45 protein-coding genes (1 of these 45 cut by a window edge) are annotated in these 57,671 nt (G+C 62.1%); 27 read left to right on the top strand and 18 right to left on the bottom strand.

The genetic code is table 11. The annotated features are described in order from the left end of the window. Positions 1 to 7: 7 nt before the first annotated feature. From AC3E6W_RS07540 to AC3E6W_RS07525, 4 genes are all read left to right on the top strand, one after another. Entirely contained in the window at positions 8 to 994 is a 987-nt protein-coding gene (locus AC3E6W_RS07540; protein WP_070648449.1) for a CPBP family intramembrane glutamic endopeptidase, read from the top strand. 149 nt (positions 995 to 1,143) lie between these two features. Beyond that, on the top strand, positions 1,144 to 2,451 hold the full coding sequence (locus AC3E6W_RS07535) for a M18 family aminopeptidase (protein WP_490652749.1): 1,308 nt from the start codon (positions 1,144 to 1,146) through the stop codon (positions 2,449 to 2,451). A gap of 253 nt (positions 2,452 to 2,704) precedes the next feature. After that, positions 2,705 to 3,052, top strand: a complete 348-nt coding sequence (locus AC3E6W_RS07530; RefSeq protein WP_303974077.1) for a hypothetical protein — start codon at positions 2,705 to 2,707, stop codon at positions 3,050 to 3,052. Between the two features lie 518 nt (positions 3,053 to 3,570). Beyond that, positions 3,571 to 4,236: a hypothetical protein gene (locus tag AC3E6W_RS07525; protein ID WP_490652748.1), complete on the top strand. Its 666-nt coding sequence runs from the start codon at positions 3,571 to 3,573 to the stop codon at positions 4,234 to 4,236. A 109-nt stretch (positions 4,237 to 4,345) separates the two neighbouring features. Here the strand turns inward: AC3E6W_RS07525 and pdxT are convergent, their stop codons facing one another. Together pdxT and pdxS are read right to left on the bottom strand one after the other, a co-directional pair. Beyond that, positions 4,346 to 4,984: a pyridoxal 5'-phosphate synthase glutaminase subunit PdxT gene (gene pdxT, locus AC3E6W_RS07520; RefSeq protein ID WP_455114039.1), complete on the bottom strand. Its 639-nt coding sequence runs from the start codon at positions 4,982 to 4,984 to the stop codon at positions 4,346 to 4,348. Between the two features lie 106 nt (positions 4,985 to 5,090). Continuing rightward, positions 5,091 to 5,996, bottom strand: coding sequence for a pyridoxal 5'-phosphate synthase lyase subunit PdxS (gene pdxS, locus AC3E6W_RS07515; protein WP_005507298.1), 906 nt, complete (start codon positions 5,994 to 5,996; stop codon positions 5,091 to 5,093). A 378-nt stretch (positions 5,997 to 6,374) separates the two neighbouring features. Between pdxS and AC3E6W_RS07510 the strand changes: the two genes are divergently transcribed. Both AC3E6W_RS07510 and AC3E6W_RS07505 read left to right on the top strand, forming a co-directional pair. Continuing rightward, on the top strand, positions 6,375 to 8,015 hold the full coding sequence (locus AC3E6W_RS07510) for a Na+/H+ antiporter (RefSeq protein ID WP_490647187.1): 1,641 nt from the start codon (positions 6,375 to 6,377) through the stop codon (positions 8,013 to 8,015). Positions 8,016 to 8,211: 196 nt separating this feature from the next. After that, positions 8,212 to 9,714 carry an MATE family efflux transporter gene (locus AC3E6W_RS07505; RefSeq protein ID WP_490647186.1) on the top strand — a complete coding sequence of 501 codons (1,503 nt, stop codon included), beginning with the start codon at positions 8,212 to 8,214 and terminating at the stop codon, positions 9,712 to 9,714. Between the two features lie 129 nt (positions 9,715 to 9,843). Here AC3E6W_RS07505 and nadE read toward each other — a convergent pair whose 3' ends face one another. Beyond that, complete coding sequence (gene nadE, locus AC3E6W_RS07500) at positions 9,844 to 10,677, bottom strand: NAD(+) synthase (protein WP_490652747.1); 834 nt, start codon at positions 10,675 to 10,677, stop codon at positions 9,844 to 9,846. A gap of 288 nt (positions 10,678 to 10,965) precedes the next feature. Here nadE and AC3E6W_RS07495 point away from each other — a divergent pair, with 288 nt between their 5' ends. Further along, positions 10,966 to 11,268, top strand: a complete 303-nt coding sequence (locus tag AC3E6W_RS07495; RefSeq protein ID WP_049350518.1) for a hypothetical protein — start codon at positions 10,966 to 10,968, stop codon at positions 11,266 to 11,268. An 87-nt stretch (positions 11,269 to 11,355) separates the two neighbouring features. On the opposite strand, the gene AC3E6W_RS07490 is transcribed toward AC3E6W_RS07495, so the two are convergent. The 4 genes from AC3E6W_RS07490 to AC3E6W_RS07475 form a co-directional block, all read right to left on the bottom strand. Beyond that, a complete protein-coding gene (locus tag AC3E6W_RS07490; protein WP_161799349.1) occupies positions 11,356 to 11,496 on the bottom strand; it encodes a hypothetical protein in 141 nt (46 codons plus the stop codon). Between the two features lie 95 nt (positions 11,497 to 11,591). Further along, a complete protein-coding gene (locus AC3E6W_RS07485; RefSeq protein ID WP_490652746.1) occupies positions 11,592 to 15,629 on the bottom strand; it encodes a S8 family serine peptidase in 4,038 nt (1,345 codons plus the stop codon). Between the two features lie 339 nt (positions 15,630 to 15,968). Beyond that, on the bottom strand, positions 15,969 to 19,955 hold the full coding sequence (locus tag AC3E6W_RS07480; RefSeq protein WP_490652745.1) for a S8 family serine peptidase: 3,987 nt from the start codon (positions 19,953 to 19,955) through the stop codon (positions 15,969 to 15,971). A gap of 245 nt (positions 19,956 to 20,200) precedes the next feature. Beyond that, positions 20,201 to 24,241: a S8 family serine peptidase gene (locus AC3E6W_RS07475; RefSeq protein WP_490652744.1), complete on the bottom strand. Its 4,041-nt coding sequence runs from the start codon at positions 24,239 to 24,241 to the stop codon at positions 20,201 to 20,203. A gap of 394 nt (positions 24,242 to 24,635) precedes the next feature. Between AC3E6W_RS07475 and AC3E6W_RS07470 the strand changes: the two genes are divergently transcribed. The 4 genes from AC3E6W_RS07470 to AC3E6W_RS07455 all read left to right on the top strand — a co-directional run bounded on the left by AC3E6W_RS07470 (position 24,636) and on the right by AC3E6W_RS07455 (position 28,766). Next, a complete protein-coding gene (locus AC3E6W_RS07470) occupies positions 24,636 to 25,346 on the top strand; it encodes a hypothetical protein (RefSeq protein WP_490652743.1) in 711 nt (236 codons plus the stop codon). A gap of 168 nt (positions 25,347 to 25,514) precedes the next feature. Then, the gene (locus AC3E6W_RS07465) at positions 25,515 to 26,012 is read left to right on the top strand and encodes a DUF4870 domain-containing protein (protein ID WP_490652742.1); all 498 of its coding nucleotides are present in this window, start codon (positions 25,515 to 25,517) and stop codon (positions 26,010 to 26,012) included. A 225-nt stretch (positions 26,013 to 26,237) separates the two neighbouring features. Further along, positions 26,238 to 27,530: an adenylosuccinate synthase gene (locus AC3E6W_RS07460; RefSeq protein WP_490652741.1), complete on the top strand. Its 1,293-nt coding sequence runs from the start codon at positions 26,238 to 26,240 to the stop codon at positions 27,528 to 27,530. Positions 27,531 to 27,734: 204 nt separating this feature from the next. Further along, a complete protein-coding gene (locus AC3E6W_RS07455; RefSeq protein ID WP_490652740.1) occupies positions 27,735 to 28,766 on the top strand; it encodes a magnesium and cobalt transport protein CorA in 1,032 nt (343 codons plus the stop codon). A 66-nt stretch (positions 28,767 to 28,832) separates the two neighbouring features. On the opposite strand, the gene AC3E6W_RS07450 is transcribed toward AC3E6W_RS07455, so the two are convergent. The 3 genes from AC3E6W_RS07450 to AC3E6W_RS07440 all read right to left on the bottom strand — a co-directional run bounded on the left by AC3E6W_RS07450 (position 28,833) and on the right by AC3E6W_RS07440 (position 32,086). Then, positions 28,833 to 29,516, bottom strand: coding sequence for an integrase (locus AC3E6W_RS07450; protein WP_490652739.1), 684 nt, complete (start codon positions 29,514 to 29,516; stop codon positions 28,833 to 28,835). Between the two features lie 232 nt (positions 29,517 to 29,748). Beyond that, complete coding sequence (locus AC3E6W_RS07445) at positions 29,749 to 30,798, bottom strand: FecCD family ABC transporter permease (RefSeq protein WP_490652738.1); 1,050 nt, start codon at positions 30,796 to 30,798, stop codon at positions 29,749 to 29,751. A gap of 40 nt (positions 30,799 to 30,838) precedes the next feature. Continuing rightward, positions 30,839 to 32,086, bottom strand: a complete 1,248-nt coding sequence (locus tag AC3E6W_RS07440; protein ID WP_490652737.1) for a FecCD family ABC transporter permease — start codon at positions 32,084 to 32,086, stop codon at positions 30,839 to 30,841. A 157-nt stretch (positions 32,087 to 32,243) separates the two neighbouring features. Between AC3E6W_RS07440 and AC3E6W_RS07435 the strand changes: the two genes are divergently transcribed. The 3 genes from AC3E6W_RS07435 (at position 32,244) to AC3E6W_RS07425 (ending at position 35,420) form a co-directional block, all read left to right on the top strand. Beyond that, on the top strand, positions 32,244 to 33,266 hold the full coding sequence (locus AC3E6W_RS07435) for an ABC transporter substrate-binding protein (RefSeq protein ID WP_490652736.1): 1,023 nt from the start codon (positions 32,244 to 32,246) through the stop codon (positions 33,264 to 33,266). A gap of 272 nt (positions 33,267 to 33,538) precedes the next feature. Continuing rightward, positions 33,539 to 34,450 carry a YwqG family protein gene (locus tag AC3E6W_RS07430; protein WP_490652735.1) on the top strand — a complete coding sequence of 304 codons (912 nt, stop codon included), beginning with the start codon at positions 33,539 to 33,541 and terminating at the stop codon, positions 34,448 to 34,450. 49 nt (positions 34,451 to 34,499) lie between these two features. Next, on the top strand, positions 34,500 to 35,420 hold the full coding sequence (locus AC3E6W_RS07425; protein ID WP_490652734.1) for a YwqG family protein: 921 nt from the start codon (positions 34,500 to 34,502) through the stop codon (positions 35,418 to 35,420). A gap of 93 nt (positions 35,421 to 35,513) precedes the next feature. On the opposite strand, the gene AC3E6W_RS07420 is transcribed toward AC3E6W_RS07425, so the two are convergent. Further along, on the bottom strand, positions 35,514 to 37,115 hold the full coding sequence (locus AC3E6W_RS07420; RefSeq protein ID WP_490652733.1) for an ATP-binding protein: 1,602 nt from the start codon (positions 37,113 to 37,115) through the stop codon (positions 35,514 to 35,516). A 397-nt stretch (positions 37,116 to 37,512) separates the two neighbouring features. On the opposite strand from AC3E6W_RS07420, the gene AC3E6W_RS07415 reads away from it, so the two are divergent. From AC3E6W_RS07415 to AC3E6W_RS07385, 7 genes are all read left to right on the top strand, one after another. Next, positions 37,513 to 38,970 carry an O-acetylhomoserine aminocarboxypropyltransferase/cysteine synthase family protein gene (locus AC3E6W_RS07415; protein ID WP_490652732.1) on the top strand — a complete coding sequence of 486 codons (1,458 nt, stop codon included), beginning with the start codon at positions 37,513 to 37,515 and terminating at the stop codon, positions 38,968 to 38,970. Next, positions 38,970 to 39,476, top strand: coding sequence for a CoA-binding protein (locus tag AC3E6W_RS07410; protein ID WP_049343553.1), 507 nt, complete (start codon positions 38,970 to 38,972; stop codon positions 39,474 to 39,476). Before AC3E6W_RS07415 ends, AC3E6W_RS07410 begins: the two co-directional genes overlap by 1 nt. A 465-nt stretch (positions 39,477 to 39,941) precedes the next feature. Continuing rightward, a complete protein-coding gene (locus AC3E6W_RS07405; protein ID WP_049333904.1) occupies positions 39,942 to 41,093 on the top strand; it encodes a trans-sulfuration enzyme family protein in 1,152 nt (383 codons plus the stop codon). 353 nt (positions 41,094 to 41,446) lie between these two features. Then, positions 41,447 to 41,617, top strand: a complete 171-nt coding sequence (locus AC3E6W_RS07400; RefSeq protein ID WP_210397934.1) for a type 2 periplasmic-binding domain-containing protein — start codon at positions 41,447 to 41,449, stop codon at positions 41,615 to 41,617. A 268-nt stretch (positions 41,618 to 41,885) separates the two neighbouring features. Then, positions 41,886 to 42,704, top strand: coding sequence for a transporter substrate-binding domain-containing protein (locus AC3E6W_RS07395; protein WP_490652731.1), 819 nt, complete (start codon positions 41,886 to 41,888; stop codon positions 42,702 to 42,704). Between the two features lie 28 nt (positions 42,705 to 42,732). Further along, positions 42,733 to 43,407 carry an amino acid ABC transporter permease gene (locus AC3E6W_RS07390; protein ID WP_049333913.1) on the top strand — a complete coding sequence of 225 codons (675 nt, stop codon included), beginning with the start codon at positions 42,733 to 42,735 and terminating at the stop codon, positions 43,405 to 43,407. Beyond that, positions 43,400 to 44,149: an amino acid ABC transporter ATP-binding protein gene (locus tag AC3E6W_RS07385; protein WP_490652730.1), complete on the top strand. Its 750-nt coding sequence runs from the start codon at positions 43,400 to 43,402 to the stop codon at positions 44,147 to 44,149. The genes AC3E6W_RS07390 and AC3E6W_RS07385 overlap by 8 nt, the downstream gene beginning before the upstream one ends. Positions 44,150 to 44,242: 93 nt before the next feature. Here AC3E6W_RS07385 and AC3E6W_RS07380 read toward each other — a convergent pair whose 3' ends face one another. Further along, positions 44,243 to 45,052, bottom strand: a complete 810-nt coding sequence (locus AC3E6W_RS07380; RefSeq protein ID WP_294604109.1) for a trimeric intracellular cation channel family protein — start codon at positions 45,050 to 45,052, stop codon at positions 44,243 to 44,245. 426 nt (positions 45,053 to 45,478) lie between these two features. On the opposite strand from AC3E6W_RS07380, the gene AC3E6W_RS07375 reads away from it, so the two are divergent. Beyond that, positions 45,479 to 46,774 (top strand): multidrug effflux MFS transporter, encoded by a 1,296-nt coding sequence (locus AC3E6W_RS07375; protein ID WP_490652729.1) that lies wholly within the window; start codon positions 45,479 to 45,481, stop codon positions 46,772 to 46,774. A 97-nt stretch (positions 46,775 to 46,871) separates the two neighbouring features. Beyond that, a complete protein-coding gene (locus AC3E6W_RS07370) occupies positions 46,872 to 47,522 on the top strand; it encodes an L-alanine-DL-glutamate epimerase (RefSeq protein ID WP_490652728.1) in 651 nt (216 codons plus the stop codon). A 129-nt stretch (positions 47,523 to 47,651) separates the two neighbouring features. Here the strand turns inward: AC3E6W_RS07370 and AC3E6W_RS07365 are convergent, their stop codons facing one another. From AC3E6W_RS07365 to AC3E6W_RS07355, 3 genes are all read right to left on the bottom strand, one after another. Continuing rightward, positions 47,652 to 48,050, bottom strand: a complete 399-nt coding sequence (locus AC3E6W_RS07365) for a GNAT family N-acetyltransferase (RefSeq protein WP_490652796.1) — start codon at positions 48,048 to 48,050, stop codon at positions 47,652 to 47,654. A gap of 313 nt (positions 48,051 to 48,363) precedes the next feature. Further along, the gene (ahpD, locus tag AC3E6W_RS07360) at positions 48,364 to 48,894 is read right to left on the bottom strand and encodes an alkylhydroperoxidase, AhpD family (protein WP_049343570.1); all 531 of its coding nucleotides are present in this window, start codon (positions 48,892 to 48,894) and stop codon (positions 48,364 to 48,366) included. A 3-nt stretch (positions 48,895 to 48,897) separates the two neighbouring features. Next, complete coding sequence (locus tag AC3E6W_RS07355; protein WP_049343572.1) at positions 48,898 to 49,479, bottom strand: peroxiredoxin; 582 nt, start codon at positions 49,477 to 49,479, stop codon at positions 48,898 to 48,900. 182 nt (positions 49,480 to 49,661) lie between these two features. On the opposite strand from AC3E6W_RS07355, the gene AC3E6W_RS07350 reads away from it, so the two are divergent. After that, on the top strand, positions 49,662 to 50,276 hold the full coding sequence (locus AC3E6W_RS07350; RefSeq protein ID WP_490652727.1) for a GNAT family N-acetyltransferase: 615 nt from the start codon (positions 49,662 to 49,664) through the stop codon (positions 50,274 to 50,276). An 83-nt stretch (positions 50,277 to 50,359) separates the two neighbouring features. Here AC3E6W_RS07350 and AC3E6W_RS07345 read toward each other — a convergent pair whose 3' ends face one another. Beyond that, complete coding sequence (locus AC3E6W_RS07345) at positions 50,360 to 50,677, bottom strand: acylphosphatase (protein ID WP_070541905.1); 318 nt, start codon at positions 50,675 to 50,677, stop codon at positions 50,360 to 50,362. A gap of 261 nt (positions 50,678 to 50,938) precedes the next feature. On the opposite strand from AC3E6W_RS07345, the gene AC3E6W_RS07340 reads away from it, so the two are divergent. Both AC3E6W_RS07340 and AC3E6W_RS07335 read left to right on the top strand, forming a co-directional pair. Next, entirely contained in the window at positions 50,939 to 52,534 is a 1,596-nt protein-coding gene (locus AC3E6W_RS07340; RefSeq protein WP_490652726.1) for a DHA2 family efflux MFS transporter permease subunit, read from the top strand. A gap of 365 nt (positions 52,535 to 52,899) precedes the next feature. Next, positions 52,900 to 54,024, top strand: a complete 1,125-nt coding sequence (locus AC3E6W_RS07335; RefSeq protein WP_371556305.1) for a zinc-dependent metalloprotease family protein — start codon at positions 52,900 to 52,902, stop codon at positions 54,022 to 54,024. Positions 54,025 to 54,119: 95 nt separating this feature from the next. On the opposite strand, the gene AC3E6W_RS07330 is transcribed toward AC3E6W_RS07335, so the two are convergent. After that, complete coding sequence (locus AC3E6W_RS07330; RefSeq protein ID WP_049333926.1) at positions 54,120 to 54,992, bottom strand: hypothetical protein; 873 nt, start codon at positions 54,990 to 54,992, stop codon at positions 54,120 to 54,122. Between the two features lie 293 nt (positions 54,993 to 55,285). Here AC3E6W_RS07330 and AC3E6W_RS07325 point away from each other — a divergent pair, with 293 nt between their 5' ends. Then, entirely contained in the window at positions 55,286 to 56,374 is a 1,089-nt protein-coding gene (locus AC3E6W_RS07325) for a zinc metalloprotease (RefSeq protein ID WP_049343583.1), read from the top strand. A 168-nt stretch (positions 56,375 to 56,542) separates the two neighbouring features. On the opposite strand, the gene AC3E6W_RS07320 is transcribed toward AC3E6W_RS07325, so the two are convergent. After that, on the bottom strand, positions 56,543 to 57,671 hold the 3' portion of the coding sequence (locus AC3E6W_RS07320; RefSeq protein WP_490646641.1) for an AMP-binding protein. Its footprint extends 1,010 nt past the window's final position; the window shows 1,129 of its 2,139 coding nt (coding positions 1,011-2,139); its start codon lies off the right edge, out of view — the gene reads right to left on this strand; the stop codon is at positions 56,543 to 56,545.

Here is a 57,671-nt window from a genome sequence, read left to right as displayed (position 1 = left end):
TTAAGGTATGAACACAACGCCGCCCCCCGCATCCCCGCAAGCACCGTTCGGCCCCGCCGCATCGGGCCGCTCCTCCCGTACCGACGGCCTGGCCTACCATCGTCTTTCGCACGCCGACCCGGAGACCCGCTGGTACTCGCCCCTGCTGGAGGGCCTGCTCGGCGTCGTCGTCTTCATTGGCCTGTCCCTCATGCTGTCGCTCCTCATGGCCGCGGCTGCTATGGGTTCGGGTCTTTCCCTGCGCGAGATTACCGAGAACCGCTCCCTCGTTATGGAACACCCGGCGCTGTTCGCCCTGACCTTCCTCTCGCTCATCGCCATCGTGCCTTCGCTCTTTCTAGCGCGCCTGGTGGTGGGCCCGAAGCCCTGGGGCCTGATTCACTCTGTGGCGGGCCGCCTGCGCCGCTCGCTCCTGTTGCCGTACCTGGGCCTGGGCTTCGTGATCTACGGTATCTACTACGCAGTGATGGTGGCGGTGAGCGGCGCGTCCCTGCCCGATTATCGTTATTCGCAACCTTCACAGGTTGAATTTTGGGTTATTGTGGTGCTGATCCTGCTTCTGGTGCCCGTGCAGTGTTACGCGGAGGAGCTCGCCTACCGCGGGTTCATGATGCAGACGCTGGGCCGCTGGATTCGCACCCCCTGGCTGCCGATTGTGCTGCCGGCGGCGCTCTTCATGTTCTCCCACACTTACGATGCGTGGGGCCTGGGCTTCGTGTTTGCGATGGGCGTGTACGCCGGGTTCCTGTGCTGGTACACCGGCGGCCTGGAGGCCTCCGTCAGCCTGCACGTGGCCAATAACGTGACCCTGCTGCTGCTCTCTCTTGTGGCGGGTCTGGACCCCTTCGCCTCCGAGGGGGTGGCCCCCATGGATGCGCTGCAGGGCATCGCGCTGGAGGGCCTGTACGTGGTGCTCGCCTGCCTGATCTTCAACGCACGCGCTCGCCGCGGCGAGGTTTCACGTGAAACGCAACCGCTCAAGGTTGATAACTAGGGTCTGCGATGGCCGGGGCCCGCGATACCTAGCGCATGCGGCGGGTAGCCCTCGCTCGACTATCTGCCCGCCGCCGCCCCATCCGGGCCCCATCTGGACTTTCACCCCGACTCACCCCGTCAACACCCAAGAAAAGGTAGGGTTAAACCATGACTGTTGATGCTGTAAAGAATATTGAAGACCTCGCCGCATTTGTGGCGGAGTCGCCGGTCTCCTACCTCGCCGCGCGCACGGTGGCGCGTCGCCTGCAGGCCGCCGGGTTCACCGAACTGGTCGAAACCGAGGCCTGGGAGCCGCAGGTCGCAACCGGCCGCCACTTCGTCGTCCGCGACGGTGCGATTATCGCCTGGGCCGGTGGCGCGAAGGCGCAGAAGGCAAGCGGCTACCGTGTGCTGGGTGCGCACACCGACTCGCCCTCCCTGAAGATTAAGCCCTCCTCCTCCATCACCACGAAGGGCTGGCACCAGATCGCCGTGGAGAACTACGGCGGCGCCCTGCTGAACTCCTTCCTGGACCGCGAGCTGTGCGTGGCGGGTCGCATCACCGTCATGGAGGATGGCGAGCTGAAGGACCGCCTGGTGCGTACCGGTCCGATTGCGCGCATCCCGCAGCTGGCGCCGCACCTGGACCACAAGCGCAATGAACTGGTGCTGGACAAGCAGTTCAACATGTACCCCGTGTGGGGTGTGGACCCCGCGGAGAACGACGTGCTCGGCTACATGGCGAAGCACGTGATTGACGGCGAGCCGGTCGGCCCGCAGAACATCGTGGGTTACGACCTGTTGTTCGCTGACTCGCAGCCGCCGCGCCGCTTCGGTGCCAATCAGGAGCTGTTCGCTTCCGGTCGCCTGGATAATCTATCCTCGGTGCACGCGGGTTTGACCGCCCTGGAGCGTTACGTTGCCGATAACGCGGATGAGCACGCCACCGAGACCGTGATGCTTGCGGCGTTCGACCATGAGGAGCTTGGTTCGGAGTCGCGTAGTGGTGCGGCTGGCCCGTTCCTGGAGGATATTCTGGTGCGCCTGTCCGCTGCGCGCGGTGAGAGCACGGAGGAGTACCGCCGATCGGTGGCGGCGTCGTTCTGCCTGTCGGCTGATGCCGGTCACCTGGTGCACCCGAACTATCAGGGTCACCACGACCCGACCGTGCAGCCGCTGCCCGGTGGTGGTCCGCTGCTGAAGATTAATGCGAACCAGCGTTATGCGACGGATTCGGTGGGTGCCGGCGTATTCGCTGCGGCGTGTGCGAAGGCCGGTGTGCCGTATCAGGAGTTCGTGTCGAATAACAATATGCCGTGCGGCTCGACGATTGGCCCGATTACGGCAACCCGCCTGGGCATGCGCACCGTGGATGTGGGTATTGGCCTGCTGTCGATGCACTCGATGCGCGAGATGTGCCATGTGGACGACATGGCGTACATGACGCGCGCGGTGGAGGGCTTCTTCCGCCTCTAAATTGAATCCCGCTGAGGTGTGAACAGCTGGGGAGTGGGCGCCGGGAACGTATGGTTCCCGGCGCCCTTATTTTTTAAGGATTTTTTCGGGGTATCTACCCCTTGAATAGGGTCTAGTTGTGCTGTAAAGTAACCCACAATACGTTATACACGTGTTGCACACTACTTGTTTTTGAGAAGTTTTCACCAATGATGGTGCACCACCAGCTCGTCACCGGCGTAGCGAGCGAACCCCAACATGAAAGGCGGTTCCCATGTTCTTCGATATTTCTCTGATCCCGCTGGCGGTTTTGATTATTGTGGGTCAGCTGAAAAAAGCACCACCAAGGTTGCTAAACAACCCCAGCTATCAGAAGGAGAGGGAGCAGGTGCGAAAGCATCTGCGCATCCTGGATGTGCTCGGCGTGGGTTTTGCTCTTGCCCTGATGATTATTCAGTGGGGTAACCCCGCGTTATCGCTTGCCTTTCAGGCGTTCGTTATTTGGGTGGTTCCCCGGCAGTTGTACGAGCTCTGGCAGAAGTTCAACGTGTCGCGTGGGGTACTCTTCGCGTGCGCTGTAGCCCTGATCGTTATTGAGTTTGGGTTGGTGTTCCTGCCCTAACCTGCACCCTATAACAGTTGTGGCGGTGACCGAATGAAACGGTCACCGCCACAACTATTTTTAAGATGAGACAGACTCAGATTAGACGGGGTTCGATTAGACAGGGTTGTCGGGGCTGGGTAGGGTTACCACCTCAGACCAGCGAGTATCCTTAGCGGCCGCACGGTTCGCGTCGCTCTTCTGCTTCACATCGGCTGGCGCCTGCTGCGCAACAGCGTAGGCGTGATCAGCCTAAGCCTTCTCGTATAGCGCCAGGCACTCGGCTTCTGCTGATTCAGCCTCGGTATGCGTGTGGGGTGTTTTGCAGATACCCACACGGAATGGCAAAAATTTTAGCGAATTATCTGGAGTATTTAATCACCGTTAGTAGATTACGGCTTGTCAGAAGTATTTAAAGGGGAAGGAAAAGGCAATGTTGGTTTTACTGAAAAAGACACATATTTTCATTGACCATATATCAAATTTGTAGGTATAGTGGGGCACAATACCTTACTACACCCACGTTATGAGGTGGCCCCATGGCTCTCACCCCGAAGACCTTCTCCGACCGCCGCAGCATTGTACGATGCGGTACCATCGCGGTTGTCCTGCCCCTGTTTCTTGCTGCCTGCGGTGGTGCGAACACCGCGGCAAGCAGCACCTCCTCACCCTCCACGGCGAGCGCCGCAGCAACGGCAAGCACCACGCCGCCCATCAGTTGCTCCTCATACTCAGCCGAAGATCTCGCCTCAGCAGAAGCCGCCAAGCCCGTCCCGCGCACCGATGAACAATACCCCGCGTACATCCAGTACCGGCACATCCTCGCAGACGGCGCCCACATCATTGAGCCCAGCGAAATCGACAGCAAGTGCCACGCCGCACTCAAAGCAGGGCGGAGCACCCTCCCCGAATACGTTCAAAACATCGATACCTACAACGCTCAGCCCAGCGTCGGAGTCACCGACCCCTTCGCCGGTAGCGAGTACCGAGACATCAAGAACCGCAACGAATTCATCCCCCACCGCGCCGACCTGGAAGAAGCCGCCTACCCCGAGATGATTATCCGTCTCTACGAAAAGTGGTACGAGGCAGCCCCCGCAGACATCAAGACGCTCAGCGACGGCAACCGTGCACGATTCCTCGCCACGAGCGCCTACCAGCAGTGGAAGGCCCAGCCCCAAACCCCCAGCAGCGCCCGCCCATAAATCCACTCACGCATAAGCCCACTCAAAAATAGTTGTGGCGGTGACCGAACAACGGTCACCGCCACAACTCTTTAACGGGTTATCACCGGGCTTATTTTTTGGGGAGGGGCTACTTGCCCTTCACCTCGCGTGCCAGAGCCAGCAGCTCCTCATGCACCGTCGTATCGCCCGTAACCTCCGGGTGGAAAGAAATACCAATCAGGTTGCCCGAACGCACACCCACGATCTTCCCCTCATGACGAGCCGTCACCTGCACACCCTCACCGGTGCCGGTCACAATCGGCGCACGAATAAACGCCGTATCAATAACCACCTCATCACCGGCAGGGGTCAGCCACGGCAGGCGCACCTCCGCAGAATCAACCTGCGAACCAAACGCGTTACGACCCACAGAAACATCCAGGACGCCCAGCGACTGCTGACCCGGCGCCGGATCATCAATATGCTTCGACAACATAATCAGGCCAGCACACGTACCCAGGGTCGGCAGGCCCGAAGAAATCGCCTCAATCAGCGGCTCACGCACACCAAAAATACGGGTCAAACGGTCAATCGTCGACGACTCGCCACCCGGCAGAACCAGCGCATCCAGACCCTCAAGCTGCTCACCGGTACGCACCCAACGCACCTGCGCACCCAGGGACTCCAGCATCAGCGCGTGCTCACGCACGCCGCCCTGCAGCGCCAAAATACCAACCGTCAAACCCTCACCCGGCAAAACACCGGTAGGCTGAACCTTCTCAACCATCACCGCTCCCTTCACAAAACAACAAACACAAGGAGGGTGGGACCCGCCTCAGCGAACCCCACCCCCTCATCAAACACTCACCCCGAATACGGGGTGCGCGCACGAATTACCAGCCGCGCTCCGCCAGGCGGTGCGGTGCCGGAATGTCAGCAACGTTAATGCCGACCATAGCCTCACCCAGGCCGCGAGAAGCCTCAGCAACCTTCTCCGGGTCGTTGTAGAAAGCAGTAGCCTTCACAATAGCCTTCGCGCGAGCAACCGGGTCGCCCGACTTGAAGATACCGGAACCAACGAACACGCCGTCAGCACCCAGCTGCATCATCATTGCAGCGTCAGCGGGGGTAGCCACACCACCAGCGGTGAACATCACCACGGGCAGCTTACCGGTCTGAGCAACCTCACGAACCAGCTCGTACGGTGCAGCCAGTTCCTTAGCCTTCACGTACAGCTCGTCGGGCATGGTGTTGTACAGGCCCTGCAGCTCAGCAATCTGACGCTTAATGGTGCGGATGTGCTTAGTCGCCTCAGAGACGTCACCGGTGCCAGCCTCGCCCTTAGAACGGATCATAGCGGCACCCTCGGTGATGCGGCGCAGAGCCTCACCCAGGTTGGTAGCACCGCACACGAACGGAACCTTGAACTGGTGCTTGTCAATGTGGTTCACGTAGTCAGCGGGGGAAAGAACCTCGGACTCGTCAATGTAGTCGACCTTCAGGGTCTCCAGGATCTGAGCCTCAACGAAGTGGCCGATGCGTGCCTTCGCCATGACCGGGATTGAAACGGCATCAATGATGCCCTCAATCATGTCCGGGTCAGACATACGAGCCACGCCGCCCTGCGCACGAATATCCGCGGGAACGCGCTCGAGAGCCATGACGGCAACAGCGCCAGCATCTTCAGCGATCTTAGCCTGTTCGGGGGTGACGACGTCCATGATGACGCCGCCCTTGAGCATGTCGGCCAGGCCGCGCTTAACAAGCGGGCTGCCGGTTACGGTGTTGTTATCAGTCATGACCTTATCTTCTCACGTTCTGAGTGTTCGCGCGCACTCACGGGGTCGGAATTTCTGTTCTCTGACACAGTACGACCCCAAGTTCACGTCAGAATGACACAAAACGTCATGAAAGGTAACCGCACCCAGCGACTAGACAGCTCCCGCCAGCAAGCCCAGGGAATAAAACCGCCGGTATACTCTTTAACCCAGTAGAACCCTGCACACGGGCACCGCGGGTAGGCGCTCACCACGTCGTAAACGCCACCTAGAACAAAAGCCCGCAGGGCAACCATCAACACATTTCACAGACCATGTAGCGCACCAGGAACTGCGCCCGGGCACACCCATATCAGCACCCGAGCGTCCAGTACCCCTGTGCCCAAGAAAAGGAACAGCATGCTCGAAGTTATCATTGCCCTATCGCTGGCGATTCTTCTGGGTAATATCCTCGCCCATAAAATACGGATAACCCCCGCCATTATGCTCATTTTCACGGGGCTTGTACTGGCGCTCATCCCCGTTCACGCCATGCACGAGGTGCGCGAGGTTGGGTTGCCCCCGCACGTGATTCTCGAAATCTTCCTGCCCATCATGCTCTTCTGGGAGACCCGAAACACCTCTTGGCGTGAGGTACGCTTCCGTATGCGCGGCATCCTGCTCTCGGGCACGGTGCTCGTAATTTTCACGGCGTTCGTTATCGCTTGGGTGCTTCACACATTTATGGGCGTCTACATATGGCATGTGGCGCTGATTATCGGTGTGGCGCTCGCCCCCACCGATGCCGTGGCCGTGGCAACACTCAACGGCAAACTCCCCAAATCTTCCATCACCACCCTCAAAGCGGAAGCACTCATTAACGACGGCACCACCTTAGTTCTTTTCGCGCTCGCCCTGCAGCTTGCGGGCGGTCATGAACTTACCCTGGGGACCGCATCCGGAATGTTCTTCTTCTCGTTCCTGATTGGAACTCTCGTTGGCCTGGCCGTCGGATGGGGTGTGAATAAGCTGCGTGCGCACATCGGCAACCCCATGAACTTCAGCGTGTTCATGTTTACCGTGCCGTTTATTGCTTTCTTCTTGGCTGAAGAGATCGAGCCTTTTGAGGGCATGAAAGGTTCCGGAGTGGTGGCTGTGGTGGTCGCCGCTTTCTACCTGACCTATCGCGGACCGGATACCATCAAACCCCAAAACCGTTTCTACGGTCTGCCCATCTGGTCGTTTGTCTCCTATGTCATGAACGGTGCGCTCTTCGTGCTCGTGGGTGTTCAGCTGCCCAGCGCCACTGCGCCTGTGGATAATGTTCTTCGTGAATACAACTATGCGTGGGCTTTGACGTTCGCCGTGATTGTGGTGGCATGGCTTGTTTCCATTGCGGCGCGTTTTATTTTCCTGCACGTCTCGATCGGTATTATTCGTGCCCTTGACCGTTCAGAAAAGCAGAAGCAGCTGCGCACAACTTTCCGTGGCCGTGTAGTGAGTACCTTTGCGGGACTGCGCGGCGGTGTTTCCCTCGCGGTGGCTCTCTCCGTGCCGACTGATGTTCCCGCGCGTGACTTTATTATCTTTGTTGTTGCGGGCGTGGTTCTGCTGTCGATGGTGGTTCAGGGGATGCTCCTGCCGCTCGTTATTAGGTGGGCGAAAATTCCGGTTGATACCACCGAAGAAGATGAGATTAATGAAGCAATCCGCACGATAATTGCTGAGTCCTTCGACTCTGTGGCTGAGATCGGCCAGGAAATTGGTGCACCACAGTGGATTATCGACCGCATTGCCGACGAACAGATGTACAACGCGAGTATGTACCGCAACCTGCACACCGTTCGTAAAAATGGTGCGAACGCGCCGGAAGAAGCCCGCCGCATTATTGAAGCGGGCGACCTTGAGAAAGAGCTGCGCCTGCGGCATTTGGAGAAGCAACGCAGCGTGCTCAAGCGCCTGCGTAATGAGCGCATAATCGACACGAATGTGCTCCACGCGATTCAGGAAATCCTGGATATTGAGGAGGTTCGCGTGCTTGGTCCGGTTGAACTCGAATAGCTCACACTCCTACATGCGATACGTATGAGGCGAGGCGCCCCACCCCTAAACGGGGAGGGGCGCCTCGTTACTTTTTTGTCTAAACCCCTAGCCCAACCACTACGTGGAAACGGTACAATACACTAGCCCGTTTTTTGTGCGGACCACGCTTCTTACCGCGCACCGGACACAACACAGACTAGAACCACAGGAACCTATGACGTCCCACCAGACTGAAAACAACGCGCCCAAAAATAGCGCAGCACCCAAAAATAGCGCACCCGCCGCAGGACACCGCCCGCACGGCGTAAGCGAAGACCCGCAGAACATCTACCTGCTCAAAGACGCCCCCATCCTCAAGGCGCTCCTCTCCCTCGGCGTGCCCATGGCGCTCGGCCTCGCCATCACCAGCATCTACAACGTGGTGAACTCCTACTTCGTCGGCCACTACGGCGGCACCGAAGACCTCGCCGCCACCAGCTACGGCGTGCCCGTCTTCGGCGTCATCATGGCAATCGCCGGCCTGTTCGGCCTGGGCTCCTCAACCCTCGCCTCCCGCAAGCTCGGTGAAGGCCAGCCCGCCCACGAAATTCACCGCGTCACCTCCTTCGCCCTCTACTCGGCGCTCGGTGCCGGTATCGTCGCGGCGGCTATCGGCTTCATCCTCGCTGACCCGATCACCAGCATCATGGGTGCATCCGGCGGCTCCTACGAACCGACCCGTATCTACGTGCACCTCATGTTCCTCGGCGCGCCCCTCGCTATCGGCATGTTCACCCTCGAACAGCTCGTCCGATCCGAAGGCTACGCCAAGCAGTCCATGTACGGCATCATCGTCGGCACCGTCGTCACCTGCATCTTCGACGTACTGTTCATCGCCATCATGGGCATGGGCGTCGCCGGTGCCGGTTGGGCGATGCTGCTGGCGAACGGCGCATCCATGCTGTACTACCTGCTGTTCCTGATGCGTCAGAGCGAGAACTTCTCCGCAAACATCCGCGACTTCTCCCTCGACCCCGCCATTATCAAGCCCGTGGTCGCGGTCGGTGCCGCCGAGCTCATTCAGAGCCTCAACCTGATCTTCGCCGCCCTGCTGCTGAACAACCTCGCCGCCTCCTACGGTGACGACACCGTCGCAGCGTTCGGCCTGGCAATGCGCCTGAACATGGTGCCCGAAATGCTGTGCATGGGCCTGTGCATGGGCGGTATCCCGCTGTACGCCTACGCGTACGGTGCCCGCAACGGCGCGCGCGTGAAGGAGGCGCTGCGCACCGCAACGATCCTGTCCGTGGCGACCTCCGCAATCATCACCATTCCGGTGCTGATTTTCCGCCGTGAACTGCTCGCCGTGGTTGGCGATGCAAGCCTCATCGACACTGGCGAGGAGATTATGGTTGCGCTGATGCTCGCCGCCGTGTTCAACGCGGTCAGTATCGTGTTTGTGTCTTGGTTCCAGGCGGCCGGTAAGGGCGGCCCGGCCATGCTGATGACCCTCGGTATTGCTCTGCTGTTCTTCCCCGCCGTGTACTTCGGCAACATGTGGTTCGGATTTAAGGGTCTGACCTGGGCGTTCCCCTTCACCCAGGTGCTCGCCTGTGCGCTGGGCCTGGTGCTGTTCCTCGCCACGGGTGGCGCGAAGGTACCGCCCGCTGAAGCTGAGGTTGAGACTGAAGGTTCTGAGGATTCGGACGTTCAGGCTGCCGCCGCATCGAAGGCATAAACGCCTCTGAACGCGAGCGCTCGCCAGCACCTACGCGGCGAGCACCTACGCAGTCAGCGTTTACACGAAAGCTCCGGACTCCCGCATAGGAGCCCGGAGCTTTTACGTTAGTTTTACGGCGGTAAAGCGCTAGTTCTTCCACCAGGAATCAAAAATCGTCACCGGAGTGGTGCGCTTATGGCGGCTACGCAGGTAAATCTGCTCCAGCTTCGCAGCGGCCGCCTCGTCGATTTCCTTACCCTCCAGGTAGTCATCAATCTGCGGGTACGTCAGACCCAGCTCATCCTCATCGGTACGGCCGGGCACGCCGTCCAGCAGGTCAGCCGTCGGCGGCTTAGCCCACAGACGCTCAGACGCACCCAAAACACGCAGCAGCAGCTGGTTCTGGCGCTTATTCAGGCCGTACAGCGGCAGCAGGTCCGCGCCGCCGTCACCGAACTTCGTGAAGAAACCCGTAATGGACTCCGCCGCATGGTCGGTACCCGCCACCAGGTAGCCGGGGCCGCCAGCCACCGCATACTGGGCGATCATGCGGGCGCGCGCCTTCACATTACCCTTGTTGAAGTCGCTCATCTGCTCGCCGGTCGCGGCAGCGTAGGCGGTGTCGAAACCGTCGACAGCCTCCGCAATGTTGAAGGTCAGGGAGCGGGTGGGCTGGATGAAACGTAGCGCCTCCTGCGCGTCCTCTTCGTCGTGCTGCACACGGTAGGGCAGGCGCACTGCCACGAACTCGGTGGTGCGGCCGCGCTCGTTGAGGCGGTCGACCGCCAGCTGGCAGAGGCGACCCGCCAGGGTGGAGTCGATGCCGCCGCTGATGCCCAGTACCAGGCCGCGGCTTCCGGTGGCTTCCAGGTAGTCGCAGATGAACTGGATGCGGCGCTCCACTTCTTCGCGTGCCTGCTCTTCGGTCATGTTGGGCTTGACGCCCATTTCACGGATGATCTGTGCCTGTAATTCACGCATGACTTAAGTGTACGCTCCACCTTATAGCCCGTGCGGTGAACCGCCGAGGGAGGCGAGGTAGTGTTCCACACGGTGCGCTCAGCGCGGCACACGCGGCGGGTTCAGCGGTGTTCCAGGCCCGCAAATACACAGCGTATTCACCGGTAAAAACCCTGCGCGACAACCCGCGCGGCTGTTAGCATGAACGTACGGTTCAAATACCGTTCAAAACAGGCGGTGATGAGGGAAAACGCCCCCACACCCGCTACGCCACAGAACACGTCAACCAAGGACGGTGAAGACAGCACCATGGCAAAAACAAAAACTGAACTCTACGACGAGCTCGTAGACATCGAAACCAGCCTCGAAAACCACCCGCTCACCTCCGGGAAAATAGCGGAGGCGAACATCCTCGTCGAGCAGATGAAGGAGCAGGGCGCCACCCAGGAAGAAATCAATGAGGCACTCATCCGGCAGGGGCTGCCTTCCCTCGTGGAGATCGGCAAGAGTACCTTGACGCAGTCTTTCAGCCTCTGGAAGCTGAGTCACCGCAAGTCCAAGGTGGAAGCCGCCATTGAGAAGCTCAACCGTAAAGAAGCCCGCCAACGCTAACTAGGCCGCCTCGGGCAGAGTGAGGCAAGCAAATACCCCCGGCAGATGCGTACGGCATCCACCGGGGGTATTTCTTTCAAAGGAATATCAGTGGCTTAGATTTTCAAAGACGCTCTCATAACGGTCAACGAAGTCCGCCGCCGCGTTCAGAAGCTCCTCCTGGTCGAGGGCGTCCCGAGTAGCTGACAGCGTCTCATCCTCGCCGTTCTGAACCTGTAATTCACGCATAACCTAAGTCTACGCCGCAGACATAACAGCCCACAGAAAGAGCCGTGTCGGGGCAGAAAACTCTACCCCGACACGGCCCTCACATCCGCATCCGACTAGCGGTTATTCAGCACGCGCACGTTGTAGCGGTGCAAGAACGCCGCCATCGCGCCACGCTCAATCGGCTGAACCGGGCGGAACGAACCATCCGGCCAACCCGTCGTAATCCGCTGATCGGCCAACCACGCAATCTCGCGGTAGAACTGGCTGCCGGTCGACACGTCGCTAAACGGCGATACCGCAGGAGCCGAATATGCCGGCGAACCCGCGTAACGGTAGAAGAACGCCGCCATCGCGTCACGGTTCACCGCATCATTCGGGCGGAACGTACCGTCAGACCAGCCGGTCGTAATGCCGCGGGCGCGCATCCACTCAATCTCCTTGTAGAACGGGTGGTCGCGCGGCACATCCTTGAAGCTCGGGGTGCTCGGCGCGGTGAACTGCGGCGAACCCGCCATGCGGTAGAAGAACGCCGCCATCGCGCCGCGCTCCACCGAACCGTTCGGGCGGAACGTGCCATCCGGGTAGCCGGTCGTAATGCGACGCTGAGCCAGCCAGTTAATGTCGTTCACGAACGGGTAATCCGCCGGAACATCCTTGAAATGCGCACTCTCGGCGGGAGCCTCGGAAGACGACGACACGCGCAGAACCTGCGCACGCTCACCGGCCGCACCGTTCGTACCCGACAGGTCGCCGGTCGCGTTGTGCATGTGCAGGAACAGGGCAGAGCCCTTCGCCTCACCGCTGCGGTGCGCCACCAGGTTCGTGCCCGGCGCATCCACGAACAGGTTCGGAACGCCCGCCGAATCGCCGCTGAACCACAGCGCCGGGGTGGCGTAGTTGAACGACACCGACTCGGTCGTATCCACCACGGTCGTAGCGGAGAAGGCGCTCGCGGTGGTCACCGAGTACGAAATCTCGGTCGACTCAGCCTCGGGGTCCAGGCCCAGAACACTCAGCGGAACACTCATCACCAGGGTGTTCGAATCCATGATGTTCGTATCGGTATCGCCCCAGGTGCCGTTCAGCGGGTACAGGGCGTTGGCGATTGCGTGCCACTTACCGTCCAGGCCGCGCTGCGAAACCTTCACGAGCGGGTAGTCCAGGCCCTTCTCGCGCACCGTCTGCAGGCGGTAATCGGTCGTGCCATCCTTATCGGTGTCGATGAAGACGTAGTAGGTGCCGCGCGGGGTCACCTCCGACCAGTTACCCCAGGTCGAAATACCGAAGGACAGCTGCGCCTGCGAGGTGTCCTCGCCGGCAGCCTTCAACGCCGCCACGTTCGAGGTGGCACCCACGTACTGCAGGTCCATGCGGGAATCCGAACCCACACCCAGCTTCGCGGTCGGGATGCGCGGGCTCGAAGCGCCCAGCTCGAAGGCACCCAGCAGGGAGCGGTAACCGCCCTGGTTCACGGCGGTGCCCTCAACGGACAGGCGCTGCTCCAGCGCACCGGCGCCGTTCGAATCGAAGTGGATATCCGCACCGGCCACGCGCAGCGCGCTCACCGGCTTCGGGGCCACGTGCAGGGGCATACGCAGGGTCTTCACCGCGGCCGAGGAATCAGCATCGGTCAGGATCAGGCGGCCCGAAGCGCTCGCAATGTACTGGCGGGCACCCGAAATGGTCACCATGCCGGTCGAGTAGTTCAGCGAATCCTGGGTCGGGTACATCGAGGGGTCGATGGTCTTCTCAAGCTTCGACGGGTCGATGCGCACCGTCACGGTGAACGTGGCGGTTTGGCCGGCACCCACCGATACCGACTGCGGGTAGGAGAACTCCACACCCGGGATGCTCGTGCTGCCCTCATAGTTCAGGGTGTAGCTGTGCGCGACCGAATCGGTGTTCTCAACGCTCACGCGGTGCTGCAGGGTCTGCACGCCGGCGTTCGGGGTGTACTCAACCACGCCGAAGGTATCCGAAACCTGCTCGGGGCGGGCGGCGTTGAACAGCATGACGCGGTCGGCCACCGCCGCACGCGTGTTGATGCGGCCGGTACCCACGCGGTCCACCGCGTAGGGGTTGCCCCAGGCGTCCTGCATCCGGTGGTCGGCGGTGTTCATGATGGCGGTCTTAATCATGCGCGGGCCGTACTCCGGGTGCGCCTGCATAATCAGCGCCGCAACACCCGCCACGAACGGCGTGGACATGGACGTACCGGTCTTTACGGTTGCCTCGGTACCGCCGCCAACCAGGATAGAGGAAATGTTTGTGCCCGGTGCCGCAACGTCCGGCTTCGTGATGCCGTGCGAGCCGTGCATACCGCGCGCGGTCGAGGTGTTCGCCTGATCCAGCTTGCCGTTCTGCACGCGAATCGACTCGCGCAGGTTCTCGCCGAGCTGCAGGGTCAGGTTGCCCGAATCAATCTGGGAGGAGAGGCGCTCCACCTGGCTCTTGGCCAGACGCACGCCCGGAATAGCGGAGTTGCCGCCGATAGCGGTGTCGCCCACCTCCGTGTCGGAGGCGATGACCACGCCGGTTGCGCCCGCCGCCTGCAGGTTATCGAAGCGCACGCGCGAACCGCAGGGGGCGGTGCCGTCGGCCTCAGCCCAGTCGATGAGGGCCCACTTGCCCTTCAGCGCCGCGGCCTCCTCCTCGGTGAAGGCCTCGCACGCGTAGCGGTTGCGGGTTGCGGCACGCACCACGGTGCCGCGCAGCTGCTCCTCGGTCGCCTTCGAGTAGTCGAAGCTCACCGAGTAGTCGCCGTAGGTGTCCGCCTCGTTCGCGGGGGAGAGGATCTTCACGCGGTCAGCCATCTGGGTCGAGCCGATGGAGTTCGCCACGGTCAGGCTGTAGGTGCTGGTGCCGGGGCCGCCCGAGTTGGAGTAGGTGTCACCCACGGCGTTGTAGTTGTTGGCGTTACCCGCCGCAACCACGGAGAGGATGCCCTCGCGGTAGAGGGAACCGACCGCGTAGTTCACGGTCTCGTCGAACACGCCGAACTCGTTGCCCAGCGACAGGTTCGCGATGTCGGCGCGGTCGGAGAAGTCGCCGTCGTCGTTGGGGTCGAGCACACGGTCCAGGCCCTTGGGGACGAACGCGGTGGTGCCCTTACAACCGAAGATGCGCAGGCCAATCAGCTGGGCCTCCGGTGCGGAGCCCGGGCCGATCTTCATGTCCTTGAGCTGCTCCTCGGTGAGCTTGGAGTAGTCGCCGCGGAAGGTCGAGCCGTCCGCGTTCACGCCGTAACCCGCCGCGGTACCGGCCACATGGCTACCGTGGCCGCCGCAGTCCAGCGGGTTCGCGTCCGGGTGGGGAGTGGAGGTCTCCTTCTTAGCGGAGTTGTAGTCGTCACCGACCAGGTCGTAGCCGCCCAGGAACTTCTTCGGGTCGTAGGTGCCCTCGGGAATCGTGTCGGAGGCTTTTGCCTTCTCGTAGGCCTCCTTAGTGCCGGGGCCGCCCAAATCGGCGTGAGTGTAGTCGATGCCGGTATCGAGCACCACAATCTTCACGCCCTTACCGGTGTAGCCGGTGGAGGCGGTGTTCTGCGCGTGCTGCTGAGCCCACACGGAGAGCGTGTCGGTATCGAGCACGGAACCGGTGTTCTGCGGCGCCATGTCCTCAATGATGCTGATGCGCTCAACATCGGAACGGTTCGCCAGCGCGCGAATCTGCTCGACGTTACCGTAGAGCGCCACGCCGCGCATCGTGTTGTGGGTGGTGTACAGAACCTGCGCGCCGGACTCCTTCGCGGCGGAGGCGCCCTGCTGCTGCACGCTGGCACGAATCGCCTGCACCTGCGCCTGCGCGTTCACGGGTGCCTGCGCGCGGGAGCGGACCGCGTCCGGCTGGGTCTGGGCGTATGCGCCCTGACCCTTGAATCGGACGAACACGGCGCGTTCGCCGGTTGCGCCGTCCAGGCTGGGGGAGAGCACCTCGGTCGGGTTCGGCGTCTCGGCGGATGCGCTACGCGGCGCATCCACGTCACCGCGCACCACGCCGGGTGCGGCGTACGCCTGGGTTCCGTAGGGTAGGGAAGTCAGCCCGAGGGTCAGGCCCAGCACTAGGGCGCCGCAGCCGCGGGCTACGCGCCGAAGTCCTCGCGGTGGCCGCGAACCCTTCGGAGCGGGGGTAGCTTCAGGGAGAATAGCCACTGAATGCTCCTTGATTCTCTTGTAATGGTGTGTTTCTAGGGGTCTTCGGCCCGTGCTTCAACGACGGGGTTCAAGCGGGCGCTGAAAGAACCCTCACCATTGTCTCAAGGAGAGGGGTGTTTAACCTAGTCAGACTCGTGAAACACCGCGGTGCGGAACGTAACAACGGCGAGGGGGCCGTACCGGGCAGCATTGCTGCGCGCGGTACGACCCCCTCGCCCTTGACCGGAATCAGTCGCTGACCAGAATTAGCCGCTGACCGGAACCAGCCGTGACTCACCGGCACCTCAGCCGGGGCGGCACCCCTGCCTACGCGGTGAGCCGGTCAGCCGGGCCTCACTACTGGTCGGCGCTGTACCCCAGCACACTCGTGCTGTAGCGGAACACGAACGCCGCCATAGCGTCGCGGTGCACCGGCTCCACGGGGCGGAACGAACCATCGGGCCAGCCGGTGGTCACGCCCTGCGAGGCCAGCCAGCTGATCTCGCGGTAGAACAGGTTATCCGTCGAAACATCCGTGAAACGGGCCTGGGCGGGAGCCTCGTACGCGGGCGAGCCGGCGTAACGGTAGAAGAACGCGGCCATCGAGTCACGGTTCACCGAGGAATCGGGGCGGAACGTGCCGTCCGACCAGCCGGTCGTGATGCCCTGGGCCTTCATCCACTCAATCTCCTTGTAGTAGGGGTGGTTGAGTGGAACGTCCTTGAAGCTGGGCGTACTCGGGGCGGTGAACTGCGGCGAGCCGCTCATGCGGTAGAAGTACGCGGCCATGGTGGCACGGTCCATGTTGTTCAGCGGGCGGAAGGTGCCGTCCGGGTAGCCGCGGTCAATCTGGTGCGAGGCAATCCACGTGATTTCACGGTAGAACTGGTTATCCGCCGGAACGTCGGTGAAGCGTGCATCGTGGATGGTGCGAGCCACCTTCACGACCTGTGCACGGTCGCCAGCGGCAACACCGTTAGCGGTCTTACGGCCGCTCAGGTCACCGGTCGCGTTGTGCATGTGCAGGAACAGAGCCTGACGCTCCTTGTTGTTGTTCTTGCGGTGAACGGTCAGCTGACCGCCGTCACGATCCACGAACAGGCCGGGCACACCCGACTCCTCACCGGTGAACCACACACCGGGGTTGAACGGGGAGAAGGTGATCGCATCCGTCGCATCGACGTAGGAGTTACCCTCGTTGTACCAGGTGTCAGTCTGCACCGTGTACTTGATGCTCTGAGCCTTCTCAGCGGTCAGGCCCAGGTCCTTCAGCGGCACACCCAGAATCATGGTGTTGGTGTCCATGATGTTGGTGTCGGTGTCGCCCCAGGCACTGTTCAGCGGGTAGCGAGCCACCACGGTGGATGCGTTACCGGAGATGGACCAGACCTTCACCAGCGGGTAGTCCAGGCCCTTCTCTCGGGTCACCTCGAGCGTGTAGTCGGCCTTCGAATCGCCGGTGGTGTCAATCTGCACCTGTACCTGACGGCCCCAGTGCATGCTGTCCCAGGTGCCCCAGGTCGAAATACCGAAGAACAGAGAACCATCGTTCGGGTTCTTGCCGGCAGCCTTCAACGCCGGTGCGTCCGAGGCGGCACCCACATACTGCAGGTCAACAGCCTGGTTCGACGGCAGCTTCAGCTGACCGGTCGGAATACGGCCGCTGACCGCACCCAGCTCAAACGCACCCAGCAGCGAACGGTAACCGCCCTGGTTCAGGGTCGTACCGCGCAGAGTCACCGTGGACTCCTTATCGGCGATGCCCTTGTAATCAATACGGGACGCATCAACACGCATCTTCGAGACAGGCTTCGGTGCCACGTGAATCGACTGGCGGATCGCCTCGCGGCCATTCTCAGAGAAAATCAGGCGACCAGAAGCGCTCGCAATGTACTGGCGCTTACCGGCAATCAGAGTCTTACCGGTCGTCCAGTCCTGAGCGACCTGGTCGGCGCTCATCGCCGGGTCCATGGTCTTCTCAAGCTTGGAGGGGTCGATGCGTACGGTCACGGTCACGTTCTTACGCTCACCGGCACCCACGCTCACCTGCTGCGGGTAGGAGTACTCCACACCCGGGATGGTCGTGCTTGCCTCGTAGCTCAGAGTGTAGGTGTGAGCCTGCGAATCGGTGTTGTCCAGAACGATTTCACGCTGAACAGTCTGAATACCCGAATCGGGGGTGTACTCCAGCACACCAAACGCGGTCGAAACACGCTCGGGGGTCTTCGCATCGTACGCAATGACCTTCGCGTCCACGGCAGCGCGAGCATTCACCATGCCCGTACCCACACGATCCACCGCGTACTGCGCACCCTGCTCATTCTTGATCGGGGTGGACGCGCCGTTCATCAGCGCAGCCTTAATCATCTGCGGGTTGTAATCCTGATGCGCCTGCATCACGAGGGCGGCGATACCGGTCACGTGCGGGGTTGCCATGGAGGTACCGGTGAAGGAAACACCCTTATTACCCGTACCCACAGCGGCAGACACAATCTCAGTACCCGGTGCCGCAAGGTCAGGCTTAATGAAGCCATCAGAACCGTGCTGACCGCGAGCGCTCGAGGAATTCAAATCAAAAGCGTGCGAGTGAGGACCGCGGCCCGAAGCCTTGTAGTCCAGGTTCATCTCAACGGTCACCGGACCGGCAGCCAGAGCCTTCTCCAGGTCCTTCGTCGAAGAAGCAGTCAGACGCAGACCCGGAATGGTCGCATTACCGCCAATGCCGATCGTGTAGCGCTCAGCCTTACCGGCCATCACCACGCCAACACCGCCGGCAGCCTGAACGTTATCGAAACGCATCTTCGAACCGCACGGGAACGACAAGTCGTCCTGATCCCACTCGAAGTAAACCCACTTACCCTTCAAAGCCTTCGCCTCTTCAGCAGTGAAAGCCTCGCAAGCGTAACGGTTACGCTTCGGTGCGGCAACAACCTCGCCGCGCAGCTGATCAGCGGACGCCTTCGAATAATCGAAGTTTACCGAGTAATCACCCTGCAACCACTCCAAACCAGTCTTCGTGGTCACGCGGGCACGGTCAATCGGCTGAGTCGAACCGTAGGCGTTCGCCACCGACAGCGCCGCAGCCGCATTCGCGGGGCTACCCGAATCGGAGTAGGTGTCACCCACACCGTTGTAGTTATTGGCGTTACCGGCAGCAGCCACAGTGAACACACCCTGGCGCGCCATCGTATTAATCATGTACGACTCAGGGTCGTCAGCCGGGGCGAACTCGCCACCGAGAGACAGGTTCACAATGTCGGCGCGGTCAGAGAAATCACCGTCACCATTCGGGTCCATCACGGTATCGAGCGCCTTCATCACAACACTCGAATTGCCGTAGCAACCGAATACACGAATCGCCAGGATCTGAGCATCAGGAGCAGTACCGGGGCCAATAGACATGCCCTTCAGCTGCTCCTCCGTCAGGTTCTTGTAATCGCCACGGTAAGTCGTACCGTTCGCCGTCACACCGTAACCGGCGGCAGTACCCGCCACGTGCGTGCCGTGACCGCCAGAACCGAAACCATCCGGGCGGCAATCCAGCGGGTTATTATCCGGCTGCGGAGTCGACTTCTCAGCCACCGACGCATTGTAGTCATCACCGACCAGGTCAATGCCGCCAATGAACTTATTACGATCAATCAGACCCGAATCAGCGGACGGAAGCTCCGTCATGGCCTTGGCCTTCAGATAGGCGTCCACGGTTCCGGGGCCGCCAAAGTCGGCGTGAGTGTAGTCCACACCCGAGTCGACGATCGCAATCTTCACGCCCTTACCCGTGTACCCCGTATTCTCACGAGTCCACGTGGCAAGAGTTTTCGTATCAATCTCGCTACCGGAGTTCATACGCTCCTTCGCGATAATCGGCGAAATACGCTCCACATCCGGGCGCTCCGCCAACGCACGAATCTGCGCAGCATCACCAGTAATCGCCGCACCACGCATCGCATTATGCGTGGTGTACATCAGCTTCGCGCCAGAAGCAGCCGCCACAGACTGAGCCTGCGACTGCACCTGAGCTGCAATAGCCTGCACCTGCGCCTGACGGTTCGCCGGCGCCTCCTTACGTGCCAGAACAGCCGCGGACTGGGTTTGCTCATACGCGCCCTTGCCCTTGAACTGAACATACACGGTGACCTGGCCTTCAGCCTTCTGCAGGCCCGGGCTGATACGCGAGGCAGCGTCACCGGATGCGCTCGCAGTGCTTCCTTCGACCTGCTGGGGGCTCTGAGCGTGAGCTGCAGAGAAAGTGGCGGGAACGCCGAGAGTAAGGGCGAGGGCCGCACTCAAACCGGTCGCACCGACAGCCTTCATTCTGCGGCGTGGCGCATGAGGCGTTGTCATGGAATCCTCCTTCGGATTTTCTATTTTTCGATAGTGCTGTGTGCTCTGTGGTTGTGTATCGGTGATACGCGGAGGCGGCCCCACCGGCAGACGACGAGTGAGTGCATCCGCCGGTGAAACCGCCACCAAAACTTGAGAGGTTCCGGGATTTTCAGGCCCCGGACCCTGCCGGTTCCGGGTACCCCTCCCACCCCATGCAGGAGGTGGGAGAGGACCCGAACCGTTTGCTACCGGTTAGCTACCGTCTAGCGTCCGGCGAGGTTCGCCACCTTCTCGCTGTAGCGGTAGATGAACGCCGCCATCGCATCGCGGGCGATGGGGGTCACCGGGCGGTAGGTGCCGTCGGGCCAACCGGTGCTGATGCCGGTTGAGGCCAGCCAGGTGATTTCGCGATAGAACTGGCTATCGGCGGGCACATCCTTGAACGGGCTGGTCACGGGCAGATCAACGTGCGGCGAGCCGGCGTAGCGGTAGAAGAACGCCGCCATCGCATCGCGGTTGACCGGTGCGTTCGGGCGGAACGTGCCGTCCGACCAGCCGGTCGTGATGCCGCGGGCCTTCATCCACTCAATCTCCTTGTAGAAGGGATGGGTGGTCGGCACATCCGAGAAGCTGGGCGTGCTCGGGGCAGTGAACTGCGGCGAGCCTGCCATGCGGTAGAAGAACGCCGCCATCGCGCCGCGCTCAACGGACTCCAGCGGGCGGTAGGTGCCGTCCGGGTAGCCGGTGGTGATGCGACGCTGAGCCAGCCACGAGATTTCGGTGTAGAACTGGTCGCCGCTCTTCACGTCGGTGAAGCGGGACGGGGTGATGTACTCGTCCTGCTGCTCCTTGACGTTCAGCACCTCGGCGCGGTCGCCGGTTGCGCCGTTCACGCCCGAGAGGTCGCCGGTGCCGTTGTGCAGGTGCAACAGCAGTGCCTTTGCGGGGGTACCGGATTCGCCGAGCGCGGGGAGGGCGTCGGCGGAGCGGTGCGCCTCAAGGGAGCTACCGGGGGCGTCCGGGAAGAGGCCTGCCACGGAGGAGGAGTCGCCGCTGAACCACAGCTTGGGGCTGAAGGGGCGGTACTTGATCCAGCCGGTTTCGCTGACGTTGCCCCACTCGTACTGGGTGGTGGCGCTGACGCGGTACTGGATGTCCGGGTTGTTGGCGCTGGTCAGGCCCAGGTCCTTGAGGGGTGCACCCATCACGAGGGTGTTGGTGTCCATCATGTTGGTGTCCGTATCGCCCCAGGCGCCGTTGAGCGGGTAGTAGGCGAGCTCGACGAGGCTACCGTTCTTGTAGCCGTAGAGGCGAACCAGCGGGAAGTCCAGGCCCTTGGCGCGGTCGGTGACCAGCTTGTAGTCGGCGCGGTTATTGCCGTCGGTATCAATCTCCACGGTGAAGGTGTTCTCATAGGAGACAACATCCCAGTTCGCCCAGGTGGAGATGCCGAAGCGCAGGGTGCCGTCATCAGCGTTGCCGCCGGCTGCCTTCAGCGCGGGAGCATCCGAGGAAGCACCCACGTACTGCAGGTTCGCCTTGACGTTGCTGTTCAGCGACAGGGAGGTGGGGGCCACGCGGTCCACGCTCGCACCGTACTCGAAGGCGCCGAGCAGGGAGCGGTAGCCGCCCTGGTTGACCTCGGTGCCCTTGAGGGCGACGGGGGTCTTCTGCCAGCCGGTGTCTGCCTTCTGAGCCTCTTCGCTAGAGGGCTTCTGAGAGAAGGTCAGGGTGCGGTCGGCGGCGTGCATGGTGCTGACGGATTTGGGTGCCACGTGGATGGGCACGCGCAGGTTCTGGCCGTTGTCCTCGGTGAGAACGAGTCGGCCGGAGGCGCTGGCGATGTACTGGCGGTACTGCGCCGGCACGGTTTCAACGCCGGTGTAGTAGTCGGTCGCGTTCTGGGTGACGTCTGCCGCGGGGTCGCGGGTCTTTTCCAGCTTGGACGGGTCGATGCGCACGCTCAGGGTGAAGTTCTTGGTTTCACCGGGTGCCAGCGTCACGGACTCGGGGAACGAGTATTCCACTCCGGGAATATTGGTGCTGGGGGCGTAGGACAGCGCGTAGGTGTGCGCAGCGGAATCGGTGTTCTCCACCGTCACCTCGCGGGTGAGGGTCTGAACGCCGGCATCCGGGGCGTACTCGAGCACGCCGAAGCTCACCGAGGTCGTGTTCGGGCTCTGGGCGTTGTAGGCCAGGGACTTCGACTGCACGGCCGCGAGGGTGTCCACGCGTCCGGCACCCACGCGGTCCACCGCGTAGACGTCACCGGATTCGGTGCGCACATCATGGGTTGCGGTGTTAACGAGGGCCGACTTGACCTGTGCGGGGGTGTAGCTCGGGTGGCTCTGAATGACCAGGGCCGCGGAGCCGGTCACGTAGGGGGCGGCCATGGAGGTGCCGCTGAAGGTCACGGAGCCGTTACCGGTCGCCACTGCCGCGGAGGTGATGTACGAACCGGGCGCCGCAATGTCGGGCTTGGTGTAGCCGTAGCTGCCGTGGAAGCCGCGGGCGCTCATGGGGTTCAGCTGATCCTTGAGGCCGGTGTCCACGCGCAGGGATGCCTTCAGATCGTTGCCGAGGCGCACGGTCAGGGGCTTGCCGGCCGCTTCTGCCGCGGTAATCTGCGCGCGCAGGTCCTTGGCGGCGGAGGCTGCCAGGCGGAAGCCGGGCAGGGTCTCGTTACCGGCGATGCCCAGGCCGGGCTCCTCGTCGTGACCGGCGAGCAGCACGCCCTTGGCGCCTGCGGCCTGCAGGTTGTCGAAGCGCACCTTGGAGCCGCAGGCGAGGTTACCGTCGGCTTCGGCCCAGTCGATGAGCACCCACTTGCCCTTTACAGCTGCCGCTTCGTCGGCGCTGAGGGCGTTGCAGGCGTAGCGGTTGTTCTCGGAGATTGCGGTGAGTTCACCGGTGAATTCCTTGGTGCCCGCCTGTGCCCAGGGGTAGGAGACGCTGTAGTCGCCGCGTACCTTGCGGGTGGTGCCGGTGGCGGGGTCGGTCAGCTCTGCCGCATCGACGGCGCGGGTGGAGCCGTAGGCGTTAGCTACGGTGATTGCGCTGGCTGCGGTGGCGGGGTGACCGGAGTTGGAGTAGGTGTCGCCGCGCAGGCTGTAGTCGTTGGCGTTACCTGCGGAGATCACGGAGAGCACGCCGGCGCGGGTGAGCGCGTCAACGGCGTAGGCTTCGGGGTCGTCCTGCGGGGAGAATTCGCCGCCGAGGGACATGTTGACCACGTTCACGCGGTCGGAGAAGTCGCCGTCACCGTTGGGGTCGAGGGCACGGTCGAGCGCCTCAATAACGACGTTGGTGCTGCCGCTGCAGCCGAAGACGCGGAAGGCGTAGATTTCAGCGTCGGGGGCGACGCCGGGGCCGATCTTCATGGTCTTGAGCTGCTCTGCGGTGAGCTTGCTGTAGTCGCCGGTGAAGGTGGTGCCGTCGGCGTTCACACCGTAGCCTGCCGCGGTGCCCGCCACGTGGGTGCCGTGGCCGCCGGTGGTGCAGTCGAGCGGGTTGCCGTCGGGGGTTGCGGTGTTGGTGCCGTCGTAGGCGTCACCGACGAGGTCGTAGCCGCCAGCAACCTTGGTGCGGTTGATGAGTCCGGAGTCTGCGGAGGGCAGCTCGGTGAGCTTGGATGCCTTCTCGTAGTCTTCGAGCTTGCCGCTACCGCCGAAGTCGGTGTGGGTGTAGTCGATGCCGGAGTCGATGACGGCGATCTTCACGCCCTTGCCGGTGTATCCGCCCGCGCCGGCGGGGTTGGTGGTGCCGGTCCAGGTGGCGAGGGAGCCTGCATCAATGGCGGCGCCCGCGTTCTGGCGGTACTTGGGCAGGATGGGCGAGATTTTCTCTACGTCGGAGCGGTTGGCGAGTGCCTTGATGGACTCGGCGTCACCGCGCACTGCCACGCCGCGTACCGCGTTGTGGGTGGTGTAGAGGACCTGTGCGCCGGACTGGCTGCTGACCTGCTGTGCCTGGCTCTGCACCTGGGAGGCGATTGCCTGCACCTGCGAGCTGGTGTTGACGGGTGCCTGCACGCCGGCGCGTACGCCTGCGGGCTGGGTCTGTTCAAAGGCGCCCTTACCCTTGAAGCGGACGAAGGCGGTGACGGTGCCGCTGGCGTTCTTCATGCTGTCACTGATGACCTGCTGCTTGATTGCGTCGGGGTCTTCGGCGGCCTGGGCGGTGCCGCCGAGTGCGGCCAGGGGGCTCAGCGCCATGCTGAGGGTGAGGACGCCGCTGTAGACCCTGCGGCGGGTCTGCGTGCGCCGACGTGGTGCACGCGGGGTGGGGGAGTCGGTGGTGGTCACGGTGCTCCTTTGCTTGGCTCCCGTGGTGTTTCTGGGAGGCGTTTGTGAATATGGTGCGGGTTGTCCCGCAGGTTATACCTGAGAATAAACCCTCAGATGTGAACCACAATACACCTTTAAGGGGTTGATAAGGGGATTTTCGGTTGTGCGCGCCACAAAATAGACTCTCATGACACATTGTGAACATTGAGAGTTCTTCCAGGTCCGTGTGGGATGGTGAAAGAAGAACCGTCGGTGTCGAAGGAAACCGGGGCCGGGCGGGGAGCCCGCCTCCGGCGTTCGCGTTCTGGATCCGATGGATCCGCGTAATATACGCGCACTAAAAAGTGTTTCACCTGCGCAAACACGTGGCAGGGATAGGATTAAGTTACGACCACCGCCGAAGGAGATTGCGATGACCGAGCACACTTCGCAACAGTCGCGAAAAGAGCAAGAGTCCTACCAGCCCCTGTGGGATGACTCCTTGCCCGTTCCGAGTTACATGAACATCTCCCTGGGGAACAGCGAGGCCCCGGCCGAAGCCTCCTCGCAGCAAGCCTCGGAGAACACCGCATCACCGGCCGCCGAGAGCGCGCCGGAGCGGGAGCCGGGAGTCTACTCTTACACCCCCACCCTCAAGGTGACGCCCACGCCAATCTTTGGCACGCCCGACCCCTCCCTCCAGCGGATGCACATTCAGGATATTCCGGGCACCCGCCCCGCCCCCGAGAGCGCCATGAAGGGCCCCGGCGCCGCCACCAACCAGCGGTTACCGGAAGAAACGGTCGGCTATATTCGCGAGGTGGATGCGCTGTACCCCGACGGCGCCCCCACCACCTGGGAAATAACCCGCGGCGCATGGCTCTTTTTCGCCATCGTAGTCTTCTGCAACCCGCTGATTGACGCTTTGATCATCTATCCCTTTGATAATCAGGTGGCCGTGTCACTCGCCTTTCTTGGGGTTATCCTGGCGCTGGGTACCTACGGTACTCCGGTGATTCTCTGGTTCGTCTTCTTGATTATGGCCATCAGCAAGGTGCACAAGAAATACTCCGAGGCGAGGGAACAGCGCTGGAACGTCGAGAAGGCTCCCGCGTTCTGGTACTACCCCGTGTACATCGGCTGACCCCGCAGACCGTAAACCTGACAGGCCGTGATTTTATCCGCCATCCCACCGAGGTTAACGCTCTATTTACCTTGCGCTGATAGGGTGGAGGCATCATAAGGGCGCCGAGGGCGCCGAGTGGGCACCCCCAGCCGTATTCACTCGTTGATTAAAGAAAGAACGAAGACAATGTCGCAGTATCCCGACGACCAGTACAACCAACCCCAGCAGCCTCCTTATGGCCAGCAGGCACCGGATTACCAGGCCGGTTACCAGCAGAACTATTACCCGCAGGGTTCCTACACTCTCGCCCCCTCCTCGGCGGACGATAAGAACATGGCGATTCTGGCCCACCTGGCCTCGGCCATTCTCTCGTTGCTGTCCTTCTCGACCCTGAGCGTGATTGCTCCGCTCGTGATGTGGTTTATCTACAAGGACAAGCCCGGCTACAACTTCACGAAGGAATCCGCCCGCCGTGCGTTCAACTTCAACTTCTCCCTGTGGGTCATTAGCACCGCTTCCTGGCTGGCGATTGTGCTGACCTTCGGCATCCTCGGCCTCATCCTGTGGGTGGTGCCCCTGGTGGTGACCATCCTGATGGTCGTCTTCCACTCGCTGGCCGCCATGGCAGCCGCTCGCTGCGACCTGTACGAGTACCCGATGACCTTCATCAAGATCATCAAGTAGTCTTCACGGCTTATACCGGTAGCGCCCCCGTCCGAATATCGGATGGGGGCGTTGCTGTGCCCGGGTATGGCACGCCTGTTGACCGTTCACACGGGACTTAAAGGGAGCGGCACGGTATCATGGGAAGAGGTGTGCCTATTCACTCCACATTCACTCTACGGATGATGGGACGCCGCCGCGCCGTGAAATCCGGTGCGTCTCTTCGAAGCTTTCAAGGAGCACAAAATGTCAGCTGTCGTGATTGTGGGCGCCCAGTGGGGCGATGAGGGTAAGGGCAAGGCTACCGACCTGCTCGGCCCCCGCGTAGACTACGTGGTCAAGCCCAACGGCGGTAACAACGCCGGTCACACCGTGGTGGTGAACGGCCAGAAGTTTGAGCTGAAGCTGCTGCCCGCCGGTATTCTGAGCGACAACGCCGTCCCCGTGATTGGTAACGGCGTGGTCGTGAACCCCGAGGCTCTCTTCGCAGAGATTGACGGCCTTGAGGCCCGCGGCGCTGACACCTCCCGCCTGAAGATTTCCGCTAACGCACACCTGGTCGCACCCTACCACCAGACCATGGACAAGGTGACCGAGCGTTTCCTCGGCAAGCGCGCTATTGGCACTACCGGCCGCGGTATCGGCCCCGCCTACATGGATAAGGTTGGCCGCCTCGGCGTGCGTGTTCAGGACATCCTCGACGAATCCATCCTGCGCCAGAAGGTTGAGGGCGCGCTGCGCCAGAAGAACCAGCTGCTGGTGAAGGTCTACAACCGCCGCCACGTTGAGGTTGAGGAAATCGTCGAGTACTTCATGTCCTACGCCGAACGCCTCAAGCCCATGATCGTGGACACCACCCAGCTGCTGAACAAGGCGCTGGACGAGGGCAAGACCCTGCTGATGGAGGGCGGCCAGGCCACCTTCCTGGACGTGGACCACGGCACCTACCCGTTCGTGACCTCCTCGAACCCGACCGCCGGCGGCGCCTGCGTGGGTTCGGGTGTGGGCCCGACCCGCATCACCCGCGTGATCGGTATCCAGAAGGCGTACACCACCCGCGTGGGTGCCGGCCCCTTCCCGACCGAGCTGTTCGATGAGATGGGCGACTACCTGCGCACCACCGGCGGCGAGTTCGGTGTGAACACCGGCCGCCCCCGCCGCTGCGGCTGGTACGATTCCGTGCTGGCACGCCAGGCCGTGCGCATCAACGGTTTCACCGACCTGTTCATCACCAAGCTGGATGTGCTGACCGGCCTGGAGAAGATTCCGGTCTGCGTGGCCTACGATGTGGACGGCGTGCGTCACGACGAGATGCCGATGACCCAGACCGATTTCCACCACGCTAAGCCGATTTACGAGTACTACGACGGCTGGACCGAAAACATTTCGGATGCGAAGAGCCTGGATGAGCTGCCCGAAAACGCCCGCAAGTACGTACTGAAGCTGGAGGAGCTCTCTGGCTGCCGTATCTCCGCTATTGGTGTGGGCCCCGACCGCGACCAGACCATTGTGGTCCGCGACCTCATCAACGAAGACTAAGCGCAATAGCTCAATACGCGAAAGCCCCCGGAGGCTACCTTATAGGTGTCTTCCGGGGGCTTTCCCATACTATCGACAGGAGCGTGATCGGAGACTTATCACATGGCGGGTGGGAGGCGCCTGCGGGTGACTGCGGAGAGGTGCATCCCGTATGCTGGGTAAGGGCCACAAAAGTGGTGCTAGTGCGTTCAGAGGAGAAAAACGATGTCCTATATCACCGGAGCTATCTACCCGAGCTCGGACCGCCCTCAGCTGGGTGCCACCGAGGAAGAAACCCTCCGCGCCTACGCGGACAAGAACACCGCCGTAGCCCTCGGATACGCCAACCCCGACATCCACGAACTACACGCCCTGCAAAAAACCTTCAACCTGCACGAACTCGCCATCGAAGACGCCACCCGCGGCCACCAGCGCGCCAAGCTCGAACGCTACGGAGACTCCCTCTTCGCGGTCATCCGCCCCGCCATCTACCTCGACAAAGAAGAAGAAGTGCGCCTCAGCGAACTGCACCTCTTCACCGGCCCCCGCTACACCCTCGCACTCGTTCACGACGAACAACGCCAGCGCATCAACGACAAGTTCAACCTGCTCTACGCCACCCCCGATGCATCCCCCGCCCGACTGCTGCACCGCATCCTCGACAGCACCGTCGACGGGTACGCCCCCGTGCTCGAGGGACTCGAGAACGACAACGACGAGATTGAAGACATCCTCTTCTCCACCAACGAGCGGCGAGACGCCAACTCCCTCGCCCAGCGCATCTACGAGCTGCTCAACCAGGTCATCGACTTTCAGCGAGCCTGCCGACCCCTCGAACCGATGATGGGTCGCATCATTGAAGGCCTACGCACCGGCGCGCTCGACCCGTCCCCCTACCCGGGCGCGAGCCAGGGCGAGGTTGAAGACGAGGCCGTGGAGCTGGCCCGCCAGTTCCGCAACGTGCTCGACCACGTAACCCAAACAAAAGAACGCCTCGAAGACCTTCGCAGCTCCCTCGAAAACGCCCTGCGCGTGCACGACACCCTGCTCGGCCAGCAACAGAACGACGACACCAAACGAATCTCCGCCTACGCGGCACTCCTCATGGTGCCCACTATCGTCGGCTCGGTGTACGGTATGAACTTTGAGGTTATGCCCGAGCTCAAGTGGGAGTTCGGCTACCCGGCGGCCCTGCTGCTGATGCTGGTCTCCTGTCTGCTCCTCTACTGGTTCTTCAAGAAGAATAAGTGGCTCTAACAGTCCACAAAACGCCACTGGCTAGGCCTTTAAACGCGTATGCCGCGTAGGGCATACACACATGCCTTACGCTGCGCGGTCGTACTGGGCACGCATCGCGCGGCGGCAATCGCGGCGCTCACGCTTGAACTTCGTGCACATAGCCTTCGGGTCGTCGAACATGGAGAAGTCCTTCGGCTCAGCCGACAGCCCCAAGGTCGACAGCTCAACCATCGTGAGCATCGCGTAGAACGTCTTGCGGCGCAGCTCAAAATTGCAGGCACCCGGAGCGGACTCCACCGCGAATACCGCGCCGGTGCACTCCAGAGAACGCATGGCCCAGTGCTTGACCCACAGGTCACCATTGACCGGGCTCACGCCCAGGCGGGTCAGCGCCAGACCGGTACCCCGCACACGCTCAAAGCGCAGGCACATCTCCAGGTCCTTCTCCAGGGGGAACACGAACAGCAGAGCGTTCTGGGCCGCAGCTCGTAGCTCGCGCAGGTTCGCCTCATAACCGGAAGCACCCTGAGTCAGCTGACGCATCACGCGGCCCATAGTGGAAGATACCGGCGCGGTACGGAAGCACGAGCCGTCGGCAACCAGCTGCTCCAGAACGGTGCGGAACTCCTCCACCTCGAAGCGTTCCATACGCACCACGGTACCGCACTGCATCAGCCAGTTGAACTCTTCATCACGACGAAGCTGCTCATCGGCAGTGCAAGAAATCTGCGCCTGTGCGTACTGGCCCTCACGAGTGGTGTTTTCCATGACCGTTCCTTCCGTAGATGCTGAATTGGCCCGTTAGCAACACCGCGGGAGGCGGCGTGCCCGGTCGGAAGGACCGTCCCTTCCAACACCTACACTCTATGGGCGACCCCTGACACGATAAGCGTTCTTTGTTTTACCCCCGGGTAAATCTAGAAAATATTTAACGCGCCGCCGGGCACCTCGCTGAGAGGCACCCGGCGGCGCGTTACAGGTTCGTGGTTTGCGGCGAAGGCTAGTGGCGCTGACGGTTCAGCAGCCACAGCATATACAGGCCACCGATTGCACCCGTCACCAGGCCCACTGGAATCTGGAAGGGCGCCAGCGCGCGGGCCGCCACAAAATCGGCCAGCACCAGGATTGCCGCACCCATCAGGGCCGAATGCCACATGGCCGTGCCCGGCGTACGCCAGAAGCGGCGCGCCAGCTGCGGGGCAATCAGCGCCAGGAAGCCAATCGGGCCCGCGACGGAAATCGCAATAGCCACCAGCAACACGGCGGCGGCCACCAGCAGGTTCACGCTCCTCTTGACCGGCAGACCCAGACCCGCCGCCAGGTCGTCGCCGAGCTCCAGGGTGCGCAGGCGGCGCGTCAGCATCAAAATCAGGGGAACCGCAATCACCAGGATGATGGACTGCACCTCCATCTGCCCCCACGAGATGGCATTGAGTGAACCGTGCTGCCAGGTCTTCGCGGCTTCGGCCTTCTCCAGGTCGCCGCGCGTAATCAGGTAGTCGTTCACGGAGCTGAGCATCGCGCTCACCGCGATACCGATGAGCACCATCTTCTGACCCATCGTGGCGCCGCCGCCCAGGCCGGCCAATAGCATCACCACGGCCGCCGTCACGAAACCACCCAGGATGGCGCCCATGCCCATGCCCACGCCGGTTGCGGCCAACGGGCCGATGAGCACCACCGACAGGGCGCCGGTCGCGGAGCCCACCGTGAAGCCGATAATATCCGGCGAACCCAGAGCATTGCGCGACACCGACTGGAAAATCGCGCCCGACAGGCCCAGGGCCGCACCCACGACAAGGGCCGCGAGCATGCGGGGCAGTCGCTGATTGAGCACCAGCTGACGTTCAATCTCGGTTCCCTCGCCCTGGAATATCAGGCGGAAGACCTGCTCGGGGGTCATCTCGTAGCTCCCATAGATCAGGGATGCGGTGGCCACCACCAGAATGAGTGCCACCACCAGCAGGGTGCGGGGAATCGGGGTGCGGTAGCGTCCCGGGATGCGGATGCGCCCGCCCGCAGTGCGGGAGGACATTGAAACAGTGCTCATACGTCTTTCACCACGCTAAATCGTTGCGCCGAACGGGAGTCTAGAATACGGGGCTGTGGCCGTGCTCGGGGGAGTGGGCGGGGCCCGCCTCGTCGTGGGCCTGCGCCTTCGCGCCCATGCGGCTCTTCTTCGCGCCCCTCGGACCGGTGCTCAGATGCATCACCAGGAGCATGAGCACGGGTGCGCCGATGAACGCGGTCACGATGCCCACCTCAAGCTCGCTGGGCACAACCAGCACGCGGCCCAGAATATCGGCGGCGAGCACGAGCGCCGGGCCGTACACGAGCGAGAGCGGCAGCACCCGCCCGATATCGGCGCCGGCCAGCAGGCGAATGACGTGGGGCACAACCAGACCCACGAAGCCGATGGGGCCGGCGATTGCGGTCGAGGCGCCGCAGAGCGCCATGATGGCCATGATGGTCGCGGCGCGCACCAAGGTGACGGGCACGCCCAGGCCGGCGGCCGCATCCTCGCCGAGTGCCAGCGCGCGCAGCGGGCCGATCAGCATGAAGGAAAGCACCAGGCCCACCGCCACGAACGGCAGGGCCGAGAGCACCTGCTCAAAGGTGCGGTTCTCCAGGGAGCCGACCACCCAGAAGCGGTGCGAGTCGAAGGCCTTGGAGTTAAACATCGTGATGACGCCGGTAACGGTTCCCAGGCAGGCGTTGACCGCCACGCCGGTCAGCACGAGGCGGGCCGTCGAGTCCAGGTTGGGTTTGGAGTCGACCAGGCCCATCATGAAGACGAGGGTTGCGGCCACGCCGGAACCCAGCAAGGCCAGCCACAGCTGCACGAATGGGGAGGACACTCCGAAGACACCCACGCCCACGACCACGGAGGCGGCCGCACCCGAGTTCACGCCCAGCAGGCCCGGCTCGGCCAGCGGGTTGCGGCTCAGCGCCTGCATGAGCACGCCCGATACCGCCAGGGCCGCACCCACCAGCAGCGCCGCGGCGGTGCGCGGTGCGCGTTTGGCCCAGATGAGCTTGGACTCGATGGTGTTCGCGTCCGGGTTCAGGAAGCCATCGACGGACCTATCCAGGGCGAACATGCGCGAACCCACCGCGAAGGAGAGAGCGCAGAGGAACACGAGCAGCAGGCATCCGAGGATGAGCGCGATGGTGACGCGCGAGATAGACGGCCCCTTACCGTTCTTGCCGCCGAGCTGGTCGGAGGAGCCGGAGAGCGCCCGAACCGCCGCGATGGATTCCTTGCTGGGGGCGGCGCGGTAGGCCGTGGTGCGCGCGGGGGCGCTTGCCGGGGTGGCTGCGGTGTTCTGTGGTGTCATCGTGGCTGCTTGTGGGTTGTCGTGCGGTTACCGTACAGGAAGTGAGGGTGAATTATTGCGATGTTCAGGCAGTCCTAAACGTGAGATATGCAATAAAATCTGAGCCCTTTAGTATCCTACAGGTTTAGATGAGGCTATCCTAATATGCATGGCAAATATGACGAACAAGATCACCCGCCGCTCCTTCGGCGCACTCGCACTCGGTTCCTTCGGCGCCCTCGCCCTGGCGGCTTGCGGCTCCTCCAACACTTCCGGCTCTTCTTCCTCCGCGTCTGCTTCTGCGACCGGTAAGAAGGTGGCACCCTCCGCACTGCCCTCCGGCATGGGCACCACCACCGTTGACGGCGAATTCCCCCGCACCGTCAAGCACTTCCGCGGTGAAACCACCATCAAATCCGCACCCTCCAAGGTCGTGATTCTCTCCACCGGACAGCTCGACGGCGTGCTCTCCCTGGGCGTCGTGCCCGTCGGCGCGGCAACCGCCGGTGACGCCGACCTGGTCCCCACCTACCTGAAGACCAAGTTCTCCGATAAGTCCACAGAGCTCGACAAGATCGCCAAGGTCGGCAAGCGCACCGACCCGGACGTTGAGGCTATCGCGAACCTCAAGCCCGACCTGATCCTCATCAACAACACCAACAAGAAGGACGAGGTGTACGAGTCCCTCGCCAAGATCGCCCCGACCGTGGTCACCGAGGGTACCGGCATCAACTGGAAGCAGGACTTCCTGCTGATCGCCGCCGCGCTGGGCACCACCGAGAAGGCTGAAAAGCTCATGGAGGAGTACAACACCAAGGCGAAGTCGGTCGGTCAGAAGGCCGGCACCGAGAAGACCTTCTCCTTCCTGTACGCTTCCGCTGACCGCACCCGCATCTTCGCGAAGTCCTCGTTCGTGGGCTCCATCTGCGCGGATGCATCCCTGGCACGTCCCGCAGCTGCGCAGGTTGAGAAGACCTCCATCGACCTGAGCTCCGAGCAGCTTGACCAGGCTGACGGCGACTACCTGTTCTACGGTGTGCAGGGCGGCGACGAGTCCAAGCTGACCGGTGAGGCACTGTGGAGCACCCTCAAGGCCGTCACCGAGAAGCACGCGCACAGCGTGGATTCTGACATGTTCTTCCTGAACGCTGGCCCGGCTGCCGCGCTTGGTGTTCTGGAGACCATCGAGAAGGCGCTCTAAAGGTTCTAGCCTCTCGTAGAGATTCGCCGGGAAGCCCCGCGTTCTTACCTCTCATGCCCGCGCATGAGGGTGAGGAGGCGGGGCTTTCTGCACGCTTGGCACCTGCTTTCCCACCTGATTGCTGCCGCCGGATGCGCTCGTGACCAGAATTGGTGCGCGCCCGCCCGAAATAGGGTCTAATGGGGGTAGAAGGCGCAGCGGTACCGTTGCCCGCGCCTGACACACTGTGAAACCTTACACACCGATTAATTCACCGACGAAACGAGCACGCAATGCCGAAGAACAAGCCCTCCGAAGAGACCCTGGTGCAGGCACGCCGCGTCATCGACGCACTCAACGAGCGTGGCGCCCGCAAGCAGGCAACCCGCCTGAAGGTAACCCTCCCCGACGCGCCGCTGCCGCAGACCGCCTCCAAGTTTGGTGGCCGACCGTACCTGCCCGCAGGTGAGTCTGCGCCGACCAATGAGAAGGGTGAACCGCTGGGCATGATTGCGCAGATTAACTGCGCCGACCTGCCCGAGAATGACATCTACCCGGCGACCGGTCTGCTGCAGTTCTGGATCAACCCCAACGATGAAGAGTGCATGTGGGGTTACGACTACGAGAACCCTCTTTCGCAGAAGAATCACCGCGTCGTCTACTACGAGACGCTGGATGAACCGAACCCGGATGTGCAGTTCCCGGTTCCCTTCCCGACCATCGACTGGGGTGATTACGGCTGGCCTCTGGGACCTGAGGGCATGGATGTTTCTGAGGCAACCACCGAGTACGCACTTGCCTTCGAGCCCTGGGAGCAGGGCTTCCTGGATGGTGGCTACAAAATCTACGACCGGTTCGCTGACGCCTGGGATGAGATGTACCCGGACCAGAAGCTTCCCGAGGAACCGAACGCACGCGATGACGCCTCCTATAACCTGCTGGAGCCCTTCGAATCGGAGGAGAGGGACTACTCGCATATTGGTGGCTACCCCTCGTTCGTGCAGGAGGACCCACGCGACGAGTTCGAGGAGTTGCGCGGCCACACCGTGAACCTGCTGACCATCGAGTCAGAGTGGGGCGAGGACGCCGAGGAGGGCGTGTACGTGATGTGGGGTGACGCCGGTGCGGCGAACTGGCTGATTACTCCGGAGGCGCTTGCCGCCCGCGACTTCTCGCAGGTCGTCTTTGAGTGGGCCTGCGGCTAGACACCGTACTACTTTCACACCGCCACATCATCAATGAGGAGACCCTAAAATGTTTGACAACAAGCCGTTCGATGACATCGAAAAGCAGGCGAAGCACGTTATTGACCTGCTCAACCAGGAGGGCGCCCGTAAGAAGGCTATTGCCCTGAAGCCCTTCGTTCCCGACGCCCCGCTGCCGCAGACCGCATCCAAGTTTGGTGGCCGCCCGTACCTGCCCGCCGGGGAGTCTGCGCCGACCAATGAGAAGGGTGAACCGCTGGGCATGATTGCGCAGATTAACTGCGCCGACCTGCCCGAAAACGACATCTACCCGGCGACCGGTTTGCTGCAGTTCTGGATTAACCCCAACGACGAAGAGTGCTTGTGGGGCTTTGACTACGAGAACCCTCTTTCGCAGAAGAACCACCGCATTGTCTACTACGAGACGTTGGGTGAGCCGAACCCGGATGCCCCGTTCCCGAACGTGGACTGGGACGAAGGCGGCTGGCCCATCGGCGGTTTCGACTGTGAGAGCGGCCCGCTCGAAATTGAGTACGGCATGACCTTTGAGGTGCGTGAGCAGGGCGTGACCGCCTCCGGCTACGACTACTACGATGTTTTTGGTGCGAAGTGGGATGAAACCTACCCGGATGAGTTGCTGCCCGAAGCGCACGAGAACCCGTATAAGAACCAGCCTCGCCGCGAAGCCCTCTACGAGCTGACGGAGCCTTTCGAATCGGAGGAAGAGTACTCCCACGTGGGCGGATACCCGTTCTTCGTGCAGAATGACCCGCGTGACGAGTTCAAGGAGCTACGCGGCCACACGGTGAACCTGCTGACTATCGTCTCCGAATCGGAGAACGAGGAGAACGAAGACGAAGAGATTGAGATCATGTGGGGTGATGCCGGTGCGGCGAACTGGCTGATTACTCCGGAGGCGCTTGCCGCCCGTGACTTCTCGCAGGTCGTCTTTGAGTGGGCTTGCGGCTAAGTAAGGTCTTGGCTGAGTAGCCGCAGGGGAGGGAAATAGAGAATAACCGCTCTATTTTCCTCCCCTTTTTTGTGTACCTTTTATCGGGCACGTCTAAGCAGCGCGATACCTACGGTTCTTACTACGCGGCGGAGCCGTAGGAACAATCAGCTTCGCCTCCACAAGACGGCGCAGATCATTCGTAATGGAGGTACGTGAAGCGCCCCGACCCCAATGCTCTTGGATATACGCCGTGGAAACAGCCTCGCCCTGTAAACGCAGGCCGCGCACAATACCAGCCTGGCGTTCGCTAAGGTCGTCAAGCGACGCATCGGCGCCCGCCGGTTCGACGGCGTCGGCTGAATGTTTGCCCGTGGAATGGGGTGCTTGCTGAGTCTTATCCTCAGGCGCGGTCTTCTGTTCCGTAGAAGATACATCCTGCGAGGGCTGCATCAGAGTGACCTGCACATAGAGTAGACGGTCAGCAAACTGGGGAGCGGGTAGACCCGCCTCCTTCAGCGCGCGCAGAACCGTGGGAATACCGGAAGCCCTATTCTCTGCAATCAAACGCCCCGTACCCGGGTCGGGCAGATCAGTCAGAATACTTGCCAAGTAGCTGTTACGGGTTGAAGAAACACCGGGCTGACCGAAATCTCGGATAGTCACAGCACCGTAGATACCGCCCGGGCTACGCACCACCAGGCGGTTGGTGTAGAGCTCAACCTGCACCTGCGAGCCGCGCGCACCCGGCGAGTAGTCGCGGTGCATGAGAGCGTTAACCAAGAGCTCGCGGATAGCCTCCAGCGGATACTCGTAGCGCTCAACCCGCCCGATACCGCTACTGTTGAGGCCCTCCATCGTGGACGTTTTGCGCATATTGCGAACCAAAACGCCCATAGCTTCATCCAACATGGAGGGGATAGACCCGGTACAGCTGTGATTGTCCAGAAAACGTCGACCGTCCTCAGTGACCTCACCAAGCTCTTCACCGGGAAGAACAACAACGCTCATCATCAGCTGCGGGAAGAACGCCTGCGGGTAGGATCCCATGGCGAGAAGCGCCCCAAGAGTGGGCACTTCTCGACCCTCGGAATCGATGCGTAGAATACGCGCCTGCAGAAGAACCTCACGGTCAGAAAGCGCCGCAAAAACGCGAGGTTGCTCCTCCCGGAGGCGAGCGACATAGGCACTCACAAGGGTGGGGGAGAGGTCCTTGAAGCTTGCCTCGCTGACCAGCTCCTCGTCGTAGCGGGGCTGACTGCGGTTCTCTAGGAGGCGGTCAATCTCGTACTTGGTGAGGCGAATATCGGCCTCGCCGACGCGCTGGTAGGAGCCGTTATACATGCCGTTTGCTTCGATGTAGTAGGGCTTCTGCGTCGGGTCGCCGGGGAGCACATCGATGCGCACGATACGGTGCTGCTCGTCTGCCGCCTCAATCTGAATATCTACCGGGGGTCGAGGTGTGATCTTGGAACGGATTGCCTCAACGGATGCGTCGTGGACTGCCTGTGCGTTGAAACCTTCAACTGGCTGTAGACCTTCTGTCGGGTCGGTCATGCCAAGAAGAATGGTGCCACCGTCGCCGTTGGCGAAGGCACTAACGGTTTCAAGAACGGACTTGGGGAACCCTCCAGCTGCAGCTTTGACTTCTGCTCGCCCGTTTTCAGCCTGGCTACGGCGTAGGTTTTCGATGAGTTCGGCGGTGTTTGTTTCCATGCATGCTCCCGATGGCTACTTCTTGGTGAACGTCATAGCAACGTCATAACAGCATCATAACAATTTCTGCGATGATGTTGTTATGATGCGGTATTTTCCTCGCACCTTGAATCTTAAAAACCCCGGAATTGCAGGCTAAAACCGGGCAGTCCTGTCGGTCTCATTGACCGCGCATCATATCAGCCGTCATAACAACTTCTGTTATGACGGCTGATATGATACCTCGCTAAGACCCGTACGACAGTCCTCGCTCACCAAAATCCAGCCCGTCATAATCCGCAACAAACGACACATAGGTACCCGCACTTGGTGCACCCCCGCGCCGGTGGCACAGTATAAAGTCGAGCCACTATCGACTCCCCGCACACAGGCGGGCAGATACACCAGGAGCAAACCAATGGCTGAACACACTTTCGGCTTCCGCACCCGCGCACTGCACGCGGGCGGCACCCCCGACGCCGAGCACGGATCCCGCGCGGTCCCCATCTACCAGACCACCTCCTTCGTCTTCAAAGACGCTGACGACGCGGCGAACCTCTTCTCCCTGCAGAAGTACGGCAACATCTACTCGCGCCTGTCCAACCCGACCGTCGCCGCGCTGGAGGAGCGCATCGCCTCCCTCGAAGGCGGTATCGGCGCGGTGGCCACCGCCTCCGGCATGGCCGCCGAGTTCATCACCTTCGCGGCTCTGTGCCAGCAGGGCGACCACATTGTGGCTTCTTCGCAGCTGTACGGCGGCACCGTCACCCAGCTGGACGTGTCCCTGCGCCGCTTCGGCATCAACACCACCTTCGTGGCCGGCACCGACCCCGCCGACTACAAGGCGGCCCTGACCGAGAACACCAAGGCAATCTACACCGAGGTTGTCGCCAACCCCTCCGGCGAGGTTGCCGACCTGGAGGGCCTCGCAGAGGTTGCCCACGAGGCCGGCATCCCCCTGGTCGTGGACGCCACCATCTCCACCCCCTACCTGATTCGCCCCCTCGAGCACGGCGCGGACATCGTTATCCACTCGGTCACCAAGTTCCTGGGTGGCCACGGCACCACCCTCGGCGGTGTCGTCGTCGAGTCCGGTCGTTTCAACTGGGGTAACGGCAACTTCCCGTCCATGACCGAGCCCGTGCCCTCCTACAACGGCGTGTCCTGGTGGGGTAACTTCGGCGAGTACGGCTTCCTCACCAAGCTGCGTTCCGAGCAGCTGCGTGACTTCGGCCCGTCGCTGAGCCCGCAGTCCGCGTTCAACCTGCTGCAGGGCGTTGAGACTCTGCCGCAGCGTATGGACGCTCACCTGGCTAACGCCAAGCAGATCGTCAACTGGCTGGTTGAGGATCAGCGCATCGCCTACGTGAACTATGCCGGCCTGGAAGACCACCCGCACCACGAGCGCGCGAAGAAGCTGCTGCCGCTGGGTGTTGGTTCCGTGTTCTCCTTCGGTGTGAAGGCGACCGAGAAGGCCTCCGGCCGCCTGGTCGGTGGCGAGTTCATCGGTGCGCTGCAGCTGGCAAGCCACCTGGCGAACATCGGTGACTCCCGCACCCTGGTTCTGCACCCGGGTTCGACCACGCACCAGCAGCTTTCGAGCGAGCAGCTTGAGGCCGCCGGCGTGGGCGAGGACCTGATCCGCATCTCTGTGGGTCTGGAAGACGTGGAAGACATCATCTGGGACCTGGACCAGGCGCTGACCTACGCGACCGGCCTGAACCACGCCGGTGAGCGTGTGGGCGAGTCCAGCGCGGACAAGCTCGTGGAGGCTGAGGAGGCGGTTGCCGCCGCTAAGGCCGCCGAGGACGCTGCCGCCGCTGAGGCTGCTGGCGCATCCTGCTCCCTGCCTACTACCGCTCAGGAGGAAAAGTAATGACCGAGAAGCGTACCTGGGTGGGTCCTTCCGCCCCCGAGCGTCTGAACATTCTGCGTAATACCCGCACGATTGCGATCGTGGGTATGAGCGATAAGATTTCGCGCGCCTCCTACTTCGTGGCGACATACCTGCAGTCGGCGTCGCCGTACAAGCTGTATTTTGTGAACCCGATTCTGGCGGCGAAGGGCAAGCTTGTGCTGGGTCAGCCGGTGTACCCGTCGCTGCAGGACCTGCCGGAGGTCCCTGACCTGGTGGAGATTTTCCGCCGTAACGAGGACCTGCCGGGCGTGGTTCAGGAGGCCGTGGACCTGGGCGCTAAGACCGTGTGGATGCAGCTGGGCTCCTGGAACGAGGAGGCCGCCGCAATCGGTGAGGCCGCCGGCCTGAACGTGGTGATGGATAAGTGCGTGAAGATTGAGCATGCGCGTTTCCACGGAGGCCTGCACCTGGCCGGTTTCAACACGGGCGTGATTTCTGCGAAGCGTCAGGTGCTGTCGAAGTAGTCTGCGCTGTTGAGCCGCGGATACCGTAGCGTGTAATTACAAAAATCAGGCGCTTGCAAGCGTTTGAATGGAGAGGGGTGTACCCGGGGTGATTCCCGGGTGCGCCCCCCTTATGTGCCCGATGTGTCGGGGGAGGGGGCTTCTCTGCAAGCGGTATCGCCCCTTGTGGGGGAGCGGTTCAGCTTGAAGGTAAACCTACCCTTATGTTCTGGGGTGCTGAGCCGGTATCCTAGTGTGGAGCCCGGGGGCCGGTACTCAGCACACACGCGTACCGACCGCCGGGTCTTTTCACGCGCGAAATATGACGAAATATATGTCTAAAATGTCGAAATATAACGCCGTTTTTTAGTCATAAAAAGTCACTCGGTCACAGAAAAGAAAAAACTAGTCAGTACCCCAAAAGAGCCCTAAGCTAGCAATATATTTATCCCCTGCATTTTATGCCCAACCTTAGCCGAGGACAGCATGACCGGATTCACGACGAAGGCAATTCACACTACGGACCGCGACAACCCGTACGGCTCCATCCTGCCTCCGATCTACACGACCACCACCTACGCCCAGCCCTGTGACGGCACCGAAGGCCCCTACGATTACCAGCGCGGCGGCAACCCCACCCGCGCGGCCCTCGAAACCACGCTCGCAACCCTCGAAGGCGCCAAGCACGCCTTCGCCTACCCCTCCGGAATGGGCGCCACCGCTGCCGCCCTCGGCATCCTCAAGGAAGGCGAAACCCTGCTGCTGGGCATGCCCTCCTACGGTGGCACCTACCGCTTCGCGACCATCGAACTGCCCGCTCGCGGCGTCAAGACCCGCTTCATCGGCGACTTCACGGCCCTCACCGACGAGGACTTCGCCGACAACGTGACCATGGTGTTCCTGGAGAGCCCCTCCAACCCGCTGCTGCGCGTGAGTGACATCGCCGCCATCGCCGAAATTGCCCACCGCAACGGCGCAATCGTGGTCGTCGACAACACCTTCATGACCCCGCTGCTGCAGAAGCCCCTCGACCTGGGCGCAGACATCAGCGTGCAGTCCGCCACCAAGTACCTGGGCGGCCATGCCGACCTGCTCGGAGGCGTCGCCGCAACCAACGACGACGCGCTCGCCGAGCGCCTCTGGCACCTGCAGATGATCACCGGCGCAATGCTTTCGCCCACCGACTCCTACCGCCTGCTGCAGGAGGTCAAGACCCTCAAGCTGCGCCTGACCCAGCAGCAGAAGAACACCATCGAGGTCATCAACTACCTGGAGGCGCACCCCGCCGTGAAGCGCGTGCTCTACGCGGGTTCGCACAGCGAGTACGAGGCGCAGGTGCACGCCCGCCAGGCGAACGGCCTGGGCGCGCTCATCTCCATGGAGCTGGTGGACGGCGCCGATCTGCCCGCCTTCCTCGAAGCCCTGAAGATTTTCAGCCACGCGGTGAGCCTGGGCGGCATCGAGTCGCTGGTGGTTCGCCCCGCGCTCATGGTGCAGGCCGCCTACACGCAGGCGCACCGCGACGAATACGGTGTGAGCGACAACCTCATTCGCCTGGCCATCGGCATCGAGGAGATTGAGGACATCATCGAGGATTTGGAGCGCGGCCTGACCGCGGCCCTGGCTCATCAGGCATAGTTCCTGAGTATCAGATACCGCGCGACCCTATGGCGTGATTCTAGGCGCCCCGAATATACGTCGTAATATCACTCAAAATACCCGGATTAATGTATTTCTTTCACCGTAAAAGAATGTTTTAATGCGGGTATTTTGTGCGCCCTCAACGCATTTTTATATGACGTTGCGTGAACATATTAACCCCCGTGAAATTTAGTTAGAACGGCATAAAAAATGCGGGTAGGGTAAATCCCGGATACACGATGACACCCAGCAGCTACACCCGCGTTCGGGGTAGCCCGAACGGAAGAGAACCACCATGAGCCAGCAGAACCAGCGCGGCGCGAACCCCACCCGCGATAACCTGCAGGCTCGTGGGGGAACGCGGTGCCACCGTCATCGAGGTCACCGGCTTTGACGAGGCCATCGAGCAGGTGCTCACCGGCCGCGCCGAGCTGACCGCCAACAACTCCGTCTCCTTCGCCGAATACTTCAAGGAGCACCCGGACGCCAACCTGCGTCTGCTGGAAGGTGAGGCCGCCTAGGCTTCTTGGAACAGCCTTCTCAGAAGCTCGAAAAACCCAGCCTTCCAGGACTTCCGACACCGCGTCGTGGTTGATGTCTCAGCCGCTTTTCCCGCGTTGACGAGAGAATATGACGGAATGTTACGTTGAATTCTCTCGGGTTGGGAATAGCTGTAGGATAGCCAGCGTTGCACCCGCAGAGAGGGGCACACCGCATGATGCCCCCGGGTTACCTCAGGGTGACAGCCCGCAACTACAAGAGCATCAACTACGACGCAAAGGAAGAACCATGTCCGCAATGATTAACCGCCGCACCGTCCTCGCAGGCACCGCCTTCACCGGCCTGGCAGCCCTGCTCGCCGCCTGCGGCTCCAACGGCAGCAGCACCGCATCCAGCACCAACAAGCTGGAGGCCATCAAGTCTGCCGGCAAGATCCGTGTGGGCCTGGAGGGCACCTACCGCCCCTTCTCCTTCCACGACTCGAACGGCACCCTGGTCGGCTTCGAGAAGGAAATCGCCGACCTGATCGCCAAGGATCTGGGCGTGACCGCAGAGTTCATCGAAACCCCCTGGGATTCGCTGATTGCAGGTGTGGACGCCGATCGCTACGACATCGTCATCAACAACGTCTCCGCAACCGACGAGCGTAAGCAGAAGTACGACTTCTCCGTACCTTACCTGTACTCCGAGCCGAAGGTCGCCGTGAAGAAGGACTCCTCCCTGCAGAACGTGAGCGAGATTTCCGGCCACTCCTCGGCACAGTCCGAAACCTCGAACTTCCGCAAGATGGTGGAGGCTAAGGGCGCCTCGATCGTGGTCGTGTCCGGTTTCGATGAGGCTATCGAGCAGGTCCTGTCGGGCCGCGCCGAGATGACCGCGAACGACTCCGTGTCCTTCGCTGAGTACTTCAAGGAGCACCCGGACGCTAACCTGCGTCTGCTCTCCGGTGACCTGGGCACCGGCAGCAACTCCTCCATCCTGATGGCTAAGGGCCAGGACGCCCTGCGCAACGCTATCGACGAGTCGCTGAAGAAGCACCTGGAGAACGGCGATATCAAGGCCATCTACGAAAAGTACGTGGGCGAAGACCTCTCCCCGAAGAACTAACACCCTTATAAGGAGCTGAGTTCCGCGCATGGAACGCTACCTCAACCTCTGGGCAGAATCGCTGCCGCAGCTGCTGACCGCAACGGTGGCAGTGACCATTCCGCTATCGCTCATCTCCTTCGCGCTGGCGCTGCTGGTGGGCATCGTGTCCGCCGGCGCGCGCACGAGCCGCTTCGCCCCGGTGAACTGGCTGGCCTGGCTGTATATCTGGGTCTTCCGCGGCACCCCGCTGTTGGTGCAGCTGTTCATCGTCTTCTACGGCCTGCCGAAAGTCGGTATCGCCCTGGACGTGTGGAGCGCCGCCATCATCACGATGAGCCTGCACACCGGCGCGTACGTGGCTGAGACCTTCCGTTCCGCCGTGGCGGCTATCCCCGGCGGCCAGTTTGAGGCGGCAGCGACCCTGAACTTCACCCGCATGCAGACCCTGCGCTACGTCGTGATTCCGCAGGCGGTGCGCATCGCACTGCCGAACCTGGGCAACAACTTCATCGACCTGATTAAGGGCACCTCGCTGGTGTCGGTCATCTCGATGGTCGATCTGTTCCAGACCGGCAAGCAGATTGCTTCGCGTACCTTCGAGCCGCTGGCAATGTACTCTGAGGTCGCCCTCGTCTACCTGGTGATTTTTACCGTGCTGACCGCCGCGCAGTCGGCCCTGGAGAAGTACAGCAACCGTTACGTAAGGAGCCGCAATGCTTAGCGTGGAATCCCTCTCGAAGAGCTTCGGTGAGACGCAGGTTCTCAAGAACATCAACCTGGACATCCCCAGCGGCGAAACCACCGTCATTCTGGGCCCCTCCGGTAGCGGCAAGTCGACCCTGCTGCGCTGCCTGAACCTGCTGGAAACCCCGCAGTCCGGCACGCTCACCATTGACGACGCGCAGGTGGACTACAGTCAGAAGCTCACCGACGCGCAGGTGCGTGATATCCGCTCCCGCTCGGCCATGGTGTTCCAGCAGTTCAACCTGTTCCCGAACTACACGGCGCTGAAGAATGTGGCGCTCGCCCCGACCCTCAACGGCACCCTGGACGCCAAGCAGGCTGAGGAGCACGCCCGCGAGCTGCTCGCCAAGGTGGGCCTAGCCGATAAGGCCGACTCCTACCCGGAATCGCTCTCAGGCGGTCAGCAGCAGCGCGTGGCGATTGCCCGCGCCCTGGCGCTGGAACCGGCATACCTGCTCTTCGACGAGCCGACGAGCGCCCTGGACCCCGAGCTGGAGGCCGAGGTGATTCGCGTGCTCATGCAGCTGGCGAAGGAGGGACGCTCCCTGGTCATCGTGACGCACAATATGGCGTTTGCGAAGAAGGTCGCGGACCGCATCGTGTTCCTGGAGAACGGTACGCTGCGCTACAACGGCGAGCCGACCGGCTTCTTCGCCTCGGGCGACGAGCGCATCCGCAAGTTCCTGACCGTGTACGACAGCACCGAGTACACCATCTAGCCTGTTGCACTAGCCCTGCCTCAGCGCATGGCGGCGGAGCCCAAAACGGAAGGGTGGGCCGGTTCCCTACGGGGATACCGACCCACCCTTCCGCTATTTTTCGTCCCTGCGGGGCCTGGTTCGCGCCTTAGCGCGGCGGTACTCATCCAGCTGCTCGGGGCTGACCACCTGCAGCTGATCGGTGAGCGGCTCACCCGGCGACCAGCCCTCGTTATGCACCGCGCTTTCTTTGCGGTTGAAGAAGGTGAACAGGCGCGGGCGGTGCACCTGCAGGCCGCCCGGGGTGGTGGGCAGCTGCCAGTTCCGCGCGTGGGAGAGCACACCCAGTATCAGGCACAGGAGGATGGACAGCGCCATCGCCAGGTTTGGGCGGTGGAAAAGGCCCGTCACGAGGGCCGTCTCCCCGGCGCCGACCAGGGCGACGGTCGCGTACAGGGAGTTACCGCCAAAAATCGCGGGAATACGGTTGACCATGATGTCGCGAATCAGGCCGCCACCCACGGCGGTGGTGATGCCCAGGGTAATGGACGGTAGCCAGTGCAGGCCCAGGTTCAGGGACTTGATGGTGCCGGTCGCGGCCCAACACCCCATGCCCACGAAGTCCACGACGAGCAGGGTTCGGGTTGCCCAGCGGGCGCTCAGATCAATGCTGTACGCCAGGATGGACGAGCCGATTGCGCCAATCCAGTAGCCGCCGTCGGTGAGCGCCACGGGCAGGCCCGAGTTCAGTAGCACGTCACGAATCAGGCCGCCGCCCATACCGCAGGCAACGGCGAGCAGCAGGAAGCCCACAATGTCGAACCGGAAGGCGCGCGCCACGGCACCGCCGAGCAGGCCGTTGGCGACAACGGCGGCAATGTCGACGATGCGGAATACCTGGTCGGGGTCAAAGAACTCATGCATGGGCGTTCTCCTGCGTACGTGATGCGTGTGCTGTGGGTGTCGGTAGGGGAAGTGCGCGCAACGGGGGGTCGGGTGACGACGTTATCACCGCATCCGGCTCTGTTTGCCTGTGCGCGTACCTGAATTGGCACCGATTTATTGTAGCCCCGGGTTCGGCAACGCTCCTAGTTGAGAGCGAGTCAAATCGGGGAACGGACCCCAAGCCCCAAGCCTCGAGCGGTTCGGCGGGCGGATGTTTCATTTCCGTGGGGCCCTGCGCGGGCGTACACTGGTTAACCGCCCGTTTTATCCGCCCACGGGTTTTTCTATGCTCTCTTGCGAAGGAACCACCTCGCCGCGAGGGCCACGGGCGGTACCACGCAGACATAATCTCATACAGTATCGCTGAGACGCGAGCATGCCCCGCGCCTCAAGAATTAAGGACATATGGCCTCATCTCTAACGAATTCTGAGACGGCTACTGACGCATCCACCGCCTCGTCCACTTCTCACTCAACCTCTCGGGGCGCAGCAGAGCCCCACACGGCCCACCCCGATAACTACGGGGCGAAGCGCACCCTTCTGCTGTACATCACGCTCAGCGCTCTCATGGCCTGCACGGCCCTCGCAACGGATATTTTCCTGCCGGGAGTTCCCGAAATCACCGCGGAACTCGGTTCCGGCGAAGAACTCATGATTACCAGCTTCCTGCTGGGTTTCGCGCTGGCTCAGCTGATTCTGGGCCCGGTGAGCGACCGCGTTGGCCGTAAGATTCCGCTATCTGCGGGCATGATTGTTTTCGCGTTGGGTTCCGCCTGGTGCGCCATTGCCGACACCATGCCGGAGCTCATCATCGCCCGCGTGCTGCAGGCCGTTGGCGCATGCACCGGACCCATGCTGGCGCGCGCTATCGTGCGTGACCTTTACGAGGGAACACGCGCCGCGCAGGTGCTCTCCACGCTCATGCTGATTATGGCGCTCGCCCCGATTCTTGGGCCGCTCATGGGTGGCTTCCTGGTGGTTGCGGGCGGCTGGCGCTGGACTTTCTGGGCTATTGCTGCCGTTGCGCTCATTATTTTCGGGCTGATTCTGTTCCTGCCCGAGTCCCTGCCCCCGGCTAAGCGCGATAGCGGCTCGATTCTTTCGGCATTCGTGAACTATCCCGTGCTTTTTAGGAACGGCCCGTTCATGCGTTACGTACTGTGCGTGTGCTTCTACTACATTTCCATTTACGCGTTTATCACGAACTCTTCGACCGTGTACATCACCCACTTCGGCGTGGACCCGCGCTACTACGGTCTGCTGTTCGGCATGAACATGATTGGCGTGATGAGCCTGACCGCTTTCAACAAGCGGTGGGTGAAGAGCTACAGCCTGCGCGGCATCCTCAATGTCGCCACCCTGGTCGCCACTGTGGCGGGTGTGGCGCTTGCTACCACCGGCGTGACCGGTGTGGGTGGCCTGCTGGGTGTGGTGGTCACGGTGTTCTTCGTGTTCGGCATGAATGGCGTGGTGGCTGCCTGCACGAACGCGGCAGCTTTGAACTCGGTGGAGCCCGCTATCGCCGGTACCGCCGCGGCGCTGCTGGGTTCCTTCCAGTACGGTAGCGGCATCATTTCTTCGCTGCTGTTGGCGTTGAGCCCCCTGAACGCGGTGGAGTCCATGGCGGTCATGATGTTTGCCGGTACGGCACTGTCGGCGCTCATGGTGTGGCTACCCTCCCGTAAGCGGAGCGCTCGCTAAGCTGGGTCTAGACGAATACTAGAGGCATGTGGCCCGATCGTTTGATAGACCGGGCCACATCGCAAATCGTTATCTGCGTAAGGTGAAAGGAGCCGCCGTGACGGTATCGCGTGACGAAGTTTTCGAAATCCTGCGGGGCGTGGTGCCCCGCCTGGAGGAGGCGCTTCCCGGCTGGTCGGTGCGCCCCAACATCACGGGTACCGGCGCGGTGGGGCTCTACCTGGACGGCCCCGCAATCTACCGGGACGGCGAGCCCCTGGCCGGCGTGAACGCCGAGGGTGAGCCGGTCGCCCGGCACCTGTGCGGTACGATTCAGACCGCCGACCGCGGCCTACCGCAGGAGCTGGGGCAGGTGCGCTACCAGTACATCCTGGGCGTGAGCGTGGCGGAACACGAGAGCGAGTACCCCGAACTGGCCGACCTGGCGAGCGTGGGGGAGCCGAGCTGGGTTCCTGCGCTGAGGGCCCTGGAGGCGCTGGTGGAGTCCGAGGGCCGTGAGGCGCTGTTCATCAGCCGCGGCGGGTACGTGCCGGGTCGCCGCGCCCTGGGTAAGCGCCGTGTGGCGCTGCGGCGCGAGTTCTTCCCAGGTAAGCCCTGGCTGGGTTTGGGCACGATTGACTGGTGTGCGGGCGTGCGCTCGACCCCGGTGTACGCCGAGGATCTGGTGGCTCTGGTGGCCGCGGCGACGCGCTTGGCGAGTAGCTGGGATGCAGCCCTGCGCACTGGCGCTGCGGACAGCCAAAAGTAGTTAAAACAAAGCGGCGCATCCGACCCGTAAAGGGGGGGGACGCGCCGCTTCTGTGTAAGCTCTAACGCTTAGTGGGTTTAGCCCAGTGCCTCAGCCAGCTTGAACGAGTCGAGCCGTATGAGAACTGTCTTATCGATAGCATGCAAGGGTGATGCATCCTGCCGCCTCTACGGGGGCGTAACCGTAGCGTTTGTAGAGCGCAACGGCGTGTTCATTACCGACGTCGGTGGTAATGAGTCGCTGTCGAATATCTTCTCGGTCAAAGTCCTCAATGACACGCTTTAGAAGCGCAGAACCAACGCCCTGACGCTGGGCATGCGGATGTACTAGGAGGTCCTGAATGTAGGCGATAGATTGTCCGTCCCCGACGGCGCGTACTAGCCCGATGAGCCGTCCTGTTCCTTCTGTGGTTGCCTCTCGTGCTGTGTAGAGATACCGCGACCCTTCCAACATCGGGATGAGGCGTTCGGGTGTTTTGGTATAGGCGCTCCACCCTACAGAGTCGTAGAGCTCGGTAAGTTCTTCCATGCTGGGCAGGGGGCTGGTGGAGTCCAAAATACAGTACCGCATACAGGCATTGTATAGCGCCAAATCGGGGAGTTTAGAAACTGCTACCCAACACGTTGCTGGACTTGAGGGCATAGAGGAAGCGGCGCATCCGACCCGTAAAGGGGTGGATGCGCCGCTTCTCATCTCTCCTGCATCGCTACGGATGCGTCACCGAGGCGGTGCGAAGAGGCTACCGGGCCCTGTGTGTGCTCTACCCGGTGCGCGCCTGCGCGGACCTCGTCTCGGTGTACCGGGTTCGATGTGCCGAACCAGGCCGCTGAGGCGGGGGGGGTTAGCCCAGTGCCTCAGCCAGCTGAATGCCCTGTGCCACGCCACCGAGGGTTGCGGCAATACGGATCAGGTCGTTGACCTGCTCCTTGGTTGCGCCCTCTTCGCGCAGGGTGTGCTCGTGAGCCTCAACGCAGTGGGAGCAGCCGTTGACTGCGGACACTGCCAGAGCGAACATCTCGAAGTCCAGCTTCTCAATGCCACCGTTCTTACCGATGATCTGCATACGCAGGTTTGCGCGCTGGTCATCGTATGCACCGTTCAGGAAGCCACGGGTGCGGTAGAAGATGTTGTTCATGCCCATGATGGATGCAGCACCCAGAGCAGCCTCGTAAGCGGTGTCGCTCAGGTGCTCCTTAGCCTCTGCAGCAATCTCAACAACAACGGAGTCAACCTTGGTTGCCGCTGCGGTTGCGAGGATTGCGCCCCAGAGCTGCTGCTCGGTGAGGGAGGTGATGCGGGGCAGGGAGGACAGGTTGAGGTTCATGTCCTTCGCGTAGGAAGGCAGAGCCGAACGCAGGTTATCGATGCTCATGGATTACTTCATCTCCTTGAATGCGTCGATGGTTGCTGCACCCTTCTTCCAGTTGCATGCGCACAGCTCGTCGGACTGCAGGGCGTCCAGCTGGCGGAGCACCTCGTCGGTGTTACGGCCGACGGAGTCAGCGGTAATGGAGACCGACTGGATGGTGTTGTGGGGGTCGATGATGAAGGTTGCGCGGTCTGCAACGCCGTCCTTGTTCAGGACGCCGAGGGCGCTGGTCAGCTCGCGCTTGAGGTCGGATGCCATGACGATGGGCAGGTCCACGAGCTCCTCGTGGGAACGGCGCCATGCGTAGTGGGTGTACTCGTTGTCGACGGAAACGCCGATGACCTGGCAGTCGCGTGCCTCGAACTCGTCGGCCAGCTTACCGAAGGCTGCAATCTCGGTGGGGCACACGAAGGTGAAGTCCTTGGGCCAGAAGAAGACGACGCGCCAGGTGTCTTCGTCCAGACCCTCGGAGGAGACGGTGGTGAAGTAGTCTTCGGGCTTGGTGGCCTCGATGTCAGCCAGCTTGCCGGGGACAACGCCGGTGAGCTCGTATGCGGGGAACTGGTCGCCGATGGTCAGAACTGCCATGGTGTTCTTCTTTCTGTTTTGTGCCGCGCGGGTGTGTGCACTGCGCGTGACGATTTCAGTGTGCTGCCCGGAATCCCGGGCTTGCCTCCATATTATTATGAATTACTCATAATAATCAACCCCAAACATGCACCCATCACTATGATTTAGCTCACCATTTGGGGGTGGTGTAGGGTGAAACCATGAACCTTGACCCTGCCGTACCCAGCCAGCCTGAACTCATCACCGAACGGCTCACCCTGCGCCACCTACGCGAAGCGGACATCCCCGACATCGTGGAATCCTGCCGCGACCCGCAGATGATTCGCTACACCCGCGTACCGCTGAACTACACGCGCGCCGACGCCGAAGACTCCCTACTCACCACCGCCCGCCAGATTGCCGCCGGGCAGATTCAACGCTGGGCGATTGACGCCTCCGGAATGTTTGCGGGGAGCATTGAACTGCGCCTGCCCGAGGGCACCCCCGAAGGCCCCGGAACCCGCGCCGAACTGGGGTTCTACACCGCCCCGAAAGCGCGCGGCAGGGGCTACATGACCGAGGCACTGCGAGCCGTCCTCGGCTACGCCTTCGACCCGCTCGGACTGGGCCTCGAACGCGTGCGCTGGACCGCCCTGGCGGGTAACGAGCCCTCAGAGCGTGTGGCGGTCAAGGCGGGTTTCACCGGCATCTACGACGATATTGACCCAAACTCCGGCCGCCCCGACGAGAACGGCCACCCGGTGCAGCACCGGGTGCGCCGCGCCGATATGACCCGCGCCCAGTTCGCGGCACTCTGGGCGGACCCGCGGGGTTAACCCGCGCACAGCATAGGGGCGCGCCGGGTGCTTCCTCGTAGTGAGGAGAGCATCCGGCGCGCCCTAAATAAAGACTGGGGAGGCTACCTGATGCCGAAGCCGCGGAACGAGCCGGACGGCTCCTCCCACCCGACGAGAACCTCATCCACGCGGCCCGCGGTATCGTCGCCGCGCAGAATATCCACCAGGCGAGCGCAGGAGGCGGCCGTCCCCTCCGCAATCACCTTGACGCGCCCGTCGTCGAGGTTCTCGGCGTACCCGGTCAGACCCAGCGGCTTGGCGGTGCCGGCGCACCACCAGCGGAAGCCCACGCCCTGCACCTTGCCGCTCACGAAAGCGACGAGGCGGATTTCGGCGGGCTCTGCCGGGGTTCGGTCGGTGAAGAAATCAAAGAAACCCATGGGTCCTCCCGGGGTCATCTCATTGTGAGTGGTCTGATGGGGGCGAGCGCCGGTGGTGGCGCTCTGATAGCTTCTATAGCTTCAGTCTAGAGGGTGCGGGGGTGCATCCGCCTGGTTGCCGCGCGCACGTGCCGTGAAGAGCTGAATAAGGGTAAAGCAACCGAAGCCGCGTCCACAAGGGGAGTAAGATGGGGTGATATTTATTAGCGGCAACGTTGAACACGCAGACTGTACCCGCAACGCTCACCCACTGGAGGATCATTGAGTTCACGCCCCAAGAAAGCGCCTCTCGTCGGTAACCCGGCGAAGACACCCTACAAGCCCTGGCCTGCTCTCTGGTCCCTGGTTGTTGGCTTCTTCATGATCCTGGTGGATGGCAATATCGTCACCATCGCCCTGCCGCACATGCTGCAGGATCTGGATGCATCCCTGTCGGCGGGTATGTGGGTGACGAGCGCCTACCTGCTGGCGTATGCGGTGCCGCTGCTCATTACCGGCCGTATGGGTGACCGCTTCGGGCAGAAGAACCTGTACATGATCGGTATGGGTATTTTTACGCTTGCTTCCCTGTGGTGTGGTCTGGCGCCGAATGTTGAGTCGCTGATTACTGCCCGCGTGGTGCAGGGTTTGGGCGCATCGCTGATGACCCCGCAGACCATGTCTCTGATTACGCTCATGTTCCCGCCGAATGCGCGCGGTGTCGCCATGAGCATTTGGGGTGCGACTGCGGGTGTTGCCTCGTTGGTTGGCCCGATTCTGGGCGGCGTGCTGGTGGATACTCTCGGCTGGGGTTGGATTTTCTTCATCAACATTCCGGTGGGTCTGGTCGGCCTGTTCTTGGCGTGGCGTAATGTGCCGGTGTTTGAGCAGAAGAAGCACAGCTTTGACTGGTTGGGTGTGGTGCTTTCGGCGGTCGGTCTGTTCCTGCTGGTTTTCGGTATTCAGGAAGGCGCCACCTACGACTGGGGCACCATCACTGACTCGTTTATGGGTACCGGTATTGCGGTGAGCGTGTGGGGTCTGATTATTGCCGGCATTCTGGTGCTGGGCCTGTTCATCGGGTGGCAGGCTATTAACCCGCGTGAGCCGCTGGTTCCGTTGAGCCTGTTCAGTGACCGTAACTTCTCCGTATCGAATGTGGCTATCTCGGCTATGGGCATGGTCGCTATCAGTATGGCGTTCCCGCTGACCCTGTACCTGCAGCAGGTGGAGGGCCTGGATCCGACCCAGGCTGCGCTGATGACCGCCCCGATGGCGTTGTTCTCGGGCGCGTTGGCGCCGGTGGTGGGTGCGCGTCTGAACCGTAACGACCCGAAGTGGATTGCGGTAATTGGTTTTACGCTGATGGTTGTTGGTTTTGCTCTGCTGCGCCCGACGATGGTTGCGGAAGGCAACCTGTGGCTGATGGTTGGCCCGATGATTATTCTGGGTGCGGCGAACTCCTGCATTTGGGGTCCGCTGTCGGTGTCGGCGACCCGTAACCTGCCGCCGCAGCGTGCCGGTGCCGGTTCGGGTGTGTACAACGAGACCCGCCAGATGGCATCGGTGCTGGGTTCGGCTGCGATTACGACCATCATGGCTTCTGCGATTACCTCGCACCTGTCCGCGTTGGGCCCGGCTGCCGCAGCGGGCGGTGGCTCTCACGACGGTGCTGCTGGAGGCGTGCTTCCGCAGATTCTACGTGAACCCTACGCTGCGGCAATGGCTGATTCCATGATGCTACCCCTGGTCGCCGCGGCGGTGGGCGCCGTCGTGTGTCTGTTCTACGCTTCGAAGAAGACCTCCGAGGCGAGGGGCACCGCACAGAACGCTGCACAGAACGCTGAGGCAGAGCCTGAGTCAGAAAACACTAAATAGAAGGCTTATCAAAACGTTTTACGTCATAAACGGTGCATAACCTGAGATACGGTGCGAATACCGGGACAAACTAGATGCACTCTGTGTATGATGAGGCGGGTCACCGTCGAACAGAAGAGAACCAAGAACGGTTCTTTTGCCTCCATCGGAGGGTTCGGCAGTGACCCGCTGTCTTTTAAATGCCGCGCTCACTCGCGGCACGCCGACTGCATATCGGCGGCAGCAACACACATATGACCACTGAACCACGCGGTAGTCGCCTGATACTTCTACTCACCATAGAACCGGACCCGTACAACCCATACCGTGCGCAACGTCAGATGATGCAACCTCCCGCGTGGTCAAGATACGAAGAGAGATACTTTATGGCTTTCTCCCTGTCCCCCCGCCTGGTGCGTACCGCGCTCGCTTCGGCGGCCCTGCTGGTACTCGGCACGGTCGCGGCGCCCGCGGCTAACGCCTACAACCCCGACATTGACGGTGACGGCATCCCCAACACCTGGGAGATGAAGGGCTACGACGCCGACGGTGACGGCAAAATCGACGTGGACTACCCCGCGATGGGCGCCAATCCGCTGAAGAAGGATATCTTCGTGGAGATGGACTACATGCCCGGCCTGCTCGCCAGCGAGGAAGAGCTCGACCGCATCACCGAATCCTTCGCGCAGCTTCCCGTGCGCAACCCGAACGGCACCGTCGGCATCAACATCCACCTGGACGCTGGTAGCGCCCGCAGCGCCAAGTACAACCTCGGCGGGGGCAACGAAGTGGCGCACGAACAGCTCGACAACACCATGACCAAGTGGGCTGAAATCCGCTCGAAGAACATGGACCCGAACCGCGAGAGCGTCTTCCACTACATGATTTGGGGCGACGCCTACGACGAGTACGGCTCCTCGGGCCTGGGCTACGTGAGCGGCCGCGGCTTCATCGTGACCGTCGGCCCGCGCTTCTGGGGTAAGTCCGCAACCTCCGACGTGCGCGTGGGCACCTTCATCCACGAGCTGGGCCACAACCTGGGCCTGGGCCACGGCGGTACTGATGACGTGAACGATAAGCCGAACTACCAGAGCGTCATGAACTACAGCTACCAGATTTACGGCGTGCGCCGCGCCAGCGGTGAGCTGAAGTTCAGCTACTCGACCCGCGCCTACAAGACCCTGGACGAGAACAAGCTGGACGAGCGCGCCGGCTTTGGCCGCAACGCCTACGGCTGGCTGTACTTCCGCAAGCCCGCCTGGGAGGGTATCGACTTCAACGGCAACGGCAAGATTGATGACGAGCCGGTCTCGGTCGATCTGAACGGTGACGGCCAGCTGACTGAGCTGACCGCCCCGAACGACCTGGCAACCCTGAAGCTGCAGGCTGAGGGTAAGGAGGCGCAGGGCGGCGTGTACCGTTCCGAGAAGCACCTCTCGGCCGCGATTGATCGCAATGAGATGACCGCCGACCTGGCCCGCTCCGAGGGCATGGTCCCGGCGAAGGACTAGTTCCTAGCGGCGGCCGATAGGCTGAGCCCTAAAGCAAAGGGGCCCGGCATCCATATTGGATGCCGGGCCCCTTTCTGCCTACTGCGGCGGCCGCGCTATCGGGTAATGGTTGCGGAGGCGCTTGCACCCGCCAGATCCCGGTAGGTGTACTCGCCGTCATCGGTCAGCTGCATCGCAACGGTGCCGCTGGTGAGCTGAACGGTCGTGGTCAGGGTGTAGCTGGAGGTCACCTCGGTGAAGTACACCGGAACCTGCGAGGCCAGCACCTGTGCGTAGCGCACGGGGCCGTTGGCGGTCGCGGTCAGGAAGTCCGAGGTGCGGATATCCAGCACGCCGGTCCAGGTGTTGCCCTCGATGACCGGCTCGTAGAACTTCGCCGCGTAGGCCACGCCGTTGAAGGCGCTCACTGCCGGGTTATTGGTCTTGGCGCCGCCCTCGCTCTTGGCCAGCGCGGCCACCTCGGCGTCGTTGTCGGTGTCCCACAGCAGCGGCGCGGTGACGTCTTCGGCGGTGGGGAAGGTGAACTCGAAGGTCACCTGTAGGTGCGCCGAGCCGTACAGGTAGGTGCTGCCCTGGAACTCGCCCTTGGAATTGATGGGGGCGGAAATCCACAGGCCGGCACCGCCGTACAGGCCCGCACCGACGCTACCGCCGGGGGTGAAGGTGCCGCCGCCTGCGCTCTTCGGGCTCGTGGAGGTTGCGGTCACGTTGGGCACCTGCACGGTGTAGGAGTCCAGACCGTAGCGGGTGTCGAAATCGTTGGAGGGGTTGGAGTTGAAGGCCTGGGTGAAGACACCGAACTGCAGGGTCGGGGTCTCCGGCACGTCGGTGGAGGCCGCGTAGGCGGGTACGGTTGCGGCGGTTGCGACGACCGGCGCGCTCCAGAGAGCACCCTTGACGAGGGAGCGGCGGTTTACGCCGCGCTTGCCGGAAGCGGGGGTGCTGTGACTGGTCTGCTGTTGAGACATGTAATTATTCTTTCTTCCACGGGTGAATACGGTGATGCACGTGATACGAATTACTGATACTGTAGTGTAATTCAGCTCAACTTCAAAATTGTCTCAACTTTAAAGCAGGTTTTCTGCAATCTTCGGCTAAAGCTCACGAAGTGATGCGGCGGTAGCTCACGAGGCGCCCCGTCGGCCTGCAAACGACTCGCTACCCGCACGGGTGCGAACACCGAAGAACGAACACTGCCGTCCATCCCGCGTGCCCGTCACGGGTATCGCATCCTCACACCATCACATCAAAGGACAGATTCATGGCCTCTCTGAAGCGCGCACGTATCGCGTTTGCCTCCCTGGCGGTCCTCTGCCTGGGCGCGGTCGCCGCCCCGGCAGCCAACGCCTACAACCCCGACATCGACGGTGACGGCATCCCCAACACCTGGGAGATGAAGGGCTACGACGCCGACGGCGACGGCAAGGTCGACGTCGACTTCCCCGCACTGGGCGCCGACCCCAACCACAAGGACATCTTCGTCGAGATGGACTACATGCCCGGCCTGCTCCCCAGCGAAGAGGAGCTGGACCGCATCACCAAGATTTACGCCGACCTGCCCATGCGCAACCCCGACGGCACCACCGGCGTGAATATTCACCTGGACGCCGGTAGCGCCCGCAGCGCCAAGTACAACCTCGGCGGCGGCAACGAAATCACCCACCAGGAGCTCGACAGCGAGTTCAACGCACTCAACAGGATTAAGGCCTCCGAAGGTAAGTTCAACCCCGCCCGTGAAGGCACCTTCCACTACGTCATCTGGGGCGACTACTACGACAACAGCACCTCCTCCGGCATCGCTAACTTTGGAGGCCGTAACCTCATGGTCACCGTGGGCCCGCACTTCTGGGGTAAGGCAACCAGCGATATCCGCGTGGCGGTGTTCGTGCACGAGCTCGGCCACAACCTGGCGCTGAGCCACGGCGGCTGGGACGAGATCAACTACAAGCCCAACTACCTGAGCGTCATGAACTACCAGTACACCCTCACCGGCGTGCCCATGGCCGACGGTAGCCGCTACTTCGGCTACTCCACCGCCGAGTACCGCATGCTGAACGAGGCGAAGCTCTACGAGGCGCGCGGCTTCGGTCCCCGCGCGGCCGGCTTCCTGTACAAGGGTAAGCCCGCTGACGGTCCCATCGACTTCAACGGTAACGGCAAGATTGATGCCGAGCCGGTCTCGGTGGACCTGAACGGTGACGGCATGATCTCGAACCTGGGCGCGGCGAACGACCTGAAGATGATCCGCTTCCAGGCGACCGAGCACCCCGAGCTCGAGAAGGGCCCCAAGCAGATTGAGCCGAGCGGTATTACCGCCGAGTACGCTCGTTCCCTGGGCCTGATTAACTAGGCGGTCGCCGGGGCGAAAGGCCTCGTCAGTACCGTTAAACAACAGGGTGCGGATACCGAATCATCGTTCGGTATCCGCACCCTTGTTATGTATCGCGACTCCTATGCAGGGGCCGCGCCGGGGCTATGCCGGAGTCTTGTAGGGGCCGCGCCGGCAGGGGAGGCTAGGCTAGGCCGCCTCGCGCTCCTCTTCTCGCTGCACGCGGCCGGTCTCCACCAGCACCTGCGCGATGTGGCCCAGTGCCTCCTCGTTCTGCAGCGAGGAAACGTCACCCAGGGGGCGGCCCTGGTACAGCTCGCCGAGCAGACGGCGGGTAATCTTACCCGAACGGGTCTTCGGGATATCGGCAACCGCCACAACGTCCTTGGGCTTGGCAATCGGACCGATGTGCTCACGTACGTGAGCCGTCAGCGCCGCCTTCAGCTCGTCCTCGGTCAGGGCCTTGCCCTCGTCGGTGAGCGTCACGTAGGCGACCGCCTGGTGACCGGTCAGGTCGTCCTCCACGGGGCAGACGCCGGCTTCCACGACGGCCGGGTGGGTCACCAGGGCCGACTCAATCTCAATCGTGGACAGGCGGTGACCCGAAATGTTGATCACGTCGTCGATACGGCCGAGGATGTACACGTTGCCTTCTTCGTCTTCCTTCGCGCCGTCACCGGCCAGGAACCAGCCGCGCTCGCCGTAGTGGCGCCAGTAGGAGTCCAGGAATCGCTGCGGGTTCTTCCACACGGTGCGGGCCATGGAGGGGCCAATCTTATCGACCACGATGAAGCCCTGCCTACCCGGCTCCACCGGGTTGCCGTGCTCATCCACCACGCGGGTGGACACGCCCGGAACGGCGCGGGTAGCGCAACCGGGCAGGGGGGTGCAGTTCGGGGTGCCCACCGGGTAGGTGCCGGCGGAGGCGAAAGCCGGGTCGTGCGGGCGCGGGGAGCACACGGTCGAACCGGTCTCGGACTGCCACCAGGTGTCGATGAAGGATGCGGTGCCGCCACCCACGTGCTTGCGCAGCCAGCGCCACGCCTCCGGGTTGATGGACTCACCCACCGAACCGAGCAGGCGCACGGTCGAGAAGTCGTACTTGCCGGGCTCGGGGCCGTCGGGGAACGCGCCCATGAGGGAACGAATCAGGGTGGGGGCGGTGTAGTAGTTGGTCACGCCGTAACGTTCGATGACCTCGAAGTGGCGACCGTAGTGCGGGGTGTTCGGGGTACCCTCGTAAATCACCTCGGATACGCCGTTAACCAGCGGGCCGTAGATTTCGTAGGTGTGCGCGGTCACCCAAGCGAGGTCGGCG

It is taken from the genome of Rothia sp. SCPM-O-B-18226 (M350) (genome assembly GCF_058213595.1).
This window is presented reverse-complemented; position numbering and strand designations above follow the sequence as displayed.

What these genes read in the sequence shown, in the direction of transcription:
- AC3E6W_RS07415 (WP_490652732.1), top strand. Translation starts at nt 37,513, where the DNA reads ATGGCTGAACACACTTTCGGCTTCCGCACCCGCGCACTGCACGCGGGC.
- AC3E6W_RS07495 (WP_049350518.1), top strand. Translation starts at nt 10,966, where the DNA reads ATGGCAAAAACAAAAACTGAACTCTACGACGAGCTCGTAGACATCGAA.
- AC3E6W_RS07445 (WP_490652738.1), bottom strand. Translation starts at nt 30,798, where the DNA reads ATGAGCACTGTTTCAATGTCCTCCCGCACTGCGGGCGGGCGCATCCGC.
- AC3E6W_RS07420 (WP_490652733.1), bottom strand. Translation starts at nt 37,115, where the DNA reads ATGGAAACAAACACCGCCGAACTCATCGAAAACCTACGCCGTAGCCAG.
- AC3E6W_RS07325 (WP_049343583.1), top strand. Translation starts at nt 55,286, where the DNA reads ATGGCCTCTCTGAAGCGCGCACGTATCGCGTTTGCCTCCCTGGCGGTC.
- AC3E6W_RS07470 (WP_490652743.1), top strand. Translation starts at nt 24,636, where the DNA reads ATGACCGAGCACACTTCGCAACAGTCGCGAAAAGAGCAAGAGTCCTAC.
- AC3E6W_RS07510 (WP_490647187.1), top strand. Translation starts at nt 6,375, where the DNA reads ATGCTCGAAGTTATCATTGCCCTATCGCTGGCGATTCTTCTGGGTAAT.
- AC3E6W_RS07430 (WP_490652735.1), top strand. Translation starts at nt 33,539, where the DNA reads ATGCCGAAGAACAAGCCCTCCGAAGAGACCCTGGTGCAGGCACGCCGC.
- AC3E6W_RS07480 (WP_490652745.1), bottom strand. Translation starts at nt 19,955, where the DNA reads ATGACAACGCCTCATGCGCCACGCCGCAGAATGAAGGCTGTCGGTGCG.
- AC3E6W_RS07530 (WP_303974077.1), top strand. Translation starts at nt 2,705, where the DNA reads ATGTTCTTCGATATTTCTCTGATCCCGCTGGCGGTTTTGATTATTGTG.
- AC3E6W_RS07405 (WP_049333904.1), top strand. Translation starts at nt 39,942, where the DNA reads ATGACCGGATTCACGACGAAGGCAATTCACACTACGGACCGCGACAAC.
- ahpD (WP_049343570.1), bottom strand. Translation starts at nt 48,894, where the DNA reads ATGAGCATCGATAACCTGCGTTCGGCTCTGCCTTCCTACGCGAAGGAC.
- AC3E6W_RS07465 (WP_490652742.1), top strand. Translation starts at nt 25,515, where the DNA reads ATGTCGCAGTATCCCGACGACCAGTACAACCAACCCCAGCAGCCTCCT.
- AC3E6W_RS07380 (WP_294604109.1), bottom strand. Translation starts at nt 45,052, where the DNA reads ATGCATGAGTTCTTTGACCCCGACCAGGTATTCCGCATCGTCGACATT.
- AC3E6W_RS07440 (WP_490652737.1), bottom strand. Translation starts at nt 32,086, where the DNA reads ATGACACCACAGAACACCGCAGCCACCCCGGCAAGCGCCCCCGCGCGC.
- AC3E6W_RS07525 (WP_490652748.1), top strand. Translation starts at nt 3,571, where the DNA reads ATGGCTCTCACCCCGAAGACCTTCTCCGACCGCCGCAGCATTGTACGA.
- AC3E6W_RS07490 (WP_161799349.1), bottom strand. Translation starts at nt 11,496, where the DNA reads ATGCGTGAATTACAGGTTCAGAACGGCGAGGATGAGACGCTGTCAGCT.
- AC3E6W_RS07425 (WP_490652734.1), top strand. Translation starts at nt 34,500, where the DNA reads ATGTTTGACAACAAGCCGTTCGATGACATCGAAAAGCAGGCGAAGCAC.
- AC3E6W_RS07455 (WP_490652740.1), top strand. Translation starts at nt 27,735, where the DNA reads ATGTCCTATATCACCGGAGCTATCTACCCGAGCTCGGACCGCCCTCAG.
- AC3E6W_RS07385 (WP_490652730.1), top strand. Translation starts at nt 43,400, where the DNA reads ATGCTTAGCGTGGAATCCCTCTCGAAGAGCTTCGGTGAGACGCAGGTT.
- AC3E6W_RS07450 (WP_490652739.1), bottom strand. Translation starts at nt 29,516, where the DNA reads ATGGAAAACACCACTCGTGAGGGCCAGTACGCACAGGCGCAGATTTCT.
- AC3E6W_RS07410 (WP_049343553.1), top strand. Translation starts at nt 38,970, where the DNA reads ATGACCGAGAAGCGTACCTGGGTGGGTCCTTCCGCCCCCGAGCGTCTG.
- AC3E6W_RS07375 (WP_490652729.1), top strand. Translation starts at nt 45,479, where the DNA reads ATGGCCTCATCTCTAACGAATTCTGAGACGGCTACTGACGCATCCACC.
- AC3E6W_RS07505 (WP_490647186.1), top strand. Translation starts at nt 8,212, where the DNA reads ATGACGTCCCACCAGACTGAAAACAACGCGCCCAAAAATAGCGCAGCA.
- pdxT (WP_455114039.1), bottom strand. Translation starts at nt 4,984, where the DNA reads ATGGTTGAGAAGGTTCAGCCTACCGGTGTTTTGCCGGGTGAGGGTTTG.
- nadE (WP_490652747.1), bottom strand. Translation starts at nt 10,677, where the DNA reads ATGCGTGAATTACAGGCACAGATCATCCGTGAAATGGGCGTCAAGCCC.
- AC3E6W_RS07540 (WP_070648449.1), top strand. Translation starts at nt 8, where the DNA reads ATGAACACAACGCCGCCCCCCGCATCCCCGCAAGCACCGTTCGGCCCC.
- AC3E6W_RS07355 (WP_049343572.1), bottom strand. Translation starts at nt 49,479, where the DNA reads ATGGCAGTTCTGACCATCGGCGACCAGTTCCCCGCATACGAGCTCACC.
- AC3E6W_RS07365 (WP_490652796.1), bottom strand. Translation starts at nt 48,050, where the DNA reads ATGGAAGAACTTACCGAGCTCTACGACTCTGTAGGGTGGAGCGCCTAT.
- AC3E6W_RS07350 (WP_490652727.1), top strand. Translation starts at nt 49,662, where the DNA reads ATGAACCTTGACCCTGCCGTACCCAGCCAGCCTGAACTCATCACCGAA.
- AC3E6W_RS07345 (WP_070541905.1), bottom strand. Translation starts at nt 50,677, where the DNA reads ATGGGTTTCTTTGATTTCTTCACCGACCGAACCCCGGCAGAGCCCGCC.
- AC3E6W_RS07460 (WP_490652741.1), top strand. Translation starts at nt 26,238, where the DNA reads ATGTCAGCTGTCGTGATTGTGGGCGCCCAGTGGGGCGATGAGGGTAAG.
- AC3E6W_RS07435 (WP_490652736.1), top strand. Translation starts at nt 32,244, where the DNA reads ATGACGAACAAGATCACCCGCCGCTCCTTCGGCGCACTCGCACTCGGT.
- pdxS (WP_005507298.1), bottom strand. Translation starts at nt 5,996, where the DNA reads ATGACTGATAACAACACCGTAACCGGCAGCCCGCTTGTTAAGCGCGGC.
- AC3E6W_RS07535 (WP_490652749.1), top strand. Translation starts at nt 1,144, where the DNA reads ATGACTGTTGATGCTGTAAAGAATATTGAAGACCTCGCCGCATTTGTG.
- AC3E6W_RS07335 (WP_371556305.1), top strand. Translation starts at nt 52,900, where the DNA reads ATGGCTTTCTCCCTGTCCCCCCGCCTGGTGCGTACCGCGCTCGCTTCG.
- AC3E6W_RS07395 (WP_490652731.1), top strand. Translation starts at nt 41,886, where the DNA reads ATGTCCGCAATGATTAACCGCCGCACCGTCCTCGCAGGCACCGCCTTC.
- AC3E6W_RS07330 (WP_049333926.1), bottom strand. Translation starts at nt 54,992, where the DNA reads ATGTCTCAACAGCAGACCAGTCACAGCACCCCCGCTTCCGGCAAGCGC.
- AC3E6W_RS07390 (WP_049333913.1), top strand. Translation starts at nt 42,733, where the DNA reads ATGGAACGCTACCTCAACCTCTGGGCAGAATCGCTGCCGCAGCTGCTG.